Genomic DNA, 54,439 nt, shown 5'->3' on the forward strand with positions numbered 1-54,439 from the left:
GGGGCGGCCGCTGGTGATCCAGAACATTGGCGCCGGGGCGAGCGAGGACGACACGCTGTTTGCCTATCAGCGGACGGGACATTATCGATTCTCGCCGGTCGTCTGATCCAGGCCTGTTGCGGACCATATCACGACACCGGCGAAACCGATGGGCTGACAGCTATCGCGATCTGGCCCGATTCTTTTCGGACCACTCCCGGCGAAGAACCGCATAGACGCATTCATCGCCCCAAATGCCGTTGAAGCGATCGCTTTCGATCAGGAGCGCCTCGCGACGCATGCCCAGCCGCTCGACAACGCCGACCGATCCGGCATTCTTCGCATCCAGCCGCGCGAAGATCCGGTGGAAGCCGAATTTTTCGAAACCGAGGGTGATAATGGCCGCAGCGGCTTCAGTAGCGTAGCCCTTGCCGGCATAGACGGGGTTGAAGATATAGCCGAGTTCGGCCTGCTGGGCGGCCTTGTTGGTGAATGTCAGGCCGACGTCACCCACCAAAGCATCATCCTCCCGCCGAATGACGGCACATAGCAGCGTATCCCCGTCTTCGCTGAATGAGGACGTCAAGCGAGCATCGAAACGTTCCCTCATCGCCTCTGGCGAAGGAGGATCGCGATAGAGGAAACGATAGATCTCGGGCCGCGAGCGATAGGAGCTGTAGGCTTCGAAATCTCCGGCAACAAATTTGCGCAGGATGAGGCGATCCGTAGAGGCAAGGCTTTCGTTATCGGCAGTTATCATGACACATCCTGTTATTTCGGCGTTGTCGCCGCTTAATCCGGCCGCGCCGCCAGCAACTCCGCCTCATCCAGCCGGCGCGGGATCAGGTGGACATGGGCATGGAAGATTTTTTGGCCGGCCGCGTGACCAATATTCGAACCGAAGTTGAACCCGCTGACGGACGAGTCTTCGCTGCCGATTGCCTCCCGGCACTGCAGGGCGAGCTCGTGAATGGCTTCTCGCTCATCGGCATCACTCGCGAAAATATCCATCACATGGCGCTTCGGAATGATCAGCGTGTGCAATGGCCGGACCGGGAATTTATCCCTGATCGCAAAGGCCAAGGGATTTTCGGCAAGGATGGTCAATTCCGCTGTACGGCAGAAGATGCAGTTCTGATGCAATAGCCGACCTCCACAAAAGCTTAGGGCCGCACTCAGCGGCCCCAACCCATTACAAATTTGCACTCGATGAGGTCGTTTCAACCCCTAGAGCGCCCGTGCTTCCTTTAGGAAGCACAAAGGACGCTCCAACTCTTTGAATCTACGCATCAGGCTTTCCGAAAATCGATTCCGATTTTCGAGCCGATGCTGTAGCACCGAGGATCATTCCGCATCCGCGCTCGACAGCGCTTCCAGCGTCGGCATCGAGGTGATGTTGTAGCCGGCATCGACGAAATGAATTTCGCCGGTAACGCCTGCCGACAGATCCGACAGCAGGTAGAGCGACGACGAGCCGACCTGATCGATGGTAACAGACTTGCGCAGCGGCGCGTTGCGCTGGTTCCAGGACAGGATGGCGCGGGCATCGGAAATGCCGGCGCCGGCCAATGTGCGGATCGGGCCGGCGGAAACGGCGTTGACGCGGATGCCGCGCGGGCCGTAGTCGGCGGCGAGATAGCGAACGGAAGCCTCAAGTGCCGCCTTGGCGACGCCCATGACGTTGTAGTTCGGGATCACGCGCGTCGAACCATTATAGGTCAGCGTCAGCATGCTGCCGCCTTCCGTCATCAGTTCGGCGGCGCGCTTGGCGACCTCGGTGAAGGAGAAGCAGGAAATCACCATGGTACGGGTGAAATTGTCCCGCGTGGTGTCGGCATAAAGCCCCTTCAACTCGTTCTTGTCGGAAAAACCGATGGCGTGAACGATGAAATCCAGCTTGCCCCAGCGTTCCTTGATCGCCGAGAAAGTGGCATCGACGGAAGCGAGATCCTCGACATCGCACGGCAGGATGAAATCCGAGCCCAGTTCGGCCGCGAGCGGCTTGACGCGCTTGCCGAGCGCCTCGCCCTGAAAAGTGAAAGCCAGCTCCGCACCTTCGGCGGCGAGCGCCTTTGCAATGCCCCAAGCAATCGAGTGATTGTTTGCGACGCCCATGATGAGGCCGCGCTTACCCTGCATGATTCCTGTCATTGCCTTATCCGTTGTAGCGCTGGAATACCAGCGTGGCATTGGTGCCGCCGAAACCGAAGGAATTCGAAAGAGCGATGTCGATCTTGGCATCGTCGATGCGCTTGCGCACGATCGGCACGCCTGCGAATTCCGGATCGAGTTCGGTGATATGGGCGCTTTCGCCGATGAAGCGCTCCTGCATCATCAAGATCGAATAGATCGATTCCTGAACGCCTGCTGCGCCGAGCGAGTGGCCCGTCAGCGACTTGGTCGACTGGATCGGCGGGATCTTGTCGCCAAAGACTTCGCGAATCGCGCCGATTTCCTTGCTGTCGCCCACCGGCGTCGAGGTGCCGTGGGTGTTGATGTAATCGATATCGCCCTTCACGGTGGCGAGCGCCTGGCGCATGCAGCGCACGGCGCCCTCGCCCGACGGTGCAACCATGTCATAGCCGTCCGAAGTGGCGCCGTAGCCGACGATTTCGGCATAGATCTTGGCGCCGCGGGCCTTGGCATGTTCCAGCTCTTCCAGAACCAGTACGCCGGCGCCGCCGGCGATGACGAAGCCGTCACGCTTGGCGTCATAGGCGCGCGAGGCGGTTTCCGGATGGTTCTCGTTGAAGTCGGAAGACATCGCGCCCATGGCGTCGAAGAGGTTCGACATGGTCCAGTCGAGATCTTCGTGGCCGCCGGCAAACATGACGTCCTGCTTGCCCCACTGGATCATTTCGGCGGCGTTGCCGATGCAGTGCGCCGAGGTCGAGCACGCCGAGGAGATCGAGTAGTTCACGCCGTGGATCTTGAACCAGGTCGCAAGCGTCGCCGAGGCCGTCGACGACATCGACTTCGGCACGGCGAAGGGGCCGATACGCTTCGGGCTGTTGTTCTTGCGGGTAATGTCAGCAGCTTCGATCAGCGTGCGCGTCGACGGGCCGCCGGAGCCCATGATGATGCCGGTGCGCTCGTTGGTGATGTCGCCTTCCTCAAGGCCGCTGTCAGCGATCGCCTGCTTCATGGCGACATGATTCCAGGCGCCGCCCTGCGACAGGAAGCGCATGGCGCGGCGGTCCACCAGCTCGGCCGTATCGATCTTCGGGGCGCCCCAGACCTGGCACTTGAAGCCATGCTCGGCGAAATCGGGAGAGAAAGAAATACCGGACTTGGCTTCGCGCAGCGAGGCAGCCACTTCCTGAGCATCATTTCCGATCGAAGAGACAATACCCAGACCCGTAACAACAACCCGTCTCATATCGATGACCTTTTCTTAAACAGTCTGTCTTGGTGGAGGCGGCAGAGCCGCAAATCAGGCAACCTTGTCCTTGGACAGGCCTACACGCAGGTCCGTCGCCTGATAAATGGTCTCGCCGTCGGCCTTCAACCAGCCATCGGCCGTGCCGAGGACGAGGCGGCCGCGCATGACGCGCTTGAAGTCGATGCCGTATTCGAGAAGCTTGGTGTCCGGACGAACCATGCCCTTGAACTTCACTTCGCCTGTCGAAAGGGCCATGCCGCGGCCGGGCTCGCCGAGCCAGCCGAGGAAGAAACCGGTGAGCTGCCACATGCCGTCGAGGCCGAGGCAGCCGGGCATGATCGGATTGCCGGCGAAATGGCAAGGGAAGTACCAGTCATCCGGGCGCACATCGTATTCGGCGCGGATGAAGCCCTTGTCAAAGGCGCCACCGGTCTCGGAAATTTCGGTAATGCGATGGACCATCAGCATCGGTGGCAGGGGAAGCTGTGCGTTGCCGGGGCCGAACAGCTCGCCGCGGCCGCAGGCCAGGATTTCCTCGTAGTTGAAGCTGGATTGTCTCGTCGTCATAAAAATTCCGTTTCCCCCGCAGGAATGCCGATGGATTTGAAGCTTTAGTGCAAGATGGAGGGAAAATGAAGCGAAAGCATTGCAGCTTCATTCATCCTTCCGATTAAACGCACTAGCTCTTATGTGGTGGTCGCATACAGGAACGCCAGAGCCGCTACCAGAGCCAAATGCGGCAAAAGCCCGTTTTTTGCGGCTTTTGAGCACCTTCCCACCCCATTGAAACTATTGAAAGCAATCAAGGCAAAAGTTATATGGCTTAGTAAAGATTTATAGAGATCAGGAATCCGGAGTCCCTGAATGGCGGAAGAAGCCGAAATCGCGATCGAGAGCAGGCTGCGCAATGTAGGCCTAAGGCCGACCAGGCAGCGGATCGCGCTGGGAGATCTTCTTTTTGCCAAGGGAAACCGCCACCTGACCGTGGAAGAGCTTCACGAAGAAGCGGTTGCCGCGGGTGTCCCGGTTTCGCTCGCCACCGTCTACAACACGCTGCATCAGTTCACCGAAGCCGGCCTGATCCGTGTGCTTGCCGTCGAGAGCACCAAGACCTATTTCGACACCAACGTTTCCGACCACCATCACTTTTTCGTGGAAGGTCACAACGAAGTGCTGGATATCCCGATCAGCAACCTGACGATCGGGAACCTGCCGGAGCCGCCGCAGGGCATGGAAATCGCCCATGTCGACGTGGTGATCCGCCTGCGCCGGAAGCAGCAGCGTTAAAGCACCCTCGATCAGCTCGACCTGTGGCCGAAAGCCCCCCTTACATCACGTCATCCGGATGCCGGCCGGGCCTATGATGATAGGTCGGGAAGGTCCAGCCGAACCAGAGCGCCCCTCCCCGCACTGCGAAGGCCGCTGCAACGCCGAGCCCTGCCGAAACGAAAAGAGGCAACGCCGTCGCATTGGCCGCGGTGAAGACGCCGGCGCCGACGATGGACGCCGTCACGTAGATCTCCGGCCGCAGCAGCACCGAGGGCTCATTCGCCAGCAGATCGCGCAGGATGCCGCCGAAAGTGGCCGTCAGCGCACCGGTGACGATGGCAACCGTTGGCGACCCCGTCGCCGCCATGCCCTTGGCGGCCCCCATCACGCAATAGGCAGACAAGCCCACCGCATCGAGCCAGATCAGCAGCCGGTAGCGTGATTCGAACAGATGAGCGGTGAAGAAAAACAACACGCCGACGATGGCGCAGATGATGATATAGGTCGGGTTCAGCACCCAGAAGACCGGAACGCGGCCGAGGATGATATCCCGAAGCGTGCCGCCGCCGATGCCGGTGACTGCGGCAAAGAACAGAAAGCCGATCAGATCGAGCTGTTTGCGCGACGCCGCAAGCGCGCCGGTGGCGGCAAAGAGGGCGACGCCGGCATAGTCAAGAAACGAGAGAAGCGACATCGAGAACTCCAACGGGGCGCCGGAGCCGGATGATTTTTCGGCATCCCGCTCCAACGGCAATTTTCATGAAGTGAATCATGACCGCAAGGGCCACGCAAGCAGGCGCGTGCAAAGATGTCGCAGCGGTTACGGCGATCGATTTGGCCGTGACGGCGCTTCGAAGAGGAATCCCCCGTGAAATCCCTGCTGATCGTCATCATCAACCTCATCGCATTCGTGATCATGCCGGCTGCAGCGCAGGCGCAGCAGTCGATCCTGCAGGATCCGGTGGCTTTCGAGAAGGATCACTTCACCAAAAGTTGCGACGGGCAGGTGAGCTTCGGCGATCACTTCGCAACCCAGCAGGACATCAACAACGACAAGCTGATGGACATCGTCATCAATGAGGGCGAGATCACCTGCAAGGGCGAAAAGGGACCCTACTGCACCGACGAAGGCTGCCCCTATAATTTCTATGTCCAGGTCGCCGAAGGCGGCTATCTGATGATCGCCACCGCGAAGATCTACGGCTACGATTTCATCCAGCGCTTCGGCAACATGGTTCTGGTCATGAAGATGCATCCGCGCTTCTGCGACCGCAAGGATGGCGAGGCCGTCTGCGAAATCACCGTCCGAGTGCGCGGCACCAAATTCGTCACCATATCCCAGAAGTAGGCTTTACGGCCCGGATACGTAGGCGCGGTCTCGAAACGCCATTGCGGTCGGGACTCACGTGACTACGATCCGGAGCGCGCGTTATGGCGCGGGGTAGAGCGCGGAAGTGCGGCCGACGGCGTAGTAGCCGACCAGGCCGGCCCATTCGCGCAGGCCGGTCGCCAGCAGCTGCGCATTACGCGAAGGCTGGGTGAAATCGAAGCCGGGCGTTTCCTTGCCGGTGCTGCGATAATCGACCGGCCACGGCACGACGGAAATGCCCTGCTTGCGGAAAATGCCCATGGAGCGCGGCATGTGGAATCCCGAGGTGATGAGCAGGCAATCCGAAAGCCCGTTCTGCGCCAGCAGTTCCTTGGTGTTGACGGCGTTCTCGAAGGTGGTGCGCGAGGTCTTGTCCTCGATCATGCGGCTCGTCGAAGTGCCGAGGGCGGTGAAGAAGCGCTCGGAGATGACGGCATCGCCCTCATAGGAGCCGCCGATCGACCCGTCGCCGCCCGAAATGACGATGCGGGCCTGCGGATATTTCTGCGCCAGACGCAGCGCCTCGATGAGGCGGTCGCCGGCCGAATCAAGCTCGTAGCCGCCCCGTACCGTCGTCACTTCGTTCTGCGTGGCGCCGCCGAGCACGATCATGCATTTGAGATCAGCAGGGTCGGCAGCAGGCTTCGGAAAGCGCTCCTCCAGCCCCTGCACCACATAGGCGCCCGCCGTCGTATAAAGCGTGACGAACAAGACGACAGCGGACAGCAGCGAGGCGGTCAGCATGGTGACCCGCCAGCGCAGGAGCCCGGCGATGAAGGCCAAAAGGCCGAGGAGGAATGCCAGCGACAACGGCTGACCGAAAATCCAGACAAGTTTCGAAAAAACAAACACGGCACATCCTTACGCTTGTCGGCAGAAAACGATTCGGTTTCTCCCTAGCAGATTTTTGTGCACCGCAATGTGGCTATTTCGATCGTCGCGCCAGCGGAGCCGCCGCCACGAAGCGCTGATTGAAGCGGCGCTGCAGCGGGCGGGGGATGAAGAGCGTCGACAGCGCCAGGGCAAGGGCGACCATCGACACCAGCCAGAGCGCATGTGCCCCAAAGGTACGGGCAAGAAGCGCGCCGATGACGGCGCCCGATATCATGCCGCTCCAGGGCACTATCTGCACCGTCCAGGCAAAATCCCGCTCGCCAAGCAGGAAACGGCCGATGCCGCGACCGAATCGCGAGAGTGCGCCCGTGACATAGGTAAGCCCGATCGGCAGGCCTTCGATATGCTCGACCGTGGCGTTGACGAGGCCCATGGCGAGCACCACGAGAAAGAACTGTACCAGAACCAACGCCGGCTCCGCAAAGCCGGCCGCAGCTGCCAGAAGGATGCTGACGCAGGCCAGCACGACGAAGGCCCGCCGGTCGGCCATATGAGCGATAACGATGCCGAGCGCATTGCCGCCTATGAAGGTCAGAATGGCGGAAAACAGCACCAAGGCATGACCGAAATCCCCCGTTCCAAGCGCAATCGCCGCCCGCGTCGTGTTGCCCGTCATGAAGGATACGAAATTGCCCGTCAGCATCAGGCCGACGGCATCGGTCATGCCGGCGAGAAATGCAATCGAGGCAACGAGTACCAACCCCGTCACCGTACGGCGGGTCTTAATGAGGCGACGGCGGCGCTGTCTGGTCATGAGGCGAATCGAGGTGAGTTGCGGGAGATCGGAGGCTAGCATGAAGTTGGGGGGATGCGGAATGTTGTGGAGTTGATTCGAAGCAACCCGCCGACGGGCACGGCGCAATTACAATCTCTTCTTCGCAAAGGCACGTCCCGATCCGGATTTAAGGTATTTTTCGAACTCGAACGCCTGCGTCTCATCTGAGAAGGCGATGTAGGTTTTGATCGACCACGGCGCGTATTTCGAAGTATGGGACACTTCTCCGGCGTTGTGCTTTGTCAGACGAGCTTTCAGATCTCCGGTTACGCCAACATAGTGACGATCAGGAAAATCTCGGCTTTGGAGAATGTAAACATACTTCATGCACAGCATGATAGTGTACAACAGCAGGAGCACAACCAGTGCGCTATCACCAACGACCCAAACCGAGTTTACAAATCAAACTACTGAGAGATCTGGAGAAAGTCCGCTTTCGTTACTTCGTAACTTCAGCGCGACAGCCTTCGCCGTCTTCTCGCCTTCGGTTCATCAAGCCTACCGGCTTGCCGAGCCGAAGCTCGCAGAGCGAAGGCTGGTGGAGCTAAGCGGGATCGAACCGCTGACCTCTTGCATGCCATGCAAGCGCTCTCCCAGCTGAGCTATAGCCCCATCAAGATGGTGCCGTTTTACCGGCCCTGGGTCCCTTCCGAGCGCTTCGCCCGTCGGGGTGGCGGCTTATTACTTGTGGTTTTCACAGATAGCAAGCCGAAAAATTCGGCCCGGGAAATTTTTCTTTGTTCCCGAGCCGATTGTCGTCAGATCAAACGTCGTCGTCGTCGCCGGTGACGCCGATGATGTCGCTCATGTCGTCATCGTCTTCATCTTCATCGGCTTCGAGGAAGGTGTCGTCGTCATCGTCGCCGATTTCGACATCGTCATCGCCGATATCCGGAATATCGTCGCCTGCTGCAGCCTCATCGGCGTCCTCGAGCGATACCAGTTCGACTTCCGTGTTTTCGGTATCGACTTCGGCCACTTCCTCTTCTTCCGGAACTTCCTTCGCTGCGGAGGTTTCCTCGAAGAAGGACAAAGGCCAGGACTTGCCGGTATAGGGCGAGATCACCGGATCCCGGTTCAAGTCATAGAACTTCTTGCCGGTATCCGGGTCGGTACGTTTTGTTCCAAGTTCCGCTTTCGCCACTGTCAAAGCCTCATGAATGGCCGAATGAAAATTCGGCAATGCCGGGGAAGCCGGCGTTTTAAGGGAAATATCAGCCGGTCCCCTTAATCGTTGCGGCCGTTTCTGTCAAAGCTAAAGTTCGTGCCGCCTTGTACACGGTTTTCGTGCATTGCAAATGCAGGCCTTTGCCAACGAGCCGGTGCAAGGCAGGGCAGATCCGATTCAAGGGCATCGCCAGGATGCTTTTGCGTTTTTTTGCTATGATGACAAGATTGGGCGCGACGGCGGAAATCAAGCGCTGATAGATCGCGCTATTGGCCATTCGGAGCTTGTGATACCGGGTTTTCTGGCGGGGTCTCCCGAGAATGGCGCAACAAACGGACCGAAGCCATGTACCAGCCTCCACATCACCGCGAAGACGATCTCGGCACGCAGCACCAGCTGATCCGTGCTTATCCGCTGGGAATGCTCATTACGGCCGGAGCCGGCGGGCTTGTGGCCAATGCCGTGCCGTTTCACCTCAATGCCGAGCTTTCACCGAAGGGGACGCTGCAGGCCCACGTGGCCAGGGCAAACGGCCAATGGAAGGAGATTGCGGCGGGCGCACCCGTTCTCGTCGTCTTCCAGGGCGCCGATGCCTACATCACGCCGTCCTGGTATGCGACGAAGCGGGAGACCGGCAAGGTGGTGCCGACCTGGAACTATGCGATCGTGCAGGTTCGCGGAGCCGCGCGGATGATCGAGGACCCCGCCTGGCTGCGCGCGCAGATCGGCGCGCTGACGGGGGAGAACGAGAGCGACCGCGCTGACCCCTGGGCGATGGAGGATGCGCCACCGGAATTCATCGCGGCCCAGATGAAAGGCATCGTCGGCATCGAAATCGACATCGAGACGATTGACGGCAAATGGAAGGTGAGCCAGAACCGGCCACTGGCTGACCGACAGGGCGTCGCCGAAGGCCTTTCGGCGATCGATCGCACAGAGGCAGCGGAAATGGCCGAACTGGTGCGTCGCTACAGCAAATAACGAGAGACGACGTAGGGACGAAGGAAGACATGATCATCGCCATCGACGGGCCTGCGGCCGCCGGCAAAGGAACTCTGGCACGCCGGATCGCCGAAACCTACGGCTATCATCATCTCGATACCGGCCTTACCTACCGCGCCACAGCCAAGGCGCTCCTCGATGCCGGGCTGCCGCTCGATGACGAAACGATTGCCGAGGGCATGGCGCGCAAGGTCGATCTGGCCGGGCTCGACCGGACTATCCTCTCCCAGCATGAGATCGGCGAGGCAGCCTCGAAGATCGCCGTCATGCCGGCCGTCCGCCGGGCTCTGGTCGAAGCGCAGCGCCGCTTTGCTGCAAAGACGCCGGGTGCCGTGCTCGACGGCCGCGACATCGGCACCGTCGTCTGCCCGGGCGCGCCGGTAAAACTCTATGTGACAGCCTCGGCCGAAGTCAGGGCGAAGCGGCGCCACGAGGAGATCGTCGAGGCCGGCGGCAGCGCCGATTACGATGCCATTTTCGAGGATGTGAAGCGGCGCGACGAACGCGACATGGGCCGCACCGACAGCCCCTTGAAACCAGCTGAAGACGCGTACTTGCTAGATACCTCAGAAATGAGTATAGAAGCGGCGTTTCAGAAGGCTAAATCGATCGTCGATGCCGCTCTGAGCCGAAATGCCTGAAAATATGAGCGGCTTTCGTGCGCTTCGCGCCGGGACCGCCGATTTCAAAATAGCCTGACATTCCGTCCAAGCGCCGGATAGCTTTCCCCTCAAAGGAAGGCGGACTGGGGTCAGGCCCGTTTAACGCGAACCACCGGCGCGTCAGTGTCCAGATTGCATGATCAGGACACGCCAGGAGATTTTATGTCTGTAACTTCCCCCTCTCGCGAAGATTTCGCAGCCCTTCTCGAAGAATCCTTTGCCAAGAACGACCTGGCTGAAGGCTATGTCACCAAGGGCATCATCACCGCCATCGAAAAGGATGTCGCCGTTGTAGACGTCGGCCTCAAGGTCGAAGGCCGCATCGCGCTGAAGGAATTCGGTGCACGCGCCAAGGACGGCACGCTCAAGGTTGGCGATGAAGTCGAAGTTTACGTCGAGCGTATCGAAAACGCACTTGGCGAAGCTGTTCTGTCGCGCGAAAAGGCTCGCCGCGAAGAAAGCTGGATCAAGCTCGAAGCCAAGTTCGAAGCTGGCGAGCGCGTTGAAGGCGTCATCTTCAACCAGGTCAAGGGCGGCTTCACCGTCGATCTCGACGGCGCTATCGCCTTCCTGCCGCGTTCGCAGGTCGACATCCGTCCGATCCGCGACGTTACCCCGCTGATGCACAACCCGCAGCCCTTCGAAATCCTCAAGATGGACAAGCGCCGCGGCAACATCGTCGTTTCGCGTCGTACGGTTCTGGAAGAGTCCCGTGCCGAGCAGCGTTCTGAAATCGTTCAGAACCTCGAAGAAGGCCAGGTTGTTGACGGCGTCGTCAAGAACATCACCGATTACGGTGCGTTCGTTGACCTCGGCGGCATCGACGGCCTGCTGCACGTCACCGACATGGCATGGCGCCGCGTGAACCATCCGTCGGAAATCCTGTCCATCGGCCAGCAGGTCAAGGTACAGATCATCCGCATCAACCAGGAAACCCACCGTATCTCGCTCGGCATGAAGCAGCTCGAGAGCGATCCGTGGGATGGCATCCAGGCCAAGTATCCGGAAGGCAAGAAGATCTCCGGTACCGTCACGAACATCACCGACTACGGTGCGTTCGTCGAGCTGGAGCCGGGCATCGAAGGCCTCATCCACATCTCGGAAATGTCCTGGACCAAGAAGAACGTTCACCCCGGCAAGATCCTGTCCACGAGCCAGGAAGTCGAAGTCGTCGTTCTCGAAGTCGATCCGACCAAGCGTCGTATCTCTCTCGGCCTGAAGCAGACGCTCGAAAACCCGTGGGCAGCATTCGCCCGTAACCATCCGGCTGGCACCGAAGTCGAAGGCGAAGTCAAGAACAAGACCGAATTCGGCCTGTTCATCGGCCTCGACGGCGATGTGGACGGCATGGTGCACCTCTCCGACCTCGACTGGAACCGTCCGGGCGAACAGGTCATCGAGGAGTTCAACAAGGGTGACGTCGTCAAGGCTGTCGTTCTCGACGTCGACGTCGAGAAGGAACGCATCTCGCTCGGCATCAAGCAGCTCGGCAAGGATGCAGTCGGCGAAGCAGCAGCTTCCGGCGACCTGCGCAAGAATGCAGTCGTTTCCTGCGAAGTCATCGCAGTCAACGAAGGCGGCATCGAAGTGAAGCTCGTCAACCACGAAGACATCACCTCGTTCATCCGCCGCGCCGATCTGTCGCGTGACCGTGACGAACAGCGTCCGGAGCGTTTCTCGGTTGGTCAGGTTGTCGACGCTCGCGTCACCAACTTCTCCAAGAAGGACCGCAAGATCATGCTGTCGATCAAGGCTCTGGAAATCGCAGAAGAGAAGGAAGCCGTTGCTCAGTTCGGTTCTTCCGACTCGGGCGCTTCGCTCGGCGACATCCTGGGTGCGGCTCTGAAGAACCGCAACGCCGAATAATCTTCGGTAGAAGCCTGGAAACAAAAGACCCGCCGGAGCGATCTGGCGGGTTTTTCTTTGTCCGTTATGGAGAATTCGGGTCGGCTGGTCCGCCAGTTGCGGGGAGAGCTATTCCCAGGCAACCATGCGCCGATAGAAATCGAAGGCGTGGTCTTGTTGGCGATCGCTCGGCAAAGGCCGCGGCAGGGCAGCCAGCTCCGGCGGAGTGCTAAGGGACTGCAGTGAGTCGGTTTGCGTCTCGGCATCGCCGGACGTCTCTTCGGTCATCTGAGCCGGTGGCTCCTCCGCACGCGGCTCGTCCTCATCCTCATGCTGCGCCGTCTCCTCTTCGTCGGGATTTTGGCCTTCTTCATCACCGACCGGATCGACACGATCTATCCGCTTCTGTTCGCTCGCCTTGGAGGGCGCAGCAGCCGGCAGGTAGTTGGCGACAGCAAAGGGCACGCCGAGCGGCACGGACACCGGCATTCCGGCCTGCTCGGCCGTATTGTACATTGCAGTGGCGGCCGCGGCAGACGTCGGAACTTGCAGCCTGCCGGAAAGTGCTGCGACAGGGACTGATATTTCCTCTTCGCTCGCCAGTGCGACCGGCGCCGAGACGGGCGGGATGGGACGGCTCCTGCCGCTTTCGTCGACGGGCTGCTGCTGCGTCTGTCCCGCGGCATTGGCCGTCAGCGCCTGCGCTATGATCTTCTCGACGGAGGCCGCCGGATTGTTGATGATCTGCAGCAGATCGGAATTGATAGCCATGGCGGGCGGGTTGATGACAACCTGCAGCCCCTGTTTGAGATCGGCCTCGATTTTCTGGATATCCCGCGGCACAGGCGGCGGCGCAAGCGGCGATCTGATCAACTCGATTTCGATCGGAAGCTTGGCTTCGGCGACGATCGCCGCCAAAAGCGGCCCCGCTACCGGATTGCCCGGAGGAGGTACCGGCTGCGAGGGTGAAGTCGTTGCGGCGTTGATGCCAAGGCCGGCGGAAGCAGCGGGAGCAGCTTGCGGTGTTGTAACTGTTCCGGTTTGCGGCAGCGCTTGCCCGGAAGCGGCCTGAGTTGTGGTCGGTGGAGAGGGGCTTGTCGTGCCTGACTGAGCCGCTTCCTGGAGTGCAGGTGCCGTCTGCGTGGGCTGTGCAGTGACGCCAGCAGGCGTCGGCCCTTTCACGGGGGATGCCAGGCTTGCCGCCTGGGCAGCAATATCGGCGACTTTCTGCAGTATCGCAGGCGCGAGCGGCTGGGTTGCAGCAGCCTTCGCTTCGCCGGCATTCTGCCCGTAGGAATTGACGACCGCCTTCAACACGGCGTCGGGCTCGACTGTCGATGCCTGTTCCAGGCTGAGTGCCAGCTGGACGGCTTGCGGGCTTTCAGGATCCGCCAGGGCCGCAGCCAGCAGCGGCAACGGCACGGGCGTGCTCATTTGCGCATCCATGCGCTGCTGGGCCGCGGCAAGCTGCGGCGGCGAAAGATTGCTGATGGCGGCAGCCACACGCTGCGCATAGACGGCATTGCTCTCGCCGGGCTCGCGCGCCAAATTCAATGCGCGCGCGGCGGTATCGATGGCGGAAAGCAGGCTGTTGAACATGCGCTCGCGCGCTGCGACCAGCAGCATGTTCAGCTTGCCTTCGACGCTGGCATTGACCGCGCTCGACAAGACCGCCGCAGGCGTTGCCGTGGTCTGCAGCCCCGACGTTTCCGCAGTTACGACGACAGGTTTTTCGATGGACACGCTTACAGCGGACACGGCACCAACGGCGGGAAGCAACATGACATGCTCCTTTGTCTGGCAAGGCGACGATGGAAGCGGAGGGCAGGTTCAATCAAGGCCGCTCATGCGGCCGGTGGATTTCCTAGCGCCAGATAATCCGGGTGGCGATACGCAAACGCGATGAACTGGAAACCATTCGCAAAATAACAGTCGAATCGTTAATGGATTCCTAAATGAAAGAACCGGCGCCACTTTCGCGGCACCGGCCCTCGAATTTTGCCTGATGAGCGCAGCCGTCAGCTATGCGCAAAAATATCCGCCTCTTCCCAGCCGAGAAGATCGAGCTTGGCACGGGTCGGCAAGAAGGCAAAGCAATCGTCGGCGTAATCCATGCGGCCGTCGCGCAGCAGGCGCTGCGTCAGCTTTTCGCGCAGGGAATGAAGATAGAGCACGTCCGAGGCCGCATATTCGAGCTGTGCGGGCGAAAGCGTTTCCGCTCCCCAGTCGGACGACTGCTGCGCTTTGGAAATATCGACCTCAAGCATTTCCTTGAGGTTATCCTTCAGACCATGGCGATCGGTGTAGGTGCGGCAGAGGCGCGATGCGATCTTGGTGCAGAAGACCGGTGTGGTGGTGACGCCGAAGGTGTGGAACAGGACGGCGATGTCGAAGCGGCCATAGTGAAAGATCTTTTGGCGCGCGGGGTCGGCAAGCATGGCGACGAGATTGGGCGCCTGCTTCTGTCCGGCTGCGATGCGGATGATATCGGCCGTGCCGTCGCCCGGCGACAGCTGCACGACGCAAAGCCGGTCGCGACGCGGGATGAGGCCGAGGGTCTCGGTATCGATTGCGATGGCGCCGGTGTAGCGGGCGGCATCGGCAGCGGATATATCGCCTTCGTGATAGCGGATGGTGGCAGCCATGAGATTCTCCCGGCTCTGTCTTTCTGAACTCGCTTCTCGTCCGTTCTATAGAACAGACGGGTAGATAACGATACCGTCATGTCCGGCGCTTGTTGTTTCTTCGCGTATTTAAGACGAAAACCCGCTGCGCATTTTTCTTGCGAGCGCTCTAGAATGTCGGCGGCGTGTTGATCCAGAGCAGCACGGTCTCGCCGTCGTGCCGATTGCGCCAGGAGTGATAACGGCGGCTCTCGAAATAAAGCGAGTCGCCGGGCAGCAGGTCGAAGAACTGGTCGCTGTCGAGCACCAGCTCCAGGCGTCCGGCCAGCACATGAATGAACTCCTCACCCTCGTGGCGATAGGCGCCTTCGCTCGCAGCACCGGGCGCCAGCACAAAGCGATGGCAATCCATCATCGTCCGCCCTTCGGCCAGCAGCTGCACCGTCACTCCGGGCGTCGTCGCCGGCCAGGCCCGCCATTCGCCCGATCGAACGAGCGCGGGAAAATCCTCCCGTTCCTCGCCCGAAAGACGCGAGACGGTCGTGCCGTAGTAATCGGCAAGGTCATGCAGGGTCTTGAAGCTGACACCCTGCGACGTGCGCTCCAGCGTCGACAATGTCGAGGACGTCATGCCCATGTCGGCCGCAACCTGCTCCAATGTCTTGCCGGCGGCGTGGCGCAGCGAGCGAAACCGGCGGCCGATATCGGAGGATGCCGATTGCTCGCCATTGTCGAGGCCGTTCGCACCTCCCTCCTCCGTCTCGAGCGCCTCGCGAATCGCTGCGGGGTTGAGGCCGCGTTCGGCGCGGAACCAGGAGATGCGCTTCAGCCGCGCCACGTCCTCGGCGCTGTACTGCCGGTGCCCGGTTTCGGAGCGTGAGGGCACCACCAGCCCCTGGCTTTCCCATAGGCGCAAGGTGGAAGCCGACACGCCGGCCAGACGCGCCGCTTCCGCCACCTTATAGCGCACTGAATAGCGCTCGGGCTCGATGCTGCTCATTTGCCAATGATCCCTGATCTCTCAAGCATTCCCGCTCTTCTGCGAATCGCCAGAACGCTCAATCTTCTTATTTCTCAGCACATTCCGAACGGACAGCCGCTGCAGACTTCCCAACACATTCTGGTCTTTCGATCTGTTTAGCACGAATGAAGCGCCAACTGCACAGCTCCTTAAATCGATTTAAGAAACGAGGCAGCTTTTCAATGCGCCGGGGCCTGCCTGGAACGCTTCGCATGACCCGCACGGCGCAGGATCGGAACCTCCAGCGCATTCTTGTCACCCACACAAAATCCCGCTTGAAATCTTGCAGGAAAAATGTAGGAGTTTTCTAAATAATTTGCAGAACTTCTGCAAGATAATTCAGAACCGCTTTCTGGGAGCCGCAGCGATGACCCTGACCGAGCGCAAGAATGCCGCCATTTCTCGCGGTGTCGGCATGATGACGCAGATCTATGCCGATCGTGCCGAAAATTCCGAGATCTGGGATAAAGAAGGGCGCCGCTACATCGATTTTGCCTCCGGCATCGCGGTGGTGAATACCGGCCATCGCCATCCCCGCGTCATCGCCGCCGTCAAGGAGCAGTTGGATCGCTTCACGCATACCTGCCATCAGGTCGTGCCCTATGAGAACTATGTCCATCTGGCCGAACGGCTGAACGCGATCGTTCCCGGCGATTTCGCCAAGAAGACGATCTTCGTGACGACGGGTGCTGAAGCGGTCGAAAACGCCATCAAGATCGCCCGCGCCGCCACGGGCCGCGCCGCCATCATCGCCTTTGGCGGCGGCTTCCATGGCCGTACCTTCATGGGCATGGCGCTGACCGGCAAGGTGGCGCCCTACAAGATCGGCTTCGGCCCGATGCCGGGCGACGTCTTCCATGCTCCCTTCCCTGTGCCGCTGCATGGCGTCAGCGTCGAACAATCGCTGGCGACACTGAAGAAGCTCTTTGCTGCCGATGTCGATCCGCAGCGCGTGGCCGCGATCATCCTCGAGCCCGTCCAGGGCGAAGGCGGCTTCTATCCGGCGCCCTCAGCCTTCATGAAGGCGCTGCGCGAGATCTGCGACCAGCACGGCATTCTCTTGATCGCCGACGAAGTGCAGACCGGCTTTGCACGTACCGGCAAGATGTTTGCGATGGATCACCATGAGGTGGCCGCCGATCTCGTCACCATGGCGAAAAGCCTTGCCGGCGGCTTCCCGCTGGCCGCCGTCACCGGCCGCGCCGAAGTGATGGATGCACCCGGTCCGGGCGGCCTCGGCGGCACCTATGGCGGCAATCCGCTCGGCATCGCCGCTGCTCACGCCGTACTGGACGTCATCGCCGACGAAGGTCTGTGCGACCGCGCCAACCAGCTCGGCTCGCGCCTGAAGCAACGATTGGAATCGCTGCGCGACAAGGTGCCCGAGATCGTCGACATCCGCGGCCCCGGCTTCATGAATGCGGTCGAATTCAACGATGCGACGACGAAACTGCCGAGCGCGGATTTCACCAACAAGGTGCGGCTGATCGCGCTCGACAAGGGGCTGATCCTTTTGACCTGCGGCGTCCACGGCAATGTCATCCGCTTCCTGTCGCCGATCACCATTCAGGACAACGTGTTCAGCGAGGCGCTCGATATTCTCGAGGCATCTTTGCTTAAAGCCAGCGCCGGCCGCTGACCGCACCAGATCCTGTGATCCATTTTACGATCCGCCCGTGCGGCATGCCGGGCGAAAACTGTCGGAGTGCATAGCATGTCCTTTACAACAGCAATGACCAAGCATGTGCCATTCTCCTCGCGCTTCCTGCGGGCCGCCGGCTATATCAACGGCGCCTGGACGGCGGGTGGTGCGACGAAGACCTTCGATGTCATCAATCCCGCCACCGGCGAAGTGCTCGCCAGCCTCCCCGAAATGGGTGTTGCCGAGACGACTGCCGCGATCGACGCCGCCTATGCGGCGCAGGCGGCCTGGGCCGGACGCCCGGCCAAGGAACGCTCCGTCATCCTGCGCAAGTGGTTCGATCTGATGGTCGCCAATGCCGATGAGCTGGCCAACATCCTGACGGCCGAAATGGGCAAGCCGCTGCCGGAAGCGAGAGGCGAGATCCTCTACGCCGCGTCCTATGTCGAATGGTATGCCGAAGAAGCCAAGCGCATCTACGGCGAAACCATCCCGGCGCCTTCCAACGACAAGCGCATGATCGTCATCAAGCAGCCAGTCGGTGTCGTCGGCACGATCACGCCCTGGAACTTCCCGGCCGCAATGATCGCCCGCAAGATCGCACCGGCGCTCGCCGTCGGTTGCACGATCGTCTCGAAGCCGGCCGAGCAGACGCCGCTGACGGCGATTGCGCTTGCAGTTCTTGCCGAGGAAGCAGGCATCCCAGCCGGCGTCTTCAACGTCATCGTCGGCACGGACGGCCCGGCGATCGGCCGCGAGCTTTGCGGCAATCCGAAGGTGCGCAAGATCAGCTTCACCGGCTCGACCGAAGTCGGCCGCATCCTGATGCGCCAGTGCGCCGACCAGATCAAGAAGGTCAGCCTCGAGCTCGGCGGCAATGCGCCCTTCATCGTCTTTGACGATGCCGATCTCGACGCCGCCGTCGAAGGTGCCTTGGCTTCGAAATATCGCAATGCCGGCCAGACCTGCGTCTGCGCCAACCGAATCTATGTCCAGTCCAATGTCTATGATGCCTTCGCTGCCAAGCTTGCGGCCAAGGTCTCGGCGCTTTCCGTCGGAGACGGCTTCAGGCCGGGCGTCACCATCGGGCCGCTGATCGATGAGCAGGGGGTGGCCAAGGCGGAAGACCATGTGAGGGATGCGGTATCGAAGGGCGCGCGGATCCTGCTCGGCGGCAAGCGTATTGAAGGTCCCGGCACCTTCTTCGCGCCGACCATTCTGACCGGTATCGACCGGACGATGAAGGTCGCCCGCGAGGAAACCTTCGGCCCGGTCGCGCCGCTCTTCCGCTTCGAATCGGTCGAGGATGTCATCGCGCAGGCGAACGATACGGAATTCGGCCTTGCCGCCTATTTCTTCGCCGGCGACCTGAAAAAGGTCTGGCGGGTGGCAGAGGCGCTGGAATACGGCATGGTCGGCATCAATACCGGCATCATGTCGTCGGAGACCGCGCCGTTCGGCGGCATCAAGCAATCCGGCCTTGGCCGCGAAGGCTCGCGCCATGGCGCCGACGACTACCTGGAAATGAAGTATCTCTGCATTGGCAACGTATAGCCGGCAAATCAGCATCCCCGGCAAGGAGGTGCAGCAGCTTTGCATCTGAAATGCATAAGAAAACAGGAGGATGGAGGGTTTCCGCAATTCAAGGAAAGCGGAAACTCTTCAGGTTGACGTAATGCTGATGCGGCCCTGCCATAACCGCGCCGCAGTCAACTTACCCGTGCGAAAAGCACCGGTATCGAGATTGAGCCGGAGGCCGTGGGCATCGACCTGGGCGATCGGCGTATGGCCGTGCACGATAAGCTTAGGCAGCGGCTGCGCAGTATCGAAGAAACGAGAGCGGATGAAGACGAGATCGTGGTCCTGCTGATCCGCAATCGAACGATCCGGATCAATGCCGGCATGGACGAACAAGGCTTGCGGCGTATCCAGCATGATCGGCAAACGCCGCAGGAAATTGATGTGATCGTCGGGTAGCCAAGTTCGCAGGAAGGTGTCGAGTTTCTTCTGGCTCGGATATTGCTGCCGCAATGTCGGGATATCCGCACCATAGGACGCAAGAGTGGCATCGCCCCCGAGCGCTATCCAGTCATCCAGAGATATCTCGCCATCGATATAGGCAAGCATCTCCATTTCATGATTTCCCGTCAGGCAGATGCGATCGAAGCCCTTAGGCGGCGGCGCCATCAGCCGGCCGACGACCTGGGCCGAGGCAGGGCCGCGATCGATATAGTCTCCCAGCATGACGATAAGCTTGCGCCCCGGAAGTCCCGCAGCGTCGGCGACGATTTTACGTTCCAGTGCGCTCAGAAGGTCGTAGCGGCCATGAACGTCGCCGATGACATAGGTGGGCATATCGAGATTTTCGAGCCGTTCGCGAGCCCGGCGATGGCCGAAACCAAGAGCCATCCTTTCGCGTATCCTAGCTGCCGACATAAAACTCCCTTTCGAGCATATACCCCGAGACGCCTTGGCAATCTCTGTAAGAGAACTCAAAAGCGACGATTCTGTGCCGAGAAGCAGGAATCGACGCCCACAGGCGGTATCGCGACCGATTGGAGTATGCGGTACCGGGTTGCCTTGCGGCAAAGCGCCTCGAACAACGCCTTTATGCATGGAGAAAGTTGACAGGGAGTATCCGCAATTCTATCGCGCTTGAGAGCCTGACGGGAGAAAGGCCGATCGCCCGGATTGCAGACCCCGGTATATATTCTCGCTATTCCGGCACCGGCGGCGCCGGAGCGGCATTCCGCTGGAATGGATCAACCCCTAGCCCGGAGCGTCGATCTTCGATGTCGGCTGTAACTTTATCGTGAAGTTTTGATGAACCCTACCGTTGTGCTGGAACTCTGCCGCTTCTTTCACGGTGCATCGCTGATGCTGCTGTGGGGTGCCTGCGCCTATCTCTGCCTTTTGGTGCCAAGCACGCTCGCCGACACTGTCTGGCGCTTGTTGGCGAGGCCGTTTTTCCTGATCGCCGTGATCGCTGCCCTGACGATGCTGATCTCCCTGCCGGCGGCAACGGCCCTTATCGGAAGTGGCTGGAGCGACGGGCTTGATATCGGCATCGTCCGCGACGTCCTTCTCGACACGACGGTTGGCCAAGCGTGGCAGGCGCAGGCGATTGCAGCCGTGCTGATGCTTTCAGCCTTCCTGCTGCCGGAAAACCGTCGTCGCCTTGGTTTGGCATGGGCGTCCGGCTTTGGGCTGGCAGCGCTTTCCCTCACCGGTCATGCTTCCATGCTGGAAGGCTGGCTACGCCAGGTCCATCGCGCCAACGACGTTTTCCATGTACTGATGGGCGGCGGCTGGCTGGGAGCGCTGGTGCCGCTGATCTCGATTTTGCGGCTTCTCGACAGGCCGGAATGCAAGGTGGATTCGCGGCGTGCGTTGCGCCGGTTCTCCACCGTCGGACACTGGGCCGTTGCCCTTGTCATCCTGTCGGGCATCGTCAACACCATGCTGATCCTGAAGCGGCTGCCGACGGACTGGTCTTCGCCCTACCAGAGGCTGCTTGCCATCAAGATCGCACTGGTCGCAGGCATGGCGCTTCTGGCCATCGTCAATCGTTATGTCTTCGTGCCCTGGATCGGTAGAAATCCGCGCCGCGCCTTGCGAGCACTCCGGCTTGGCAGCATCGCCGAGATCGTCATCGGGGTTGCCGTTATCGGTCTTGTTGCCGTCTTCGGTATGATGGAGCCGGTGTAGAACCTGAAGCTTTCCGGAAGGCCTAGCCGCCAAGCGACTTGATCACCGCACGAACGGCAGCGGCATCACTGGTCGCCGGCCTGTATTCCAGCCCGACCCTGCCGCGATAGCCTTGGGCAAACAACCAATCGAGCCGCTCCCGAAGGTCAATCCGGCCAGTGCCGGGGTCGCCGCGGCCGGGGTGGTCGGCAACATGGAGATGCACGATCCGGTCGATCCGATCGGCAACGACTTCCTGCGTGTTTTCGCCCATGACGGCCGAATGATAGAGATCATAGACGATGCCGATTTCAGGACGGCCGACTTCGTCGACGATATCCAGACCTTCAGCGGTCGAAGAGAGATAGTAGCCTACATGGTCGATCTTGGTGTTCAGCGGCTCAAGGCCGAGTCGGACGCCGGATCCCTTCAGAATATCCGCGCCGGCGGTAAGAGTCTCGATCAATGACGCCCGCTGCTCCGCGCGTGAAAACTCCGGTAAATCATCGCCGGCCTGCGCAATCAAGACGGACGCTCCGAGGCGCTGCGCCACGGCGACGGACTGGTGCAGACCTTCCAGCCAGGCTTCTTTGTTTGCCGGATTCGTAAGTGCGATCATCGGCTCGGCGACCATGCCGGAGACCGCGATACCCGTCTCGGCAACGGCGGTTGCGATTGCACCAAGATCCTTGTTCCGCCAGTGCCAGAATTCGATCGCGGCCACACCCGCCTCATGCGCTCGCCGAATACGATCCGCAAAGGCATCGCCGTCGCGCGCAAACAACCACTCGATACAAGCCGAAAACTGCCGCATTGAAATCTCCTCCCACATTGTCATCAGCAATGCTCGGGATCGGCAGCAACCGCAAGGGGTCTCAGCGCTGAACCTGCGGAGGGCGTCTAATGGAAGATTCGAGGGCTTCCACATTCATCGCGGAAAGCACGCGCATGTCGCGGCGAAAATCGGAAGGCGTCATGCCGGCAATGTGGCGGAAAGACTTGTTGAAGGCGCTGATCGAGCCGAAGCCGCTGTCCATGGCGACCTGCAACACATTGGCGCCGTCGCGCATCAGCATCGCCTGGGCACGAGAAAGGCGCAGCAGGTTCACATACTTCGCAAGCGTCATGCCTGTCGATTTCTTGAAGAGGTTCATGGCATATTTCGGATGAAGGCGCGCAGCCTTGGCGATATCGACGGTATCGATGTCGTCCAGGAAATTCTCGGCGATGAAGTCGCACATTCTGGCCAGGCTGCGAGAGGATTGCGGATGGGCCTGTTCGTTCGTCAGGCCCTCTTCCTTCTCCGGCATCATGCGATAAGGCTCGAAAGCGATGCGCTCCAACCGCAGGAGCAGTTCGGCAACGGCATGCTCGGCCTTGGCCCCGTCATCCGACATGACATAACGGTACCAGCGCGCGAAATTCTCGTCATCGGCGGCATCGGTTGCCGAACTTATTAGCGTCTGTCCGCGAATGAGGCGGCCGGAGATGTCGAGCGGCAGACGCAGCCGGAAGAAATGGACGAGCGGCAGATGCGCGCCCGCATAGATCGCGTCTTCTGACAGTTCATCAAGCTGGTGCGGCTGGCCACCCCAGAAAAGGCAAATCTCCCCTGCCCTCAGAGTAAGCTCGTGATCGCCTATACGGTAGTGCACGGTGCCGCGCACGATGTAGTTCACCTCCACCTGCGCATGCCAATGCGGCTTTGCCATCGGCAGCGGATGGTTGTGGAACATCTGCAGGAACGTCGGAAGCCCTTCGACGCTGCTTGCGCCCGGCTGATAGACCGCTCTTTGACCCACCTTACTTTTCGCCAAGTCGATGTTCCCTTTTTAGGAGACAGAAGCGTACCTGAAGCTAATTTAAGCGCGTTCGCTAGCGGACAGCAATTGAAAAGGGAGGATTTTCAATGCGTTTAAAACTTGCTGGAGCGACTGCGCTTGCCGCTTTGCTCGCTTCCGGTTCTGCCTATGCAGAACAGACGACCATTACAGTCTGGAGCTGGAACATCGCCGCGTCGGCGCTGAAGTCCACGGTGGAGGGGTTCAATAAGAAATATCCGGATATCAAGGTCGATGTGCAGGACATCGGCAACCCCCAAGTCTTCGACAAGATGCTGGCTGCCTGCGCCGCCGGCGGCGACGGCCTGCCCGATGTCATGTCGATCGAAAACCACAAGGCTTCGATCTTCTGGAATCGCTTCCCGGACTGCCTGACCGATCTGACGAAGCTAGGCTACAACGACAGCCTCAAGAAGCAGTTCCCGGATTTCAAGCGGGCAGAGCTTGAGGTCGGCGCCGCCGCCTATGCGATGCCGTGGGATTCCGGCCCGGTCACGATGTTCTACCGTCGCGACATGTATGAAAAAGCCGGCGTCGATCCGGCAACGGTCAAGACCTGGGACGATTTCATTGCAGCCGGCAAGAAGATCTCCGCCGCAAATCCCGGTGTGATCATGGCGCAGGCCGATCTCAACGGTGACACCGAATGGTTCCGTATGCTTGCCAACGAGCAGGGCTGCGGCTATTTCTCGGACGACAGCCAGAGCATCACTGTCAACCAGCCGGCCTGCGTCAAGGCCCTGGACAAGGTGAAGGCAATCAAGGACGCGGGCCTGCTGAGCGCTGCGAACTGGAACGAGAAAATCCAGGCGAACACTGCAAGCAAGGTGGCATCGCAGCTCTATGGCGGCTGGTATGAAGGCACCGTCCGCTCCACCTCGCCGGATCTCGCCGGCAAATGGGGCGTCTATCCGATGCCGAGCATGACGGCTGACGGCCCTCATGCTGCCAATCTCGGCGGTTCTTCGCTGGCGATCGCAAACGGCTCGAAGAACAAGGAAGCCGCCTGGAAGTACCTGGAATACACGCTCGGCACCAATGAGGGCCAGGTGACGATGCTGAAATCCTTCGGCCTCGTGCCGTCGCTGCTGACCGCGGTTCAGGATCCCTTCGTCAACCAGCCGCAGCCCTATTGGGGTGGCCAGAAAATCTGGACCGATATCCTCGCCACCCTGCCGAAGATCCGCCCGAACCCCGGCACGCCGTACTTCAGCGACGCTGACGAAGTCATCAAGGCGGTACAGACGAAGTACCTCGCCGGTGGATATCCGAACGGCAAGGCAGCGCTTGACGACGCGGCCCAGCAGATCGCCTCGGCGACAGGTCTGCCGCTCGCGAAATGAGTGACACTGCCGGGCGCGCATCCCAAGCCGCGCCCGGCATCCCCGCCGCCCCTTCGGCGGCGGGGATGCGACGTCACGTGTCACTTCACTGCGCATAAAGGAGGAGGCTTTCATGCGGCTGCAGAACCGGAGCGCCTATGCGTTTCTTGCGCCCTATCTTCTGGTGTTTACGGCCTTCTGGGTGTGGCCGATCATCGATTCGTTCCTGATTTCGTTCCAGAACACCCGCGTCAATCCTTGGACGTTCAACCTGCCGCTCAATTGGGGGCGCTTGTTCGGCGACCCAGCCTTCTATAACGCGCTTCAAAACACGCTTATCATCCTGATCGTCCAGGTCCCCGTCATGATCACGCTCGCCACGGTCATGGCAGTGCTGCTGAATTCACCCCTGCTCAAGGCGCGCGGCATTTTCCGTTTCGCCTTCTTCGCACCCGTCGTCGTTGGCGAAGTTGCTTATGCAGCCGTCTTCCGCCTGATGTTCAATGTCGATTTCGGCATCATCAACAAGCTGCTCGGCGGTGTCGGCATTTCGCCGGTGTCGTGGTTTGCCGACTCTCATGCCGCCATGGTTCTTATCATCATAGCCGTCACCTGGCGCTGGGCCGGATACAACGCCATTATCATTCTTTCCGGGTTGCAATCGATCCCCGAGGATGTCTACGAGGCCGCGACGCTCGACCGTGTCAACCGCTTCCAGCAGTTCATCCATATCACCCTGCCGCTCTTGAAGCCGATCATTCTGTTCTGCGTGGTCCTGTCCGTCATCGGCACCATGCAGCTCTTCACCGAACCATATCTGATCACCAACAGGGGTGGCCCCGGCGGCGGGACGGAGACGCTCGGCCTGTTGCTTTATCGCCAGGCCTTCCAGTCGACCAACTTCGGCTATGCCTCGGCGATCGCCTACACGATGGCGGCACTCGCGGTGGTCATCTCTCTTCTCAATCTCTGGGTGGGGCGTGAAGCGAAATGAAATCAAAGTCCAAATCCACTCTGATCCGCTCGCTCGCCTTGCACGGCCTGCTGGCGCCGCTCGCCATCATCTGGCTGTTTCCGCTCTGGATGATGTTCGTCTTCTCCACAATGCCCGACTACGGCATTTTCAGCCCCGGTATCATCCTGACACCGTCGACAGGTTTCATGGACAACGTCCGCAACCTGCAGGCAGATACCAACTTCATCGGCGCCATGACGATCTCCATCGTCGTTGCGGTCATCTATACATTGCTGTCGGTCATGCTGACCTCGATGGCCGGATGGGCTCTGGCGCGCTACCAGTTCGCCGGCCGTTCGGGCGTCATCGGCATCATCCTCGGCACGATCACCTTGCCCTACTCCGTCGTCGTCATCCCGCAGTTCATCATGGTGGCGCGCGATTTCGGGCTGGCCAATTCATGGGTCGCGCTGATCGTGCCGCCGCTCTTCAATTCGCTCGGCGTGTTGTTCATGCGCCAGGCCTTCTCGATGATGCCGGGCGAACTTTTCGATGCGGCACGCGTCGAGGGCGTGAAGGAATGGCAGATCTTTCTGCGCATCGCCCTGCCGCTCGCGAGGCCGACGATGGCAGCGCTCGCCATCATTCTGTTCCTCGCCTCCTGGAACAACTACCTCTGGCCGCTGCTCATCAATTCCCGGCCGGGAATGATGACCGCGCCCGTGGCGCTCGGGACGCTCATCGGCCTCACCAGGGTATCCTGGGGCGGTATCATGGCCGGTGCCGTGATGCTGACGGCGCCGATCCTCATCATCTTCGTTCTCCTGCAGCGCCATTTCATCGCCGGCATCGCCGCCGGCGCAATCAAATAATTCCGGGGACCCGTATGGCTGAACTGTCTCTTACCAATGTCGTCAAACGCTACGGTGCGCTGGAAATCATTCACGGCGCCAATCTCGAGGTGAAGGACGGCGAGTTCGTTGTTTTTGTCGGCCCGTCGGGATGCGGCAAGTCCACATTGCTGCGCATGATCGCCGGTCTGGAGGATATTTCCGGCGGCGAGCTCAAGATCGGTGGCCGCCTCGTCAACGACGTCGAGCCGGCCGATCGCGGCATCGCCATGGTCTTCCAATCCTATGCGCTTTATCCGCATCTGACGGTCGAGCAGAACCTCAACTTCGGCCTGCGCATGAACGGCAATCCGAAGGCCGACACCGATCGCCGTGTCAAACAAGCCGCCGAGATCCTGCAGATATCGGAGCTGATGCAACGCCGGCCGAAGCAGCTCTCCGGCGGCCAGCGCCAGCGCGTCGCCATCGGCCGGGCCATCGTGCGCGAGCCGCAAATCTTCCTGTTCGACGAGCCTCTGTCCAACCTCGATGCCGAGCTGCGCGTGCAGATGCGCGTCGAAATCTCGCGCCTTCACAAGAAGCTCGGCACGACGATGATCTATGTCACGCACGACCAGACGGAAGCCATGACGCTCGCCGACAAGATCGTCGTGCTGCGCAGTGGCAATATCGAGCAGGTTGGCGCTCCGCTCGATCTCTATGACGACCCGGCCAACCAGTTCGTAGCCGGATTCGTCGGCTCGCCGAAGATGAACTTCCTGCGGGCCGAGGTGGTCGACAGCCAGCCCGGCAGTGTCACCATCGTGCTGAAGAGCCAGCGCAATGTTCGCCTCACACTTGCCACTGCCGCGGCGAAGGCGGAGGTCGGCCAGCAGGTGACGATCGGCGTGCGTCCGGAACATTTCCTCGACGCCGGACGCGGCGATGCGGATCTGACCGTCGATGTCGACGTCGCGGAGCATCTCGGCAATACCAGTTACATTTACGCCAATATCGCTGCCGACGAGCAGATCGTGATCGAACGCGAGGAGTCCCGTACCACTGGCAACAGCGACAAGCTCACCGTGGCGCTATCGGCGGCCAAGGCATTCCTGTTCGACAGCGCCGGCAACCGATTGCGGTAGGCGCTGCCACATGGAGCCGGGTGGCTCTAGGTCTGTGCGATCTAGAGTCTGAATCCGCTCTAGAATCAAAGAAGTAGAGCGTGATGTCGTCCGAAAGCCGCCTACACTTTTCGGCATCACGCTCTATCCCCTCCCAAGACAGCATGCAGATTTAGGAAAGGACCACTTCATGACGACCGAAACATCCATCCGCTGGGGCATCATCGGCCCCGGCCGGATCGCCCAGACTTTTGCCGATGGCGTCGCTCATTCCCGTAGCGGCAAGCTGGTGGCTATCGCCAGCCGCAACCCCGGCAAGCCGGGTCTCGGCGACGGCTTCCCCGGCGCACGCATCGTGGACGGCTATGAGGCGCTGCTCGCCGACAAGGAAGTCGACGCGATCTACATCGCGACCCCGCATACCGGCCACGCCGAGTGGGCAATCAAGGCGATCCGCGCCGGCAAGCACGTGCTCGTCGAAAAGCCGATCGCTCTCTCTGCGTTCGATGCCGAAGCCATCTATTACGAAGCGAAGAAGGCTGGCGTTTTCGCCGGTGAAGCCTTCATGTATCGCGTTCACCCGCAGACGGCGAAGCTGATCGAGCTGGTGAAAAGCGGCGTCATCGGCGATCTGCGCATCATCCGCTCCTCCTTCGGTTTCAACATGGGCAAGGTAAGCCCGGAACACCGGCTGTTTGCCAATGACATGGCCGGTGGTGGCATCCTCGATGTCGGCGGCTATCCTGTCTCGATGGCCCGCCTGATCGCCGGTGCGGCCAGCGGCAAGCCGTTCCTCGATCCAGACAAGGTGTCGGGCGTCGGCCATCTCGGCCAGACCGGCGTCGACGAATGGGCGTCGGCAGTGTTGAAATTCCCGAACGACATCATCGCCGAAGTCTCGTGCGCGATCATGGCGAACCAGGACAACACGCTGCGCATAATCGGCTCGGAAGGCCGCATCGAGGTTGCCGACTTCTGGTTCGCCTCCGGCCATAAGGGTGGCATCGGCAAGATCAATGTCATCAAGGGCGGCGAGACCCAGACGATCGAAGTCAAGGAAGAGCGCTGGCTCTATTCCTTCGAGGTGGACGCTGCGGGCGATGCCATTCGCGCCGGACAAAAGGAATTCGCCTATCCCGGCATCGGCTGGGCGGATTCGATCGGCAATCTCAGGGTTCTCGACCAGTGGCGCGCTTCGATCGGCCTCGAATATGTGGTCGAGAAGGCAACGCATCGGACGAAGAACATCGCCGGGGCGACGGTCACCAAGGGCAGCAGCATCCCGAAGCGCGGCATTCCGGGCATCTCCAAGCCGGCATCGCTCGTCACGCTCGGCTTCGAATTCTTCCCGAATTTCGCGGCCGCTTCGCTGACGCTCGATGCCTTCTATGAAGCCGGCGGCAACGCCTTCGACACGGCCTATGTCTATGGCGGCGGCAAGACGGAGAGCATCTTCGGCGATTGGCACACCAGCCGCAACGTGCCGCGCGAGGAGATCGTCCTCATCGGCAAGGGCGCTCATTCGCCGCTTTGCTATCCGGATATGATCGCCAAGCAGCTCGACCAGTCCCTTAACCGCCTGAAGACCGATTATGTCGACATCTACTTCATGCATCGCGACAATACCGATGTTCCGGTCGGCGAGTTCGTCGATGCTATGGATGCCGAGGTGAAGGCCGGCCGCATCCGCGGTATCTTCGGCGGCTCGAACTGGACACGCGCCCGCTTCGACGAGGCGATCGCCTATGCCGAGAAGAACGGCAAGACGGCACCGGCAGCCCTTTCCAACAACTTCTCGCTGGCCGAAATGCTCGACCCGATCTGGGCCGGGTGCGTTGCCGCCTCGGACGATGAATGGAAGGTCTGGCTCAATGCCAAGCAGATCCCGAACTTCGCCTGGTCGAGCCAGGGCCGCGGCTTCTTTACCGACCGCGCCGGCCGCGGCAAGCGCGACGACGAGGAACTGGTTCGCGTCTGGTATTCCGACCGCAATTTCGGTCGCCGCGACAGGGCGATCGAGCTGGCGCAGAAGCTCGGCCGCAGCCCGATCCATATCGCGCTTGCCTATGTCGTTGCCCAGCCCTTCCCCGTCATCCCATTGATCGGCCCGCGCACGGTCGCCGAGCTGGAAGACAGCCTTTCGGCACTCGACATCAAGCTGACGCCGGAACAGGTGAAGTGGCTTGAGGGCTGACGCGAAATGACCTTCGCTGAGCTAAGCGTATGAAACAAAACAGCCCATCCGGATGCCGGATGGGCTGTTTTCCTTACAATAATAGCAGCGATCGTTCTGCCATGCTCAAGCAGCGAAATCGAAGACCTTTGTCTCCGCGCCTTCCAGGCGCAGTAGATAAGCCTTGCGCTCCAGACCTCCCGCAAATCCGCGAAGCTCGCCCGTCGATCCGATAACCCGGTGGCAGGGGGCGATGATCGAGATCGGGTTGCGGCCATTGGCGGCGCCGACCGCCCGCACCGCTTTCAGAGCGCCGATCTCAGCCGCGATCTGCCTGTAGGTGCGGGTCTCGCCGAAGGGGATAGTCAGCAATGCGTACCAGACCTTGCGCTGAAACTCCGTTCCCGCGAAATCGAGCGGCAGATCGAAGCTACGCCGTTTGCCGGCAAAATATTCCAGCAGCTGCCGTTCCGCTTCCAGCAGAACTGGATGATTCCCGTCTTCGGCGACGATCGACAGCGGCACGCGCTTCGGCCGGTCGTTGTCCCACAGAATCGCGGCAAGACCATCATCGCTGCCGACAAGCTTGAGCGCGCCAACGGGCGAGTTCATGATCCGATAGACATAGTGCTTTCCGTCATATCCCGCAGCTTTGGTCATGCCGATATCCTTTCCTTGAATTGCGCTCGCTGTCTCCGGCAGAATTACCTTCATGAAGCGCTTGTGATCCATAGGACCCGAAATATCCGTCTCCAGCCACCCGAAAAGAAACGTCTGGCCGCGAAATCCAGCGATTTCGCATCCGTTCAGCGCCGTCGCGATGAGCGGAGGCAAGATGCTCGCTCTTGGGAAACGGGCCGACATTGTGTAGAACCGAGACGGGACATTTCATCAGCATGCGGAGCCAGAGATGACCGTGCGCCCGCCAAGCAGCTTCAGTCCATCCCGGATCAACGACACGCGTCTCGGGATTCTTGAATATGAGATGATGTCAGAGCGGGCCAGCGCGCTCGGCCATCATGGCGTGAAGGTGGAGACGGCGCTTGCGGCGCTGCGAGACGGCGAGGCCAAGGGCCGGCAAGGCGTAGAGCACGAACGGCTGGTCGATAGCGCCGCTGAAGCCGTCTGGGCAATGTTCGTTCACCGCGAGATCTGCGGCCTGCGCAATAGCCGCGACGTCATTCAGCGCTACGAGATCCCGAACAAGGTGCTCGCGCGCCTGGGCGCCAGCCCGCGTCACCCCTGAATTTCGGGCCTGATGTTCAGGACTTCAGGATCGCCGAGAAACGCGGATCGAAGGCGTGGCCGATCGGCTCCGCCGCCGCCCCGCGCGCGACGGCCCAAGGGTCGGTCATGCCGAGCTGCAGGCGCGGCAGCAACCGGTTGGGGCGATCTGCATTGGAAGGCAAAAGCGGCTGCATGGCGGCCATCAACCGGACGGCAAGGGCTGCCGGTGCGCCGCCGCACAGGATCACCGTCTGCGGATCAAACACGGTTTCGATCAGGTGCACGCTCCAGCGCAGGTCGACCGCAGCTTTTTCGACCCAGGCCAGAATATCCGGATCATCAGCGGCAGCCCGCTTGTCTATCAGCGAGTAGATGTCGGGCGCCATCGGATCGACACCGAGATGCTCGTAGAGCGACGCCAGGGATGCGTTGTGTTCTACAGTTCTGCGGCCGCCGGACGACAAGAGCGCCATGCCGATTTCTCCGGCATTGCCGCGCGCGCCGCTATAGAGCTCACCGCCGAGAATGAGCCCGGCACCGATACCGTAGCCGACGTAGAGACAGACGGCGTGGTCGAGGCCATGCGCCGCGCCGACCATCCGCTCGGCCGTCGCGCAGGCGGCCGCGTCGTTTTGCAGGGTGACATTAAGGCCGGTGCCGGCGGAAAGCGTTTCCAGCAGCGGAAAGCGCTGCCAAGGACCCATCATCCAGGGGTTATCAGCATCATCTCGCTCAAGCCCGAAAGGCCCGGGCATTGCAGCACCGAGGCCGACAAGACGTTTCTCCGCCTGGGCGACGCGCTGTTTCAGCTCCATGCGTACGTCCTGTACCAGCTGCAGAACGACAGGCGTGCCCGTTGTCGGGCCGCCGGCGGGCAGGTTCGCTTCCTTGCGGATGAGGACATTGCCGACGAGATCGACGGCAATGGCGCGGGTGATGTGGCGGTCTATCTGCAGGCCGATGGCGAAAGCGCCTTCCGGCACGAGGCCATAGGGCGTGGACGGCTGCCCGCGACCATGACGCACGCTTTCCCGCGACGTCACGAGCCCGTCACCCTCCAGCTCCTCCATGATGTTGGAGACCGTCTGCTTCGTCAGGCGGGTGGCGCGCGCAAGATCGGCGCGGGAGAGCGCACCGTTCAGCCGCAGGGCATCGATGATGACCCGTCGGTTATGGGCGCTGGTACCCTCGTGGTTCGTTCCGCTCGTGGCCCTGATCGGGCGTTTATCGTTCATCTTTATTTGCCTCTTGACACCACTAGATTATTGAAGAACAAATTAGTCAAGACAATTGACTTAAAGAAACCGCAGAGTTTCATCGGGGAACATTGGGAGCCACAGTCTCCAACACGCGCCGATCCATGTTCGGCGACCGGCCCGGCCAATTGCCTGCCCGACAACCCATGGCGACGCTTGGCCGCCAGCGGAAAAATCGCGTGAGTGTCAAAAACTGGAGGATGGAATGTTGAAATCATTGAACAAGACATTGCTCGGCGCGGCGCTGATCGGCGCTTCCTTCGCCTCGCATGCTTTTGCCGAAACGACAATCAATGCCCTCTTCATGGCGCAGGCCGCCTATAGCGAAGCCGATGTGCGCGCCATGACGGACGCCTTCTCCAAGGCCAATCCGGACATCAAGGTCAATCTCGAATTCGTTCCCTATGAAGGCCTGCACGACAAGACCGTGCTGGCGCAAGGCTCCGGCGGTGGCTACGACGTCGTGCTCTTCGACGTGATCTGGCCCGCCGAATATGCGACCAACAAGGTTCTGGTCGACGTGTCCTCGCGCATTTCCGACGACACGAAGAAGAGCGTGCTCCCTGGCGCCTGGACGACGGTCCAGTATGACGGCAAATATTATGGCATGCCGTGGATCCTCGACACCAAGTACCTGTTCTACAACAAGGAAATCTTGGAAAAGGCCGGTATCAAGACGCCGCCGAAGACCTGGGACGAACTGAGCGAGCAGGCGAAAACCATCAAGGACAAGGGCCTTCTCGCGACCCCGATCGCCTGGAGCTGGTCGCAGGCCGAAGCCGCGATCTGCGACTATGCCACGCTCGTCAGCGCCTATAAGGGCGACTTCATCAAGGACGGCAAACCGAATTTCCAGACCGGCGGCGGCCTCGATGCCCTGAAATACATGGTCACCAGCTACAAGTCCGGTCTCACCAACCCGAACTCCAAGGAATTCCTCGAAGAGGATGTCCGCAAAGTCTTCGAAAACGGCGACGCCGCCTTCGCGCTGAACTGGACCTACATGTACAACATGGCCAACGACCCGAAGGACAGCAAGGTCGCTGGCAAGGTCGGCGTCGTGCCGGCGCCGGGCGTTGCCGGCAAGAGCGAGGCTTCGGCAGTCAACGGCTCGATGGGTCTCGGCATCACCTCTGCCAGCAAGCATCCGGATGAAGCCTGGAAGTACATCAGTTTCATGACCTCGCAGGCGACGCAGAACCAGTATGCCAAGCTCAGCCTGCCGATCTGGGCATCGTCCTACGCCGATCCGGCCGTGACGAAGGGCCAGGAAGAACTGATCGCGGCCGCAAAGGTCGGCCTCGCAGTGATGTATCCACGTCCGACGACGCCGAAATATCAGGAACTATCGACAGCGCTTCAGCAGGCGATCCAGGAATCGCTGCTCGGCCAGTCTTCTCCGGAGGACGCGCTGAAGTCGGCTGCCTCCAACAGCGGTCTCTGATAGTCTTATCGGGCGGCGCTGGCGCAGATGATTTTTTGGTCTGTTCGGCCAAAAGCCGATCACACTCTTCGGCATCATGCTCTAGTCGCCGCCCGCCTCTTACCCTCCGTGACGAATGAAAGAAGGGGCCTGCCATGTCCGGCACCTGGATGACAACTCGCGCCTGGTTTTTGATGCTGCCGCTGCTCGTCGTGATGGTTGCCGTCATCGGCTGGCCGCTCGTCGATACCGTCGGCCTTTCTTTCACCGACGCGAAGCTTGTGGGAACCGGCGGCAATTTCGTCGGCATCGACAATTATGCGAAGATGCTGGCAAACTCCAATTTCCAACGAACGCTGATCACCACGGCCTGGTTCGCGATTGTCTCCGTTGCTGCCGAAATGGTGCTCGGTGTGCTTGCCGCGCTGCTGCTCAACCAGAACTTTAGAGGTCGCGGCGTGTTGCGCGCGCTGATGATCCTGCCCTGGGCACTCCCGACCGTCGTCAACGCAACGCTCTGGCGGCTGATCTATAATCCCGAATATGGCGCGCTGAATGCTGCTCTTACCCAGCTCGGCCTCATCGACGCCTACCGTTCCTGGCTCGGCGAACCGGGCACGGCGCTGACAGCCTTGATCGTTGCCGACTGCTGGAAGAATTTTCCGCTGGTGGCGCTGATTGCGCTCGCCGCCCTGCAGGCCGTGCCGCGCGATATTATCGCCGCCTCGCTGGTCGATGGTGCCGGCCCCTTCACCCGCTTCCGCTTCGTCATCCTCCCCTATCTGGCGGGACCGCTGATGGTAGCGCTGGTGCTGCGCACCATCGAAGCGTTCAAAGTCTTCGACATCATCTGGGTCATGACGCGCGGCGGGCCGGCAAACAGCACGCGCACGCTGTCGATCCTCGTCTATCAGGAGGCCTTCTCCTTCCAGCGAGCGGGGTCCGGGGCGTCGCTCGCGCTCATCGTCACGCTGCTGGTCACGGTGCTCGCCGCCGCCTACGCCGCGCTCGTCCGCAAAACCGCAGGGAGTGCCGCCTGATGGAACGCCAGAGCCCGCTCTTCACCTGCTTCATCTATGTCTGCGCCATCCTGCTCGCCGCCGTCATCCTGGCGCCGATCGCGTGGCTCTTCATCATGAGCATTTCGCCGGCTGCCGATCTTGCCGCCAAGCCGCTGCGCTGGTGGCCGCAGACGGCTGATTTCTCGCGCTACAGGTTGCTGCTGTCGACCTTGGAGAACAGCGAGGGCGCCGCCTTCACCTCGTCGTTGCGCAACAGCATCGAAGTCGCCGGCATGGCGACCATTGCGGCAATAGCGCTCGCCATTCCCGCCGGCTGGGCCGTGTCGCGCACGCCGTCCGTGGGATGGTCGCTTTCCATGGTCATCGCCACCTACATGCTGCCGCCGGTGGCGCTTGCCGTGCCGCTCTATATGGGACTTGCCCATCTCGGCATGCTGAACAACGTCTTCGGCCTGGCGCTCGTCTATCTGACGATCCTGGCGCCATTCACGACCTGGCTGATGAAATCCGGTTTCGATTCCATTCCGAAGGAGATCGAGGCCGCAGCGATGATCGACGGCGCCGGGCTGTTCCAGACGCTGAAGATCATCACGCTGCCGCTTGCCATGCCCGTGATGGCAACCTCGGCGCTCTTCGCCTTCCTGCTCGCCTGGGATGAGTTCTTCTATGCGCTGCTCTTTACCTCGGACCAGCGCGCCAAGACCCTTACCGTCGCGATAGCGGATCTCGCTGGCGGCCGTGTCTCGGATTACGGACTGATCGCGACTGCCGGCGTGCTAGCCGCCCTGCCCCCGGTGCTGATCGGCCTTGTCATGCAACGTGCCCTGATCTCGGGCCTGACCAATGGCGGCGTCAAGGGATGACCATGACTCAAGAGAAAACACGCCCCGCCGGCCTTGCCGCCATCGACCGCGAAATGGCCCGCCAGCATGCCGATGCGCTTGCCTCCTTCGAAGCATCCGCCGGCACGGCCGCCAGGGCCGCCGCCTCGCTGAAGCGTACCGGCAAGTTGCTCTTGCTCGGCATGGGCGGCTCGCATGCTGTCAACCGGGCTGTCGAGCCGCTCTATCGCGCCGCCGGCATCGATGCGATCGCCCTGCCGCTCTCCGAACAGCTCGGCCAGCCGCTGTCGCTGGACGACCGCACGATCTTCATGACCTCGCAATCCGGCGAGAGCGCCGAGGTCGTGCGCTGGTTCAGCGAGACGGGCGGCACCACCGAGACTTTCGGCCTGACGCTGGAGGGCAGCTCCTTCCTCGCAAGAGCAACGCCTTCTCTCGTCGGCGCCGGCGGCACCGAACTTGCCTTTGCGGCAACCCGCAGCCTCACCGTCAGCTTCGCGCTGCATCTGGCGATTTTCGCGGCTCTAGGGCAGGATCCGGCGCCTGCGCTGGCTGTGCTGCGAGCACCTGAAGCGATCGACATCAGGCCGGCACTTTCCGCTCTCGCCAATGTCGCCACGGTCGTCACCTCGGGCCGCCGCCTGCAGGGCGTCGCCGAGGCGCTGGCGCTCGGCCTCACGGAACTTTCCCGCCGCCCGTGCTTCTCGCTTGAAGGCGGCCAGTTGCGCCACGGTCCGATGGAAATGCTCGCCCCTTCGATCGGCGTCGTGCTCTTCCGCGGCAATGATGCGACGGCCGGCCTCGTGACAGCCATGGCCGTTTCCGCAGTCGAGACGGATGCTCCAGTGATCGTCTTCGATGGCTCCGAGGAAGAGCCGGTGCCCGGCTGCGTCACCCTACGCTTCAAGCTCGAAACTGGGCTTGCCGCCATCTTCCAGATGCTGCCCGTCGCCCAGTCGCTGATGATCGCCTTCGCCGACGCGCGGGTGGAGAATGCCGGCACGCCGGTGCGCTCCACCAAGATCACCCGGAGCGAATGAATGAAGCCGCTTGCAGTCATCGGCAACGTCAACATCGACCTGATCCTCGGGCCGGCGACACCATGGCCGAGGGCCGGCACCGAGATCATCGTCGATCATGACGAGCTGCGCGTCGGCGGCCAGGCAGGCAATAGCGCGCTCGCCTGGGAAGGCCTCGGCGTCGATTACGAGATCGCGGCCAATGTCGGCAACGACCAGTTCGGACGATGGCTCAGCGAGGCCTTGGGCGCACGTAGCAGCAAATGGCCTGTCAGGCCGGAGGGCACGACGCTCTCCGTCGGCATCACCCATCCCGATGGCGAGCGCACCTTCTTCACCACGCGCGGCCACCTGCCGCGGTTCAGCCTCGACGACGTGCTCGCTGTCCTCGACGGCAACAGGCTCGCCGGTGGCTATGCACTGCTCTGTGGCGCCTTTCTGACCGAAGATCTTACCCGCGACTATGACGCCCTGTTCGACTGGGCCGACAAGCATGAAATCACCGTTGCGCTCGACACCGGCTGGCCGCTCGACGGCTGGACGGAGGAAAATTGCAATGCCACGCGGCGCTGGCTTTCCCGCTGTGGCGTGGCGCTCATGAACGAGGTCGAAACGACGACGTTAGCCGGCATGGACGATCCGGCCGAAGCCGCTCGCGCGCTCCACGCATTGATGCCAGCCGGCGCCACCTTCGTCGTCAAACGCGGCCCGGATGGCGCGCTTGCCATCGATGGCGGCGGCAAGCTCGTTTCGGCCGCAGCGCCAAAGGTCACGGTTGTCGACACGATCGGTGCAGGCGATGTCTTCAATGCCGGCTTCCTGGCGGCCCTTGCCCGCAGCGAGCCGATTGCGGCCTGCCTTTCGTTGGGAATCGCAGTCGCTTCCCGCGCCATTTCCACCCTGCCGCGCAGCTACGGCCCGGCCAACGCATCCGAGGAGGACGTTCGATGAGCGCGCTCGAAATCCAGAATATCCGCAAGAGCTATGGCGCGCTGGAGACGCTGAAGGGTATCGATATTTCGCTTGAGAGCGGCGAGTTCCTGGTGCTGCTCGGCTCCTCGGGCTGCGGCAAGTCCACGCTATTGAACATCATCGCCGGGCTTGCTGAGGCGACCAGCGGCGATATCCGCATCGGCGATCGTTCCGTGCTGGGCGTGCATCCGAAGGACCGCGACATCGCCATGGTGTTCCAGTCCTACGCGCTCTATCCGAACCTCTCAGTCCATCGCAACATCGGCTTCGGTCTGGAAATGCGCAAGGTGCCTGCCGCCGAGCGCGACAAGGCGGTGCGCGAGGCGGCGAAGCTCTTGCAGATCGAAGCTTTGCTGGAGCGCAAGCCGAGCCAGCTTTCCGGCGGCCAGCGTCAGCGCGTCGCGATCGGCCGGGCGCTGGTGCGCAAGCCGGAAGTCTTCCTGTTCGACGAGCCGCTCTCCAATCTCGACGCCAAGCTGCGCATGGAGATGCGCACCGAGCTGAAGCGTCTGCACCAGATGCTGAAGACCACCGTCGTCTACGTGACGCATGACCAGATCGAGGCGATGACACTCGCTACCCGCATCGCCGTGATGCGGGACGGCCGCATCGAGCAGCTCGGCACGCCGGACGAGATCTACAATCACCCGGCAACGCTCTATGTCGCCACCTTCGTCGGCGCGCCGCCAATGAACCTCCTGAACGCGACCGCCGATAGAGGTTCGCTCCGCATCGACGGAACCTCGATCACGCTGCCCATGCCGACAACGAAGGCTGAGATCGAACAAGGACAGGAGCTGGTGATCGGTATCAGGCCTGAAACGCTGCACCTTAACGAAGAGGGTCCGCTCGAGGCCGTGTGCGAGGTGGCGGAGCTGACAGGCCCGGAACTGATCGTGACTGCGCAAGCCGGCTCACAACGGCTTATGGCCTGCCTGCCGCCGCGCACCGCCATTGCCGAAGCACAGCGATTGAAGTTCGGCTTCGATGCCAACGCTCTGCATCTGTTCGATCGCGCTACCGGCCGGCGCTGCGGATGAGCGCGCCAGCCTTCGCGCCTCGCCCCGTCAGTTGCTGGGGACACCGAGTTCTGGACGCGATGCGCCATTTGCGGCACGGCGATGAAATGTTCCGCCTGGCCAGCTCGGTGCGCGCGTGATCCGATAGACGGAAGCCGGCGGCAGATTGAAGAAAGTTCCCCCTATTCTCTCCGACCGCAGGCCAAGAAAATTCAGAACCCCGTTCGACACGGGACAGCGGGGGCCATAGGTGAATTGGTAGAAAGCGCCCGTTGGCCCCAGGCAGCGAAATGCGCCTTGCATGATTCTGACGACGACGCCTGTCGGCATGGACAACACGCCGAGGCCGCTCAAAACGGCTCCGGCGCTGTCCTCTTGCATCTCGGCGGAATCGGAGACGTCGGCGGCGTTCATCTGCAATACGCGTGCTGTCGGAAACCGCTGCTTCAACAACACCGCAAAATCCGGATTGAGCTCGACTAGGGTGATGTCGCGCTCGGCTACACCGCAATTGCGCAGTGCGTTGGTAAACACGCCAGTGCCTGGTCCGAGCTCAATCACGCGGCCTGTCGCCGGTGTGATCTCACTGGTCATGAGCTTTGCGAGCGCGCGGCCGGACGGCGCGACCGCCGCCGTGCGAAGCGGAGCCATGGCCCATTGGCGCAAGAAAAACAGGCTGTCCTTCATAGTCTCGGTTCATCCCTTGTCTGCTGATTGTTTCCCACAAGGGTTTGGACGGAACACCTGATGCGTGCATTGCTTCGAAACGTCATGTTGTCGCAATGTGGCGCAGGCAGGAAGCGCGTTTGAAAAATGGCGAAGGGATAGACCGATGCGGCTCCTTGTGGTGGAAGACGAGCCGGAAATGGCGACTGCCCTGCAGTCGGCTTTGCGCAGGCACGATATGATCGCCGACCATGCCGACGAGCTGGCGGTTGCTATGGAGATGATCCTCGCCGGGTCTTACGATGCGATCATCCTCGACCGCGGGCTTCCCGATGGCGACGGCCTGTCGCTAATCCCGATGATAAGGCAACACAGGGCGAACATTCCGGTGATCGTATTGACGGCGCGTGGACGTCTTGCAGAGCGCGTCACCGGTCTCGACAGCGGTGCCGACGACTATCTGGCCAAGCCCTTCGCCTTCGAGGAACTGCTGGCACGGCTGCGCGCCGTGATGCGGCGGCCCGATCACCTCAGGCCCATGGCCGTCAAGCTCGGCCGCCTCACGCTCGACCTCGACCATCGCGAAGCAAGGGTGGAAGACATGCGCTTCGACCTGCCGCGGCGCGAGCTGCTTGTGCTCGAAGCGCTGATGCGGCGCGCGGGCCGGATGGTGCCGCGCGAGATCCTGATGGAAGCGGTCTTCGGCATGAGCGATGAGGTACAGTCCAATACGCTCGACAGCCATATATCGCGGCTCCGGCGCAAGCTTGCGGACGCCGACGCCGGCGTCACCATCAACGGCGTGCGTGGCGTCGGCTACATGCTGATGGAGCAGATATGAAGGGGGCTACCGGCCACTCCCTCAAGTGGCAACTGATCCGGCGACTGCTTATCCTCCAGAGTCTGATCCTCTTTCTCGTTCTCGGCATCATGTTCTTCAGAGGCGATCTCTTCGCCTTCCGTTCGATGGATGGAACGATAGAGGCAGTTCGCCATTCCGTTCAGCGCGATGCGGCCGGCGCGTTGCAGCTCCGCGAGACACCGGAGCTGACCGCTCTGAGAGCAGCCGAGCCGGCCCTATGGCTCATCATCACGGACACCCAGGGAGCGGAAATCTCGGAAGGCCCCGTCCCCCCGATCTTCAAGCGCATCAGCACCGTGCTGCCCGGCATCGGCCAAGCCCGCTTCGGGTCTACGACCGACGGAGCCGCCATGAACCGGCCGGAGGCGCGCATGCGAACGGTTTATTCCCCGGCGGGCGAGATACAAATCCTGACGGGAACCGAGGGCAAGGCTCCGCCGTTGATCGTTGCGCTTGGGCTCGTGCTCGTGTTCATCAAGATCGGGTTGCCGATCATGATCGTCATTGTCCTCGGCATTCTGCTCGCGACACCGCTCGTCGTGCGCGGCGCAGTGGCCGGCATCGCGAAAGCCGAAGAACAGGCCGCCCTCATCGATATCAGCCAGCGTGGCGTCCGGTTGGAGACTGCAGGTACGCCGCCCGAGATCGCATCGCTCATTCGCGCCGTCAACGACGCCCTAAGCCGGCTGGACGAAGGCTATGAGCGACATCAGCGCTTCCTTGCCGACGCCGCCCACGAACTGAGGACGCCCATCGCCATTCTCGGCATCCGGATCGCCGCGCTGCCGCCGACGCCCGAGCGCCTGCAACTGGTTGCCGACGTGGCGCGGCTGACGACGCTGACTGAACAGCTGCTGGATATCGAGCGGCTCGGACGGGATATCGCCGAGTTCAAGCCCCTGTCGCTGCTGGATCTCGGCAAGCGGGTGGTGAGCGACATGGCGCCGCTTGCCTTTCCGGCAGGCTACGAGCTCGATCTGATCCACCACGGCTCCGACCATTCGATCCAGGGCGACGAAGCAGCGCTCGGACGAGCGTTGGCAAGCCTCATCCAGAATGCCATCGATCATGGCGGCGGGCGCGGAACGATCAACGTCCACATCGCTCCCGGTATCATAGAGGTGTGCGACGACGGCCCCGGCATCCCGCCCGCCGAGCGTGATCGCATCTTCGAACCATTTTATCGGTTGAAGCCACGCTCGCGCGGGACCGGCCTCGGACTTCATCTCGTCCGGCAGATCGCTGAGCTGCACGGCGGCAACGTCAAGGCCGGGGCCAGCAGGACCGGCGGCGCGCGATTGACGATCAATCTCGCTTCGTCCGAGCAAGCGATCTCTCCGGCGAAAGCAGGCTAGTCGGGCTTATTCCTCATTGGGATTGACCACGACCAAGCTTTCCAAAGAAATTTCGACGCTCGTAATGTTACCGCAAGGCAGCTCCCCGAACCTGAAGACCTCAAGCATGTCCGCCCCTGTTTGAATCGCGGACATGCGCAATCTTGCTGCTTTTCGCATTCCAGCTCGAGAACCGATGCGTTGTTCCGCTGGGAATGCACTAGAGATCATCGGGGTGAAACCGTGCTTCAACGACTTCAGCGCAATGCGCGATGGCCCTTCATCGGGCTGCAGCTCAGCAATGTGACCCTGAATTTCAGTCATGCCTTCGCGACTGTCCTCTATCCCTGGATCATGTACGACCTGACAGGCAGCGTCGTCTACATGGCGCTGATGGTGTGCATGAATGGGGCCGTGCTTCTGGTCGGGATGGCTTTCGGCGGCTACGTGGCCGAGTGGCTCGGCATACGCTACACCGCGCTCATCTCCGCCAAGATCGGCGCGCTGACGTCGCTGCTGGTCGCAGCACTCTACACGGCCGACTTTCTGAGCCCGGGCGTACTCATCCTCCTCGGGCTTCTGGGCACGATCCTCGACGGTCCGGCAACGGTCGCCACCGAAGCGAAGGTGCCGGAAATAGCGCGGCTTTCGGGCCTGTCGCCGACCAATGCCAACTCCATCGACGACATGATCGATGGCCTGGTGCTCCTCACCGCTTCGGCTGCAAGCGCCTTCATCATCGCCGTCATCGGCGCCAAGGAGGCCGCCTGGTGGATTGCGATCTGCAACTTCGCCGCCATGACGCTGCTGTCCCTCAGCCTGCCGAATTTTCGGCTGCGGCCAGCTCCGCACCTGCGGGATATCATCGCGGCGGGGCGGCAGTTTCGCGGCCTCGCCGTCTCGCTGCCGCTTGCCTTGTGCGCAAGCGCGGCGCTCGGCTTCTTCATGACGCTGCAGATCTTCCTCGTGCCGGCCGCCCTGCGGCTGCAGGGTGCTTCGATTGCCTGGCTCGGCATCTTCATCGCGGCGTCGGCAACCGGCACGATCATGATGAACCTGCATCTGGCTTCCCGTCAGAGCGCACCCCCGGCGGCATCCATCGCTTCGCGGGCGCTCCTCGGGCTGGCATTCGCGACAGGTCTGATGTGGGTCGAGATCTCACCTCTGACGATGATGCTGGCGGGCTTGGTCGCCGGACTGGCGAACGGCTGGCTCTCGCCCGCATTCATCTCGATCCTGCAGGTCAAGGCGCCACGCGGCCGCCGGCCCTACGTGATGGGGTTTTCCTATTCGGTGGTCCTGCTATTTCTGCCGCTCGAATATCTGCTGACGGGCACGGCGATCGGCCTCACCTCGTTTCGCACGACCTGCACTCTTCTGGTGTTCCTGCTGACAATGGCAGCGGCAGTCAGCGCCGCCTGGCTGGAATCCATGGAAAACGATTAGCCGGAAAACATTCAGCGCTGAGTCGCGCGAGGCAAGAAAATCCCATTGCGCGCAATAATATCGTAATGTTCATCGCTATGCCTTGAACGACATTAGTGGGTTTGGATGAGGGAAAGAATGCGCCTCTTGCTCGTGGAAGATGAGCCGCAAATGGCGGATGCGCTCGCAACCGCCTTGCATCAATACGACATTATCGTTGACCATGCGCTGACCTTGGATTTCGCCAGAAGCGCCGTCGCCGAACATGTGCATGACATGATCGTGCTCGACAGACAGCTGCCCGATGGCGATGGCCTGGAGCTGATCCAGCATCTGCGATCGATCGGGGCAACCGTGCCGGTCATCGTGCTTACCGCGCGCGGCTCGCTTGCGGACCGCGTGAACGGACTGGATCTCGGAGCCGACGACTATCTTGCCAAGCCTTTCGCTCTGGAAGAGTTGCTCGCACGCATCCGCGCCCTGATGCGCCGGCCGGCAAATGTCGCGCCGATGGTCGCAAGGCTCGGCCGACTGGAATTCAGCCTCGATAACAGGGAGGCCAGAATCGCCGGCAAGGTGCTCAACCTGCCGAGGCGCGAGCTTCTCGTCCTCGAAACACTGATCCGTCGGCAGGGCAGAACGGTTCTGCGGGCCGCACTGGAAGAGGCAGTCTATGCCTTCGACGACGAGATCCAGTCGAACGCGCTTGATTCGCATGTATCGAGGCTTCGCAGGAAGCTGGCGGACGCGCAGGCCGGCGTCGAAATTCACGGCATTCGAGGGGTCGGCTACCTCTTGAGGCCGGTTGCATGAAGCTTCTCGCATCGAAATCGCTGAAGCGCCGTCTGATCGCTCAGCTTCTGCTTTTCCAGGTCGGCATTCTCTTTCTGTTCAGCGTCGCCTTCGTCGCCTACCTGCTGCAGGTCGGCGAGGGTATCGTTCTTTCCGATCCCGCATTTGCCGATGCCGCTGCGAACGCCATCGAACGCAAGGCAGACGGCCATCTCGTTCTCAACGAGACGGAGGAGCTTGCCAAGCTCCGGCAGCGCTCCACCAACTTCTGGTTCGTCGCCCGCAGCGAGAAGGGCGAGGTCGTCCAGACGGGCGATGTGCCACCGGTCTATGCCATCATGGCGCAGCATCTGGGCAGCATCACCTTTGCCGACATCAGGGATACCCAGGCGCCATTCACCAACCTTGCGGTCATTCGCCGCTCTTCCGGGCCTGCCGGCGATTTCATCGTACTCGGCAAAGGCGACGTGCTGAGCATGACCTATGCCATCCTCCTTCTCTCCAACCTGCTGATGGTGCCGATCCTTGTCCTCCTGGTCATCATCACGGTCATCGCCATTCCGTGGATCGTCAGCCGGGCATTCTCGCGGCTTTCCACCATCGCGAAGGAAGCGGAAGCCATTGATATCGACCGACGCGGCTACAGGCTGCCGGAGACGGGAATTCCCAATGAGGTCGTACCGCTCGTCAACGCCATCAACGGTGCCCTGCAGCGGCTCGACGAGGGCCATGAGCGTCACCAGCGGTTCATTCTCGATGCGGCGCATGAGCTGCGCACGCCGGTCGCCATTCTGCAGACGCGGGTGGAGACGATAGCAGAAGGGCCGATCCGCAACCGGCTTCTGTCGGATGCAAGCCGCATCGCAGCGCTTGCCGAGCAGTTGCTCGACCTGCAACGTCTGGATGTCATGCGCGAACAGTTCACGCCGGTCGATCTGGTGGACATATGCCGCAACGTTGCCGCCGACATGGCGCCCCTGGCCATCGCCCAGGGGTATGACCTTTCGCTGGAAACGAAACTCGACCGGCTGGTCATCCAGGGGGATGCCGGCGCGCTGCAGCGTGTCGTCTTCAATATCGTCCAGAACGCAATCGAGCACGGTGGCGGCAAGGGAACGATCACGATCAGGATCGTGCAACCCGCGAACATCGAAATCACGGACGAAGGTCCGGGCATACCGGCAGGCGAGTGGGAGCGGATCTTCGAACCATTCCATCGTCTGCACGCGCATGAGCACGGGGCCGGTCTCGGGCTCAATCTGGTGCGGGAAATCATGCAGCGTCACGGTGGCCAGGTTGTCGCCTCGGACAATCCGCGCGGCGGCGCATGTTTTCATCTTACCTTCCCAGTCTAAGGCCGAACGCTCGAGCCTTCCTTAAAAATAAGTTAAATATTTCCATCCAACTCCATAAAAATACTAAATAATTTTTCAATATTTTCAAATCCTGCAATGTAACCGCAATTCTCGTGAGCAAAATGACATGCATCTCCTTGGACCAGTCCGCTCCCAAGACGGATGGCACCGGAGAGCAGCAGGGACCGGTTTCCGGTTCTCCAACACAAACTGAGACCCTTCGAGCGCCAAGGGATGGCAAATGGGTTTCGTATGGAGTTTACCAATGTCGCTCAGCGCAAAATCGATTCTGTTCGCAGCTCTGACCATTACGGCCGCGACCAATGCATCCGCCGCCGATTACAATTATCCGGCATCGGATAACAGCTACGAACGCCCGCCCTCCTTCCAATGGAGCGGCGCTTACTTCGGCGCGCATGGGGGTATCGCCTCGCCGAAGCTCAACCCATTCTCCGGTGGCAAGGGCTTCGCCGCCGGCGTGCAGGCCGGCTACAATTTCCAGGTCGGCCCCGGCATCATCGGTGCGGAACTCGAAGGCTCCTATCTCGGAAATGCCGAGGTGCGTGTGCCGAACGGCCGCCTGGAAGAGCGTTTCCGCGGCGCCGCCAAGGCCAAGGCCGGTCTGACCTTCGACCGCACCTTCGTTTACGGGACGGCGGGCCTGACGATGACCAAGTACGAAGGCGGCAAGGGCATTTCCGGCCCGAGCGGCTGGAAGCAGGGCTACCTGCTCGGCGCCGGCGTCGAACAAGGCTTCGCCGGCGGCCTCTCCGCCAAGCTCGAATACAACTATGTCACGACCAACGATGTGACGACCTATTCGGCTAGCGGCAAATCAAAGACCGATCTGCATGACCATGTCATCAAGGCCGGCCTGAACTATCGCTTCTGAGCGGACACGTTCCGCAGAGGTCAGCGCACCCTTCACGCGGGGTAGCGCCTGACGGAGAGCGGCGACAGTCGACCGATCCAACCCCGAGTCGGTCGGCTCGCCGCTCTCGCTTTCGAGACGCCTGTACAATGTTGGGTTCCATGACGAGCCGTGTCGCGAAAATAACGATCACCCTCACGTTCATAGCGTTGGGGATCACGAGTGCCGTGATCGCACCGGCGAGCCGTGACGTTCGCGGCTCGGTCCAGGCAGAACTGACGCCTTCGGCGAAGACGATCGAACTCGCCCCGATGGAGGTGACGAAAGTTCGCCGGCAAAGCTATGCGCAGGATATTCGCATCAACGGTTTCATCCAGCCTGCCCGGCGCGTCACGCTGACCGCGAGATTGTCCGGCACTCTGGCCTCAGTCGATGCCGACGTCGGGACGGCTGTTCACGCAGGCGATGTCATCGCGCGCTTCGATACCGAAACGCTGACGCTTTCGCTGAACAAGCTGGTCGCAACCACGGAAGCCAAGGCGGCGACGATCCTGCGCGCGCAGAAGGACCTCGAACGCACGAGCAGTCTCGCCGCCACCGGCGGTGTCGCCCAGGCGAAACTGACCGAAGTCGAGACCAACCTCGCGGTACTGAAAGCCGAACTGCGCGCGCTTCAGGCCGAAGAGGCCGAAGCACGGCGGGCGCTGGACGACGCGGTCGTCATCGCACCGTTCGACGGCATCGTCAATGCCCGCAAGGTCAATCCCGGCCAGGCCGTATCGATCAATACCGAGCTGTTCGAGATCGTCGATATCGCACAACTGGATCTGGTGGCGCTCATTCCCCCGCAGGAGAGCGCCGGTCTTTCCATGGGGCAGACGGCATCCATCGAGATCGAGGGGCTGCCGGGCAAGCCGCTGTCGGCCCGTCTCGACAGAATAAGCCCGGCAACGATCGACAACTCGCGCTCACTACAAGCCTATCTCAGGCTCGATCACGCCATGCCCGGCCTTCGCGGCGGCATGTTCGGCCACGGCACGCTGCAGATCGAGAAACACACGAATATTCTCGCAGTCCCTGTCGCCGCGGTCATCAAGGACGGCGGAGAAGCCTTCATCCGAACCATCGTCGACGGCGCGATACGCCGGCAAGCCGTCACTCTCGGCTCGACCAAGGTTGGTGAGGATCTGGTCGAGATTCGCGCAGGATTGAGTGAAGGCGATGTCGTCATAACCGTCCCGCTCAAGGACGCCTCTAACGGCACTTCCGTGAAAATCGCGGAACGCTGAGGGCCATCAATGCTTCTAGCCCGTATTTCCATTCAGCAGCCCGTTTTCGCGACCATGGTCATGGTTGCCATCGTCGTGCTTGGCGTGACAGCCTGGTCACGCCTACCGGTGGACATGCTGCCTTCGATCGACCTACCGACCGTGGTGGTCTCCACCAATTTCGATGGGGCCTCAGCGCTGGCTGTCGAGCAGCAGGTCAGCCGGCCTATCGAAGAGAGCATCGGTGCCATCGCCGGCGTCAAGAAGGTCACGTCACGCTCCTCGACCGGCAATTCGCTGGTCATTGCGGAATTTACGCTCGAGACGCCGTCGAGAGCCGCGGCAGACGAGGTGCGAGATCGCATATCGCGCCTGCAGGACGCGCTTCCCGACGGCGCGGATCGGCCGATCGTGACGCGCTTCAATCCGCAGGATGCGCCGATCATGTCGCTCGCAGCCTTCTCCTCGGAAACGTCGCTCAGCCGCATGACGAAGATCGCCGACACGACGATCGTGCCGCGCTTGCGCCGCGTGCCGGGCGTCGGCCAGGTGACCATTGTCGGCGGCAGCGAAGATCAGGTGCGCATTCAGCCCGATCCGGCAAAGCTGCAGTCCTTCGGCATTCCGATCCCGACCGTCATCGATGCCATACAGCGCGCGACACGCGACAGCGCCATCGGCTCCATCACGTCTTCGACGCGTGAGCGCAGCATCACCGTCAGCGTTCAACCGGGCAGCGTCAGGGAGTTCGCCGACATCGTCGTCACGCAGGACAGCGCCGGCCGCGCCATCCGTCTTTCGGAAGTTGCCGACGTGATGGAAGCTGGCGCCGATCCGAAGAGCCGCGCCTGGTTCAACGGCAAACCGGCGCTCGGCCTCGATATAAACAAGCTGGAAGGCGCAAACACCGTCGAGGTCGCGCAGGGTATCGAGCGGGAACTGACCCGCCTGAGAAAAGATGACGCTCTGCGGGATATCGGCATCGTCGTGTCGCAAGACAGCTCCCGCACGATCGTCGGGCAAATCGGCGATGTGCAGAGGACGATCATCGAGGGTGGCGCGCTGACGATCGTCATCGTCCTGCTGTTTCTCAACTCGTGGCGCTCGACCATCATCACCGCGCTCACCCTGCCGGTCGCGGTCATCGGCACCTTCGCCGCCATGGCCGTCATGGGCTTCAGCCTCAACCTGATGACCATGCTGGCGCTGTCGATCTGCATCGGCATCCTGATAGACGACGCCATCGTCGTGCGAGAGAATATCAGCCGCCATGCGGCCATGGGCAAGGATCGCAAGCAGGCGGCGCTGGATGGCACATCGGAGATTGGCCTTGCGGTGCTCGCCACCACACTCTCCATCGTCGCCGTCTTCCTTCCTGTCGCCTTCATGGGCGGCATTATCGGCCGGTTCTTCCTCCAGTTTGGCATCACCGTTTCCGTCGCGGTTCTAATTTCGCTCTTCGTGTCCTTCACGCTCGATCCGATGCTGTCCAGTGTCTGGGCCGACAATTCCGCATCGGGAAAAAGAGGGCGCCTTCAGGTGCTGCTCGACCGCTTCGACCATGGCTTCGAAAAAGTTGCGCAGCGCTACGGCAGGATTGTCGGCTGGTGCCTCGGCCATCGCGGTATAACCTCAATCTGCGTCGCGGCATTGTTCGTGGGAGGACTCTGCCTCGTCATGAAGATCGGCACGGAATTCGTGCCGAAATCGGATCAGGGCATGGTTACGGTCAGCCTCACCTTGCCTGAGGGTTCGTCGGTCGAATATACCGCCGCGAAGATCAGGCAAACCGAAGCCATCCTGCGGACGTTTCCGGACATTCAGGATCTCTATTCCACGGTGAATAGCGGCGATGGCGCCAATACCAACGAAGCAAGAATAGCCGCTTCGCTGGTGCCCTCAGACAAAAGAACGATGACCTCGGTCACCATCGCGCCGAAGCTGCGCGACGCGTTGAGCCCGGTGAGTGGTGTCACCATAGAGGTCGGGCAGCCGGGCGATGGCTCCGGCGGAGGAGCAAAAACGATCCAGATATCCGTCCAGGGCGGCGATCTCGACGTCCTCGAGAACCTGTCGAAAGAAATGAAAGCCAAGCTCGGCAAGATCAAGGGACTGATAGACCTCGAATCCTCCGCGGATAAGAAGCGCCCGATGCTCATGATCCGCCTTCGAACGGTCGAGGCGGCCGACCTCGGAATTTCCACGGCGACAATCGAGCGCAATCTCCGGCCACTGGTCGCTGGGGAAAAACTGACGAGCTGGGCGCATGGCGGCGCGGAATCCCGCTATGTTGCCATCCGGCTGCCGGAAGCCGGTCGCCGAACCATCGACGATCTCAAACAGATCCCCATCCCCGTCGAACGGGCGGGCGCGACAGGCCCGGCGGCAACCGTGCCATTGTCCCAGGTCGCGGATGTCACGGAAACCATGGCACCACAAACGATCGTCCGCCGCGATGGCGACCGTGAGGTCCGTCTCTCCGCAAATCTGAGTGGACAGCCGCTCGGGACTGTCGTCAGCGATATCCAGACGGTCATCGCCTCAACGGACCTGCCGGCCGGCTACCGCATCACTATCGGCGGCGAGGCTGACGATATGATGGAGAGCTTCGGCTATGCGGTGCAGGCCCTGGTCCTTGCCATCGTCTTCATTTACCTCATCCTTGCCTCGCAATTCGGCTCCTTCATCCAGCCCATCGCGATCATGACGAGCCTGCCTCTTTCGATCAGCGGCGTACTGCTCGGCCTTCTTGTGACTGGCTCGACCATCAACATCTTCTCGGTGATCGGCTTCATCATGCTGATGGGTCTGGTGACGAAGAACGCCATCCTGCTGGTAGATCATGCCAACAAGCGCCGCCTGGAGGGCGCCAGCATGCGGCAAAGCCTGACCGAGGCCGGCACGGTCCGGTTCCGTCCGATCGTCATGACCACCTCGGCCATGATCATCGGCATGATGCCGCTGGCGCTGGGCTTCGGCGAGGGCGGACAGGAGCGTGCATCGATGGCTCATGCGGTGATCGGCGGCCTGGTCTCCTCAACGGCACTGACGCTCGTATTCGTGCCGGTCGCCTTATCGTTGATCGAAAGCTGCAGGACAATGCTGGTGAAGAAACGCGATCGTCCGGAAACCGAACAGTTGAAGGATGCAACCACATGACGAGAAGCGACCCCTGGTTCCGCGTCAAAGCCTATGGTTTCGGTGCTGGCCTGCCTTGCCGCTGGCAAGGCTGGGTGGTGCTCGCAATCTATCTCGTGGCCATCGTCATGGTTGCCGTTTTCGCGGGACCTTATTCGGTTAGCCATCCGATCCACTATGCAGTCGCAATCTTCATTCCGACGGCACTGGTGCTGCTGATAAGCTGGTGGAAAAGCGATGCCCCATGGCGTTGGCGCTGGGGTGAAACCAAAGACGATGGCAATCGATGAGGCCAACACCTCTGCTCGTGGGCAATCGCCCGTGTCGTCTCGAGCGCTTACAAAAAGCATCCGGGCGCTTTCTGCCCGGATGCCGGGAATCACGAGGGTTGAGCGGAGGCGCCTATATGCCGTCGGGCTTCGAGAAGAGGTCCGCCAAGATCGCATCGCGTGCCCGCTTTCCGGCCGAGCCTGGTATCTTTTGTTCCTCCCCGATCAGGCGGGCAAAGACGATTTTGCGGTCTCCTTTGCTCGCCCATCCAACGAACCAGCCATACATCTTGTAGCGATCATTCCGGATGCCGATGCGCGAAGCGGGCATGGCGCCGGTCTTGCCGAAGGTGTGCCAGCCGGATTGCCACACTCCATAGTCGGCTATCTTTGCCGTCATATCATAAGCTATATCGCTAACCCCGAGTTCCCGCCGCACCAGTTTGCGCAGGAAGACGAGTTGTTCGACGGGGGAGATCTTCAAGGACGAACCGAGCCACGCATGGGTCAGGCCGTCATGCTTGCCGGGGTTGCCTGACACGTCGCGATTGCCATAGCCAAACTGCTGAACGTAGCTTTGAAATTTCGCGGGGCCGAGTGCCTCGGTGAGGCGCTGAGAATACCAGACGATGGATTTCTCCATCCACAGGCGCGGACCTGCGCTGTCTTCCCATGTCGTCGACCAATCGGAATAACCTTTCACGTAGGGCCATACCGGCTTGGATTCGTCCAGCAGAACATGGGAATCGTAGCCCATGAGGCTCAAGGCCAGTTTGAATGTCGATGCGGGGGACAGTTTGCGGTCACAATCCCCTTGTTTCAAAAGGGTTTTGCCGCTTGCGACGTCCTCGACGATCGAGCAGATCGTCTCGGCATGCGGCGTGGCAGGAAATGCTGCGAAAGCCGCGGCAACGACGAACAGGCATGCGGGTTTCATGAGTTCTCCATTCATCTTGCAGCGAGATAGGACACCGCGACCCGTGCGGTGACGACATTCTTGCCCGACACGACGGGTATGCCGCCATCCAGGCTGGCGGAACGCATCCTCGCCTCCGGCGAAGCATAGGGGAATACCGTTGCTGCAGGCTGATCCTCGATGGCGACGATCGGTCCGAGCTTGAGGCCGGAAGCCTGCGCGATAGAGCCGGCGCTTTTCGTCGCAGCCGCAACTGCGATCTTGCGCGCCTCGTCGACCGCTCCGGCCACGTCGTCAACGATGAAATCCACGGAGCCTCCCTCGTTGACACCGTTCTTCAGGGCGACGTCGAGGACGTTGCCGACCTCGGACACCTTGCGTACGCGGACCAGTAGTGTGTTCCTGGCATCATAGCCGGCGATGGTGGAGGATGGCAGGGTGCCGTCAGGCCTCGGCGTGAAGTCGAAGCGCGGCGTGATCTGAAAATCCGCGCTCTGAATGTCATCTCCGTCAATGCCTGACGATGCGAGCGAGGCGATGAGCTTCCGGGTCGCCTCCGCGGAGGCCGAAACCGCTTGGCTGGCCTCCCCGGCCTGACGCAATACCGTCAAACGGATGACGGCAAGATCCGGACTGCGAAGAACCTGCCCTTCGCCAACGACACGAATGAGGCCGGCACTCTGGGCCAGCTTTTCCTCGGTGTGCGCTGGAGCGGCGAGAGCGATGGACAGTATCGCCATGGCAGCGGTGATGACGGACGTGCGTCTCATTCCTGAAATGCTCCGGCTGAAAGGGGTTGCGGTCAGGCTCATTCGCACTCGAGCGAGGGCTGGCGGAAACTGGTTACGTACCAATCCGAACCGGAGCTTCGGGTGTAGAAGGTATAAAAGCATTCCGTGTGCTCGACATAGCCTGGTGTCTCCGTGGTTTCGAAGCGCCGGCCGTGGCGTGTTTCCCTGATCTCACCGCTGGATTGACCCGGCATGACTTGCGTCTTCTGCTTGCGCCACTGGTAAGCGCGCTCGCCGGGGCGCAGATTATAGACATTGTCAGGTGGGCCATAATCAAGCATGACGCTGCTGATCGGCGCACCAATATAGCTCTTCATAACTTGTGAGGCGCAGGCCGAAAGAGTTAGCAATATCCCAAGCGCAGCAGCGCCGACCGGAAGCCGCTTCATTCCGGAATAGTTCCGCTGCGCGTCTTTTCGCGAAGATACTTCGCCCCCTTGTTTCTTACGCATTCCAAACGGAAAACCGCCGCGCGCTTTTCCTGGAAATGCTTTGCTGGCAGACATCAAGAACGTCCTTTGCAACTGGAGATGATCGCAGGCAGGGGTACGTCCCGGGGATTACGGCAGCATTGCGCGCTGCGGCATCAGCCGTTTTTTGTCGGCCGACCGAGAATTTGCCTGATGCCATCTTTCCTAAAGGGCTGCGCCAATTGGCCCAAGAAACTTCTCGCGATCTGGCCGCGAATGCCAATATCGGTGGAGGATGGCCGGTCCGGATTGAAGTAGGTGCCGAACAGAAGATCGAAGAACACGACGTTCTCCCCATAGTTCGTGTTGCCTTCGCGGATTTCCTTCGAATGATGCCAGCGGTGCAGGCGCGGCGTGCTGAAGATGTAGTCGAAGAAGCCGGTTCTCATGTCGACATTGCAATGGGTGAGGATGCCCATGAACGCCGTGACGGCGCCGAGCCACAGGAACACCGGGAGCGGCGCGCCAAGAAGGAAGAGCGGAAGCTGGCTAAGCACGACCTTGAACAGCGAATCGGCGATGTGAAAGCGGCCGGTATTGATGACCCAAAGCCGCGTGACGCTGTGATGCAAGGCATGGAATCGCCAGAAGAAAAGCCTCTCATGAGCAATGCGATGCGACCAGTACAGGCCAAATTCGGCGATCAGAACACCCATTGGGACCTGCAGCAACATAGGAATGGAGGTCGGCCAGATGCTCAGCTGCGCACCGGTGAACGGTAATAGCAGGATTGCCGTGTACATCGGGAAGACGGCGCCTAGCAGCGCCATCAGCTGCACGAGACCCTTGGTCAGGAGCGTGTGAGCGATATCATTTGCCATTTCTCCGTCCGAGATCAGCCAACGTCGCTCGTAAGGGATATAGCGTTCCAACAGGAAAAGCAGCAGGACTTCGCCGGCATAGATGAGAGCAAAGGCGAACATCGGCCGCTCGCTCGCGAAGGCGAAATAGGTGCACAGAAGACCGGAAAAGAACACGAGCGGCCAGGATGAGAGGGACAGAACCGTCTTCATTGCGTGTCCAGCCATTCCAGCAGTTCGCGGCAGCTTCTGGGCCGTCCGTCGCTAAAGCGCCCGTCGGTGCAAGGATTGACGCGGCGATTCTCCCGCCGTTCATAATGGTCGACAGGCCGGGGATCCCACCGATCGTGTCGCAACGCGCGCCTGATCTCGGCGCAGGTCCGCGGCCGACCATCGCTGACGCGGCCATCCGTGCAGGGGTCGTATCTGTATTGAATCGGAAGAACCGCCGGCTTGTGCAAGGCCGGGCTCGCCTGCACCCCCATGCAGTGTCCACCGGTCAACAAGACACATGCCAACAGAAAGGATAATCGCATACCATCCGCCTTCGATCGCTATAGCGGCGGCAATCTCGGCAGGCTGCATTGCAGCAGCATTGCGCCGTTGCAAAAAACGAAGTAGCCCGCACCGGCCGGACCTACGGCGCCATCCCGCCACTTCAATCTCGTATCCTGATGTTGGCCGAGCGCCACCGCTCACAGACGATGGACGTGGCCTCCGGCATGAACATCGCCGCCTTCAACGCCGGCGTCGTTATCGGCTCGGTGATCGGCGGCGCAGCTATCGACGCTTGGGGCTTAGCGTCGATAGCGTCTGTCGGAGCCGGCGTTGCCGTGATCTCGGTTCTCGCGCTGCTTTGTCAGATTTCCCTGCCATCCATGAGGGCTGTTGAACCTGGCGCGGCGGCGGTGACGACACGGGAGGGGCGTTCGCTTTGATTTGCTTTGTTTGTAAGGTTTGTTTTTGTTCGTCACGCAGGGTGAGGTTAGAAGGCCTTGGGAGCTGGGATTTGGCTCGCAGCATCCGTGTTGCGGCGAGCGATATGTATTGATGGGGGAAGATTGTTTGCGTGTTCAGGCTTTGATGTTCTCAGTCCCCCGGCGTCGGCTTTGCCTCCTTGCGGGGCCCTGAGAAGGCG

Annotated in this window: 56 protein-coding genes and 1 tRNA gene (1 of these 57 running past the window's edge); 31 read left to right on the plus strand and 26 right to left on the minus strand. The window is 61.1% G+C overall.

What is annotated here, in order from left to right:
- Positions 1 to 106, plus strand: partial view of a DUF1287 domain-containing protein gene (locus tag GGD46_RS26365; RefSeq protein ID WP_184709596.1) — the end only. 521 nt of this gene lie to the left of the window's left edge; only the last 106 of its 627 coding nucleotides appear in the window; its start codon lies off the left edge, out of view; its stop codon occupies positions 104 to 106.
- A gap of 54 nt (positions 107 to 160) precedes the next feature.
- Here the strand turns inward: GGD46_RS26365 and GGD46_RS26370 are convergent, their stop codons facing one another.
- The 5 genes from GGD46_RS26370 to fabA all read right to left on the minus strand — a co-directional run bounded on the left by GGD46_RS26370 (position 161) and on the right by fabA (position 3,928).
- Positions 161 to 739, minus strand: a complete 579-nt coding sequence (locus GGD46_RS26370) for a GNAT family N-acetyltransferase (protein WP_184709599.1) — start codon at positions 737 to 739, stop codon at positions 161 to 163.
- 32 nt (positions 740 to 771) lie between these two features.
- A complete protein-coding gene (locus GGD46_RS26375) occupies positions 772 to 1,167 on the minus strand; it encodes an HIT family protein (RefSeq protein ID WP_281414744.1) in 396 nt (131 codons plus the stop codon).
- A 156-nt stretch (positions 1,168 to 1,323) separates the two neighbouring features.
- A complete protein-coding gene (gene fabI / locus GGD46_RS26380) occupies positions 1,324 to 2,130 on the minus strand; it encodes an enoyl-ACP reductase FabI (protein ID WP_184709600.1) in 807 nt (268 codons plus the stop codon).
- A 4-nt stretch (positions 2,131 to 2,134) separates the two neighbouring features.
- A complete protein-coding gene (gene fabB, locus GGD46_RS26385) occupies positions 2,135 to 3,358 on the minus strand; it encodes a beta-ketoacyl-ACP synthase I (protein WP_184709602.1) in 1,224 nt (407 codons plus the stop codon).
- A 54-nt stretch (positions 3,359 to 3,412) separates the two neighbouring features.
- A complete protein-coding gene (fabA, locus tag GGD46_RS26390) occupies positions 3,413 to 3,928 on the minus strand; it encodes a 3-hydroxyacyl-[acyl-carrier-protein] dehydratase FabA (protein WP_004127724.1) in 516 nt (171 codons plus the stop codon).
- A gap of 297 nt (positions 3,929 to 4,225) precedes the next feature.
- Here fabA and irrA point away from each other — a divergent pair, with 297 nt between their 5' ends.
- The gene (gene irrA / locus GGD46_RS26395; RefSeq protein WP_184709604.1) at positions 4,226 to 4,648 is read left to right on the plus strand and encodes an iron response transcriptional regulator IrrA; all 423 of its coding nucleotides are present in this window, start codon (positions 4,226 to 4,228) and stop codon (positions 4,646 to 4,648) included.
- A 40-nt stretch (positions 4,649 to 4,688) separates the two neighbouring features.
- Here the strand turns inward: irrA and GGD46_RS26400 are convergent, their stop codons facing one another.
- Positions 4,689 to 5,324 carry a trimeric intracellular cation channel family protein gene (locus GGD46_RS26400; RefSeq protein ID WP_184709606.1) on the minus strand — a complete coding sequence of 212 codons (636 nt, stop codon included), beginning with the start codon at positions 5,322 to 5,324 and terminating at the stop codon, positions 4,689 to 4,691.
- A 174-nt stretch (positions 5,325 to 5,498) separates the two neighbouring features.
- Here GGD46_RS26400 and GGD46_RS26405 point away from each other — a divergent pair, with 174 nt between their 5' ends.
- Positions 5,499 to 5,978, plus strand: a complete 480-nt coding sequence (locus GGD46_RS26405; protein ID WP_184709608.1) for a hypothetical protein — start codon at positions 5,499 to 5,501, stop codon at positions 5,976 to 5,978.
- Positions 5,979 to 6,059: 81 nt separating this feature from the next.
- On the opposite strand, the gene GGD46_RS26410 is transcribed toward GGD46_RS26405, so the two are convergent.
- The 6 genes from GGD46_RS26410 to GGD46_RS26435 all read right to left on the minus strand — a co-directional run bounded on the left by GGD46_RS26410 (position 6,060) and on the right by GGD46_RS26435 (position 9,113).
- Complete coding sequence (locus GGD46_RS26410; RefSeq protein WP_184709610.1) at positions 6,060 to 6,851, minus strand: YdcF family protein; 792 nt, start codon at positions 6,849 to 6,851, stop codon at positions 6,060 to 6,062.
- A 73-nt stretch (positions 6,852 to 6,924) separates the two neighbouring features.
- Positions 6,925 to 7,647 (minus strand): YoaK family protein, encoded by a 723-nt coding sequence (locus GGD46_RS26415; RefSeq protein WP_184709612.1) that lies wholly within the window; start codon positions 7,645 to 7,647, stop codon positions 6,925 to 6,927.
- Positions 7,648 to 7,755: 108 nt separating this feature from the next.
- Positions 7,756 to 7,995, minus strand: a complete 240-nt coding sequence (locus GGD46_RS26420) for a GIY-YIG nuclease family protein (protein ID WP_184709614.1) — start codon at positions 7,993 to 7,995, stop codon at positions 7,756 to 7,758.
- A 209-nt stretch (positions 7,996 to 8,204) separates the two neighbouring features.
- Positions 8,205 to 8,280: transfer RNA gene (locus GGD46_RS26425), tRNA-Ala, on the minus strand.
- 151 nt (positions 8,281 to 8,431) lie between these two features.
- Positions 8,432 to 8,812, minus strand: a complete 381-nt coding sequence (locus tag GGD46_RS26430) for a TIGR02300 family protein (protein WP_004127699.1) — start codon at positions 8,810 to 8,812, stop codon at positions 8,432 to 8,434.
- Positions 8,813 to 8,882: 70 nt separating this feature from the next.
- Positions 8,883 to 9,113 (minus strand): hypothetical protein, encoded by a 231-nt coding sequence (locus GGD46_RS26435; RefSeq protein ID WP_184709616.1) that lies wholly within the window; start codon positions 9,111 to 9,113, stop codon positions 8,883 to 8,885.
- Positions 9,114 to 9,181: 68 nt separating this feature from the next.
- Between GGD46_RS26435 and GGD46_RS26440 the strand changes: the two genes are divergently transcribed.
- The 3 genes from GGD46_RS26440 (at position 9,182) to rpsA (ending at position 12,366) form a co-directional block, all read left to right on the plus strand.
- Positions 9,182 to 9,817, plus strand: a complete 636-nt coding sequence (locus GGD46_RS26440; RefSeq protein WP_184709618.1) for an FMN-binding negative transcriptional regulator — start codon at positions 9,182 to 9,184, stop codon at positions 9,815 to 9,817.
- Between the two features lie 29 nt (positions 9,818 to 9,846).
- Positions 9,847 to 10,479 (plus strand): (d)CMP kinase, encoded by a 633-nt coding sequence (gene cmk, locus GGD46_RS26445; protein WP_184709620.1) that lies wholly within the window; start codon positions 9,847 to 9,849, stop codon positions 10,477 to 10,479.
- A gap of 183 nt (positions 10,480 to 10,662) precedes the next feature.
- A complete protein-coding gene (gene rpsA, locus GGD46_RS26450) occupies positions 10,663 to 12,366 on the plus strand; it encodes a 30S ribosomal protein S1 (RefSeq protein ID WP_092854221.1) in 1,704 nt (567 codons plus the stop codon).
- A gap of 108 nt (positions 12,367 to 12,474) precedes the next feature.
- Here rpsA and GGD46_RS26455 read toward each other — a convergent pair whose 3' ends face one another.
- The 3 genes from GGD46_RS26455 to GGD46_RS26465 form a co-directional block, all read right to left on the minus strand.
- Positions 12,475 to 14,127 (minus strand): hypothetical protein, encoded by a 1,653-nt coding sequence (locus tag GGD46_RS26455; RefSeq protein WP_184709622.1) that lies wholly within the window; start codon positions 14,125 to 14,127, stop codon positions 12,475 to 12,477.
- A gap of 236 nt (positions 14,128 to 14,363) precedes the next feature.
- Positions 14,364 to 14,990 carry a ribonuclease D gene (locus GGD46_RS26460; protein ID WP_184709624.1) on the minus strand — a complete coding sequence of 209 codons (627 nt, stop codon included), beginning with the start codon at positions 14,988 to 14,990 and terminating at the stop codon, positions 14,364 to 14,366.
- Positions 14,991 to 15,138: 148 nt separating this feature from the next.
- Positions 15,139 to 15,969 (minus strand): MerR family transcriptional regulator, encoded by an 831-nt coding sequence (locus GGD46_RS26465; protein WP_184709626.1) that lies wholly within the window; start codon positions 15,967 to 15,969, stop codon positions 15,139 to 15,141.
- Positions 15,970 to 16,357: 388 nt separating this feature from the next.
- On the opposite strand from GGD46_RS26465, the gene GGD46_RS26470 reads away from it, so the two are divergent.
- Both GGD46_RS26470 and GGD46_RS26475 read left to right on the plus strand, forming a co-directional pair.
- Positions 16,358 to 17,629, plus strand: coding sequence for a 4-aminobutyrate--2-oxoglutarate transaminase (locus tag GGD46_RS26470; protein ID WP_184709628.1), 1,272 nt, complete (start codon positions 16,358 to 16,360; stop codon positions 17,627 to 17,629).
- A 75-nt stretch (positions 17,630 to 17,704) separates the two neighbouring features.
- Positions 17,705 to 19,186 (plus strand): NAD-dependent succinate-semialdehyde dehydrogenase, encoded by a 1,482-nt coding sequence (locus GGD46_RS26475; RefSeq protein WP_184709630.1) that lies wholly within the window; start codon positions 17,705 to 17,707, stop codon positions 19,184 to 19,186.
- A 108-nt stretch (positions 19,187 to 19,294) separates the two neighbouring features.
- Here the strand turns inward: GGD46_RS26475 and GGD46_RS26480 are convergent, their stop codons facing one another.
- Positions 19,295 to 20,041, minus strand: a complete 747-nt coding sequence (locus tag GGD46_RS26480; protein ID WP_246806486.1) for a metallophosphoesterase — start codon at positions 20,039 to 20,041, stop codon at positions 19,295 to 19,297.
- A gap of 414 nt (positions 20,042 to 20,455) precedes the next feature.
- Here GGD46_RS26480 and copD point away from each other — a divergent pair, with 414 nt between their 5' ends.
- Positions 20,456 to 21,340: a copper homeostasis membrane protein CopD gene (gene copD / locus GGD46_RS26485; RefSeq protein ID WP_184709634.1), complete on the plus strand. Its 885-nt coding sequence runs from the start codon at positions 20,456 to 20,458 to the stop codon at positions 21,338 to 21,340.
- A 22-nt stretch (positions 21,341 to 21,362) separates the two neighbouring features.
- Here copD and GGD46_RS26490 read toward each other — a convergent pair whose 3' ends face one another.
- The gene (locus tag GGD46_RS26490) at positions 21,363 to 22,133 is read right to left on the minus strand and encodes a TIM barrel protein (RefSeq protein WP_184709636.1); all 771 of its coding nucleotides are present in this window, start codon (positions 22,131 to 22,133) and stop codon (positions 21,363 to 21,365) included.
- 61 nt (positions 22,134 to 22,194) lie between these two features.
- Positions 22,195 to 23,142 (minus strand): helix-turn-helix domain-containing protein, encoded by a 948-nt coding sequence (locus GGD46_RS26495; RefSeq protein WP_184709704.1) that lies wholly within the window; start codon positions 23,140 to 23,142, stop codon positions 22,195 to 22,197.
- Between the two features lie 86 nt (positions 23,143 to 23,228).
- On the opposite strand from GGD46_RS26495, the gene GGD46_RS26500 reads away from it, so the two are divergent.
- The 5 genes from GGD46_RS26500 (at position 23,229) to GGD46_RS26520 (ending at position 29,585) form a co-directional block, all read left to right on the plus strand.
- Entirely contained in the window at positions 23,229 to 24,503 is a 1,275-nt protein-coding gene (locus GGD46_RS26500) for an ABC transporter substrate-binding protein (RefSeq protein ID WP_184709638.1), read from the plus strand.
- Positions 24,504 to 24,615: 112 nt separating this feature from the next.
- Positions 24,616 to 25,476, plus strand: a complete 861-nt coding sequence (locus tag GGD46_RS26505) for a carbohydrate ABC transporter permease (RefSeq protein WP_184709640.1) — start codon at positions 24,616 to 24,618, stop codon at positions 25,474 to 25,476.
- Positions 25,473 to 26,309 (plus strand): carbohydrate ABC transporter permease, encoded by an 837-nt coding sequence (locus tag GGD46_RS26510; RefSeq protein ID WP_184709642.1) that lies wholly within the window; start codon positions 25,473 to 25,475, stop codon positions 26,307 to 26,309. The genes GGD46_RS26505 and GGD46_RS26510 overlap by 4 nt, the downstream gene beginning before the upstream one ends.
- A 14-nt stretch (positions 26,310 to 26,323) precedes the next feature.
- A complete protein-coding gene (locus GGD46_RS26515; protein WP_184709644.1) occupies positions 26,324 to 27,412 on the plus strand; it encodes an ABC transporter ATP-binding protein in 1,089 nt (362 codons plus the stop codon).
- A gap of 169 nt (positions 27,413 to 27,581) precedes the next feature.
- Complete coding sequence (locus tag GGD46_RS26520; protein WP_184709646.1) at positions 27,582 to 29,585, plus strand: aldo/keto reductase; 2,004 nt, start codon at positions 27,582 to 27,584, stop codon at positions 29,583 to 29,585.
- A gap of 105 nt (positions 29,586 to 29,690) precedes the next feature.
- Here the strand turns inward: GGD46_RS26520 and GGD46_RS26525 are convergent, their stop codons facing one another.
- Positions 29,691 to 30,224 (minus strand): methylated-DNA--[protein]-cysteine S-methyltransferase, encoded by a 534-nt coding sequence (locus GGD46_RS26525; protein ID WP_184709648.1) that lies wholly within the window; start codon positions 30,222 to 30,224, stop codon positions 29,691 to 29,693.
- A 250-nt stretch (positions 30,225 to 30,474) separates the two neighbouring features.
- Here GGD46_RS26525 and GGD46_RS26530 point away from each other — a divergent pair, with 250 nt between their 5' ends.
- Positions 30,475 to 30,810: a DUF6665 family protein gene (locus GGD46_RS26530; RefSeq protein WP_184709650.1), complete on the plus strand. Its 336-nt coding sequence runs from the start codon at positions 30,475 to 30,477 to the stop codon at positions 30,808 to 30,810.
- Positions 30,811 to 30,826: 16 nt separating this feature from the next.
- Here the strand turns inward: GGD46_RS26530 and GGD46_RS26535 are convergent, their stop codons facing one another.
- Entirely contained in the window at positions 30,827 to 32,026 is a 1,200-nt protein-coding gene (locus GGD46_RS26535) for an ROK family transcriptional regulator (protein WP_184709652.1), read from the minus strand.
- Positions 32,027 to 32,252: 226 nt separating this feature from the next.
- Between GGD46_RS26535 and GGD46_RS26540 the strand changes: the two genes are divergently transcribed.
- The 6 genes from GGD46_RS26540 to GGD46_RS26565 all read left to right on the plus strand — a co-directional run bounded on the left by GGD46_RS26540 (position 32,253) and on the right by GGD46_RS26565 (position 38,365).
- Positions 32,253 to 33,491, plus strand: coding sequence for an extracellular solute-binding protein (locus GGD46_RS26540; RefSeq protein WP_184709654.1), 1,239 nt, complete (start codon positions 32,253 to 32,255; stop codon positions 33,489 to 33,491).
- A 134-nt stretch (positions 33,492 to 33,625) separates the two neighbouring features.
- A complete protein-coding gene (locus GGD46_RS26545) occupies positions 33,626 to 34,510 on the plus strand; it encodes a carbohydrate ABC transporter permease (RefSeq protein ID WP_184709656.1) in 885 nt (294 codons plus the stop codon).
- On the plus strand, positions 34,510 to 35,355 hold the full coding sequence (locus GGD46_RS26550) for a carbohydrate ABC transporter permease (protein WP_184709658.1): 846 nt from the start codon (positions 34,510 to 34,512) through the stop codon (positions 35,353 to 35,355). Before GGD46_RS26545 ends, GGD46_RS26550 begins: the two co-directional genes overlap by 1 nt.
- A complete protein-coding gene (locus GGD46_RS26555) occupies positions 35,352 to 36,374 on the plus strand; it encodes an SIS domain-containing protein (protein WP_184709660.1) in 1,023 nt (340 codons plus the stop codon). Before GGD46_RS26550 ends, GGD46_RS26555 begins: the two co-directional genes overlap by 4 nt.
- Entirely contained in the window at positions 36,375 to 37,304 is a 930-nt protein-coding gene (locus tag GGD46_RS26560) for a PfkB family carbohydrate kinase (RefSeq protein WP_184709662.1), read from the plus strand.
- Positions 37,301 to 38,365 (plus strand): ABC transporter ATP-binding protein, encoded by a 1,065-nt coding sequence (locus tag GGD46_RS26565; protein ID WP_184709664.1) that lies wholly within the window; start codon positions 37,301 to 37,303, stop codon positions 38,363 to 38,365. Before GGD46_RS26560 ends, GGD46_RS26565 begins: the two co-directional genes overlap by 4 nt.
- 27 nt (positions 38,366 to 38,392) lie before the next feature.
- Here the strand turns inward: GGD46_RS26565 and GGD46_RS26570 are convergent, their stop codons facing one another.
- On the minus strand, positions 38,393 to 39,031 hold the full coding sequence (locus GGD46_RS26570) for a class I SAM-dependent methyltransferase (RefSeq protein ID WP_246806487.1): 639 nt from the start codon (positions 39,029 to 39,031) through the stop codon (positions 38,393 to 38,395).
- A 145-nt stretch (positions 39,032 to 39,176) separates the two neighbouring features.
- Here GGD46_RS26570 and GGD46_RS26575 point away from each other — a divergent pair, with 145 nt between their 5' ends.
- Entirely contained in the window at positions 39,177 to 39,851 is a 675-nt protein-coding gene (locus GGD46_RS26575; RefSeq protein WP_184709666.1) for a response regulator transcription factor, read from the plus strand.
- Entirely contained in the window at positions 39,848 to 41,227 is a 1,380-nt protein-coding gene (locus GGD46_RS26580) for a HAMP domain-containing sensor histidine kinase (protein WP_184709668.1), read from the plus strand. The genes GGD46_RS26575 and GGD46_RS26580 overlap by 4 nt, the downstream gene beginning before the upstream one ends.
- A gap of 6 nt (positions 41,228 to 41,233) precedes the next feature.
- On the opposite strand, the gene GGD46_RS26585 is transcribed toward GGD46_RS26580, so the two are convergent.
- On the minus strand, positions 41,234 to 41,530 hold the full coding sequence (locus GGD46_RS26585; protein WP_184709670.1) for a hypothetical protein: 297 nt from the start codon (positions 41,528 to 41,530) through the stop codon (positions 41,234 to 41,236).
- On the opposite strand from GGD46_RS26585, the gene GGD46_RS26590 reads away from it, so the two are divergent.
- The 7 genes from GGD46_RS26590 (at position 41,510) to GGD46_RS26620 (ending at position 50,345) form a co-directional block, all read left to right on the plus strand.
- The gene (locus GGD46_RS26590; RefSeq protein WP_184709671.1) at positions 41,510 to 42,652 is read left to right on the plus strand and encodes a hypothetical protein; all 1,143 of its coding nucleotides are present in this window, start codon (positions 41,510 to 41,512) and stop codon (positions 42,650 to 42,652) included. The two genes, GGD46_RS26585 and GGD46_RS26590, sit on opposite strands and share 21 nt — an antisense overlap.
- Positions 42,653 to 42,769: 117 nt before the next feature.
- Positions 42,770 to 43,444, plus strand: a complete 675-nt coding sequence (locus GGD46_RS26595; protein WP_184709673.1) for a response regulator transcription factor — start codon at positions 42,770 to 42,772, stop codon at positions 43,442 to 43,444.
- The gene (locus GGD46_RS26600; RefSeq protein WP_184709675.1) at positions 43,441 to 44,778 is read left to right on the plus strand and encodes a HAMP domain-containing sensor histidine kinase; all 1,338 of its coding nucleotides are present in this window, start codon (positions 43,441 to 43,443) and stop codon (positions 44,776 to 44,778) included. Before GGD46_RS26595 ends, GGD46_RS26600 begins: the two co-directional genes overlap by 4 nt.
- A 265-nt stretch (positions 44,779 to 45,043) precedes the next feature.
- Positions 45,044 to 45,670, plus strand: coding sequence for an outer membrane protein (locus GGD46_RS26605; RefSeq protein ID WP_184709677.1), 627 nt, complete (start codon positions 45,044 to 45,046; stop codon positions 45,668 to 45,670).
- A 140-nt stretch (positions 45,671 to 45,810) separates the two neighbouring features.
- Positions 45,811 to 46,938, plus strand: a complete 1,128-nt coding sequence (locus GGD46_RS26610) for an efflux RND transporter periplasmic adaptor subunit (protein WP_184709679.1) — start codon at positions 45,811 to 45,813, stop codon at positions 46,936 to 46,938.
- Between the two features lie 9 nt (positions 46,939 to 46,947).
- A complete protein-coding gene (locus GGD46_RS26615; RefSeq protein WP_184709681.1) occupies positions 46,948 to 50,076 on the plus strand; it encodes an efflux RND transporter permease subunit in 3,129 nt (1,042 codons plus the stop codon).
- On the plus strand, positions 50,073 to 50,345 hold the full coding sequence (locus tag GGD46_RS26620; RefSeq protein ID WP_184709683.1) for a hypothetical protein: 273 nt from the start codon (positions 50,073 to 50,075) through the stop codon (positions 50,343 to 50,345). Before GGD46_RS26615 ends, GGD46_RS26620 begins: the two co-directional genes overlap by 4 nt.
- A gap of 112 nt (positions 50,346 to 50,457) precedes the next feature.
- Here the strand turns inward: GGD46_RS26620 and blaOXA are convergent, their stop codons facing one another.
- The 4 genes from blaOXA to GGD46_RS26640 all read right to left on the minus strand — a co-directional run bounded on the left by blaOXA (position 50,458) and on the right by GGD46_RS26640 (position 53,514).
- On the minus strand, positions 50,458 to 51,261 hold the full coding sequence (blaOXA, locus tag GGD46_RS26625; protein ID WP_184709685.1) for a class D beta-lactamase: 804 nt from the start codon (positions 51,259 to 51,261) through the stop codon (positions 50,458 to 50,460).
- A gap of 11 nt (positions 51,262 to 51,272) precedes the next feature.
- The gene (locus tag GGD46_RS26630) at positions 51,273 to 52,010 is read right to left on the minus strand and encodes an SIMPL domain-containing protein (protein ID WP_184709687.1); all 738 of its coding nucleotides are present in this window, start codon (positions 52,008 to 52,010) and stop codon (positions 51,273 to 51,275) included.
- A 38-nt stretch (positions 52,011 to 52,048) separates the two neighbouring features.
- A complete protein-coding gene (locus GGD46_RS26635) occupies positions 52,049 to 52,420 on the minus strand; it encodes a hypothetical protein (protein ID WP_184709706.1) in 372 nt (123 codons plus the stop codon).
- A gap of 197 nt (positions 52,421 to 52,617) precedes the next feature.
- Positions 52,618 to 53,514 (minus strand): sterol desaturase family protein, encoded by an 897-nt coding sequence (locus GGD46_RS26640; RefSeq protein WP_409527717.1) that lies wholly within the window; start codon positions 53,512 to 53,514, stop codon positions 52,618 to 52,620.
- A gap of 371 nt (positions 53,515 to 53,885) precedes the next feature.
- On the opposite strand from GGD46_RS26640, the gene GGD46_RS26645 reads away from it, so the two are divergent.
- On the plus strand, positions 53,886 to 54,239 hold the full coding sequence (locus GGD46_RS26645) for an MFS transporter (protein WP_184709691.1): 354 nt from the start codon (positions 53,886 to 53,888) through the stop codon (positions 54,237 to 54,239).
- Positions 54,240 to 54,439: the final 200 nt, after the last annotated feature.

Source organism: Martinezella lusitana (assembly GCF_014207095.1).
In the GTDB taxonomy this organism is placed as follows: Bacteria; Pseudomonadota; Alphaproteobacteria; order Rhizobiales; family Rhizobiaceae; genus Rhizobium; species Rhizobium lusitanum_B.

Coding starts and splice junctions, on each gene's coding strand:
- GGD46_RS26370 (WP_184709599.1), bottom strand. CDS start 739: ATGATAACTGCCGATAACGAAAGCCTTGCCTCTACGGATCGCCTCATC.
- GGD46_RS26475 (WP_184709630.1), top strand. CDS start 17,705: ATGTCCTTTACAACAGCAATGACCAAGCATGTGCCATTCTCCTCGCGC.
- GGD46_RS26560 (WP_184709662.1), top strand. CDS start 36,375: ATGAAGCCGCTTGCAGTCATCGGCAACGTCAACATCGACCTGATCCTC.
- GGD46_RS26610 (WP_184709679.1), top strand. CDS start 45,811: ATGACGAGCCGTGTCGCGAAAATAACGATCACCCTCACGTTCATAGCG.
- GGD46_RS26400 (WP_184709606.1), bottom strand. CDS start 5,324: ATGTCGCTTCTCTCGTTTCTTGACTATGCCGGCGTCGCCCTCTTTGCC.
- GGD46_RS26545 (WP_184709656.1), top strand. CDS start 33,626: ATGTCCGGCACCTGGATGACAACTCGCGCCTGGTTTTTGATGCTGCCG.
- rpsA (WP_092854221.1), top strand. CDS start 10,663: ATGTCTGTAACTTCCCCCTCTCGCGAAGATTTCGCAGCCCTTCTCGAA.
- GGD46_RS26505 (WP_184709640.1), top strand. CDS start 24,616: ATGCGGCTGCAGAACCGGAGCGCCTATGCGTTTCTTGCGCCCTATCTT.
- fabI (WP_184709600.1), bottom strand. CDS start 2,130: ATGACAGGAATCATGCAGGGTAAGCGCGGCCTCATCATGGGCGTCGCA.
- GGD46_RS26460 (WP_184709624.1), bottom strand. CDS start 14,990: ATGGCTGCCACCATCCGCTATCACGAAGGCGATATATCCGCTGCCGAT.
- GGD46_RS26630 (WP_184709687.1), bottom strand. CDS start 52,010: ATGAGACGCACGTCCGTCATCACCGCTGCCATGGCGATACTGTCCATC.
- GGD46_RS26500 (WP_184709638.1), top strand. CDS start 23,229: ATGCGTTTAAAACTTGCTGGAGCGACTGCGCTTGCCGCTTTGCTCGCT.
- GGD46_RS26490 (WP_184709636.1), bottom strand. CDS start 22,133: ATGCGGCAGTTTTCGGCTTGTATCGAGTGGTTGTTTGCGCGCGACGGC.
- GGD46_RS26540 (WP_184709654.1), top strand. CDS start 32,253: ATGTTGAAATCATTGAACAAGACATTGCTCGGCGCGGCGCTGATCGGC.
- irrA (WP_184709604.1), top strand. CDS start 4,226: ATGGCGGAAGAAGCCGAAATCGCGATCGAGAGCAGGCTGCGCAATGTA.
- GGD46_RS26530 (WP_184709650.1), top strand. CDS start 30,475: ATGACCGTGCGCCCGCCAAGCAGCTTCAGTCCATCCCGGATCAACGAC.
- GGD46_RS26570 (WP_246806487.1), bottom strand. CDS start 39,031: ATGAAGGACAGCCTGTTTTTCTTGCGCCAATGGGCCATGGCTCCGCTT.
- GGD46_RS26555 (WP_184709660.1), top strand. CDS start 35,352: ATGACCATGACTCAAGAGAAAACACGCCCCGCCGGCCTTGCCGCCATC.
- GGD46_RS26615 (WP_184709681.1), top strand. CDS start 46,948: ATGCTTCTAGCCCGTATTTCCATTCAGCAGCCCGTTTTCGCGACCATG.
- GGD46_RS26420 (WP_184709614.1), bottom strand. CDS start 7,995: ATGAAGTATGTTTACATTCTCCAAAGCCGAGATTTTCCTGATCGTCAC.
- blaOXA (WP_184709685.1), bottom strand. CDS start 51,261: ATGAAACCCGCATGCCTGTTCGTCGTTGCCGCGGCTTTCGCAGCATTT.
- GGD46_RS26550 (WP_184709658.1), top strand. CDS start 34,510: ATGGAACGCCAGAGCCCGCTCTTCACCTGCTTCATCTATGTCTGCGCC.
- GGD46_RS26520 (WP_184709646.1), top strand. CDS start 27,582: ATGACGACCGAAACATCCATCCGCTGGGGCATCATCGGCCCCGGCCGG.
- fabB (WP_184709602.1), bottom strand. CDS start 3,358: ATGAGACGGGTTGTTGTTACGGGTCTGGGTATTGTCTCTTCGATCGGA.
- GGD46_RS26440 (WP_184709618.1), top strand. CDS start 9,182: ATGTACCAGCCTCCACATCACCGCGAAGACGATCTCGGCACGCAGCAC.
- GGD46_RS26510 (WP_184709642.1), top strand. CDS start 25,473: ATGAAATCAAAGTCCAAATCCACTCTGATCCGCTCGCTCGCCTTGCAC.
- GGD46_RS26640 (WP_409527717.1), bottom strand. CDS start 53,514: ATGAAGACGGTTCTGTCCCTCTCATCCTGGCCGCTCGTGTTCTTTTCC.
- GGD46_RS26565 (WP_184709664.1), top strand. CDS start 37,301: ATGAGCGCGCTCGAAATCCAGAATATCCGCAAGAGCTATGGCGCGCTG.
- GGD46_RS26515 (WP_184709644.1), top strand. CDS start 26,324: ATGGCTGAACTGTCTCTTACCAATGTCGTCAAACGCTACGGTGCGCTG.
- GGD46_RS26620 (WP_184709683.1), top strand. CDS start 50,073: ATGACGAGAAGCGACCCCTGGTTCCGCGTCAAAGCCTATGGTTTCGGT.
- GGD46_RS26470 (WP_184709628.1), top strand. CDS start 16,358: ATGACCCTGACCGAGCGCAAGAATGCCGCCATTTCTCGCGGTGTCGGC.
- fabA (WP_004127724.1), bottom strand. CDS start 3,928: ATGACGACGAGACAATCCAGCTTCAACTACGAGGAAATCCTGGCCTGC.
- copD (WP_184709634.1), top strand. CDS start 20,456: ATGAACCCTACCGTTGTGCTGGAACTCTGCCGCTTCTTTCACGGTGCA.
- GGD46_RS26595 (WP_184709673.1), top strand. CDS start 42,770: ATGCGCCTCTTGCTCGTGGAAGATGAGCCGCAAATGGCGGATGCGCTC.
- GGD46_RS26580 (WP_184709668.1), top strand. CDS start 39,848: ATGAAGGGGGCTACCGGCCACTCCCTCAAGTGGCAACTGATCCGGCGA.
- GGD46_RS26635 (WP_184709706.1), bottom strand. CDS start 52,420: ATGAAGCGGCTTCCGGTCGGCGCTGCTGCGCTTGGGATATTGCTAACT.
- GGD46_RS26435 (WP_184709616.1), bottom strand. CDS start 9,113: ATGGCCAATAGCGCGATCTATCAGCGCTTGATTTCCGCCGTCGCGCCC.
- GGD46_RS26455 (WP_184709622.1), bottom strand. CDS start 14,127: ATGTTGCTTCCCGCCGTTGGTGCCGTGTCCGCTGTAAGCGTGTCCATC.
- GGD46_RS26535 (WP_184709652.1), bottom strand. CDS start 32,026: ATGAACGATAAACGCCCGATCAGGGCCACGAGCGGAACGAACCACGAG.
- GGD46_RS26605 (WP_184709677.1), top strand. CDS start 45,044: ATGTCGCTCAGCGCAAAATCGATTCTGTTCGCAGCTCTGACCATTACG.
- GGD46_RS26600 (WP_184709675.1), top strand. CDS start 43,441: ATGAAGCTTCTCGCATCGAAATCGCTGAAGCGCCGTCTGATCGCTCAG.
- GGD46_RS26480 (WP_246806486.1), bottom strand. CDS start 20,041: ATGGCTCTTGGTTTCGGCCATCGCCGGGCTCGCGAACGGCTCGAAAAT.
- GGD46_RS26525 (WP_184709648.1), bottom strand. CDS start 30,224: ATGACCAAAGCTGCGGGATATGACGGAAAGCACTATGTCTATCGGATC.
- GGD46_RS26585 (WP_184709670.1), bottom strand. CDS start 41,530: ATGACTGAAATTCAGGGTCACATTGCTGAGCTGCAGCCCGATGAAGGG.
- GGD46_RS26575 (WP_184709666.1), top strand. CDS start 39,177: ATGCGGCTCCTTGTGGTGGAAGACGAGCCGGAAATGGCGACTGCCCTG.
- GGD46_RS26415 (WP_184709612.1), bottom strand. CDS start 7,647: ATGACCAGACAGCGCCGCCGTCGCCTCATTAAGACCCGCCGTACGGTG.
- GGD46_RS26465 (WP_184709626.1), bottom strand. CDS start 15,969: ATGAGCAGCATCGAGCCCGAGCGCTATTCAGTGCGCTATAAGGTGGCG.
- cmk (WP_184709620.1), top strand. CDS start 9,847: ATGATCATCGCCATCGACGGGCCTGCGGCCGCCGGCAAAGGAACTCTG.